This is a genomic window from Methylobacterium sp. J-030 (genome assembly GCF_022829545.1).
Lineage (GTDB): Bacteria > Pseudomonadota > Alphaproteobacteria > Rhizobiales > Beijerinckiaceae > Methylobacterium.
The window spans coordinates 165,255-222,054 of sequence record NZ_JAKSYM010000226.1; the positions used below are offsets into that span (position 1 = coordinate 165,255).

The 56,800-nt window shown below is 69.6% G+C and carries 50 protein-coding genes, 1 tRNA gene and 1 pseudogene (1 of these 52 running past the window's edge); 16 read left to right on the plus strand and 36 right to left on the minus strand.

The window, feature by feature from the left end; translation table 11 throughout:
* A protein-coding gene (locus MKK75_RS16495) for a LysR substrate-binding domain-containing protein (protein WP_244043627.1) crosses the window boundary here: on the plus strand, positions 1-222 show its 3' end. 720 nt of this gene lie to the left of the window's left edge; the window shows 222 of its 942 coding nt (coding positions 721-942); the start codon falls outside the window, past its left edge; its stop codon occupies positions 220-222.
* Positions 223-224: 2 nt separating this feature from the next.
* Here the strand turns inward: MKK75_RS16495 and MKK75_RS16500 are convergent, their stop codons facing one another.
* Positions 225-2,426 carry a 3-hydroxyacyl-CoA dehydrogenase NAD-binding domain-containing protein gene (locus tag MKK75_RS16500; protein ID WP_244043628.1) on the minus strand — a complete coding sequence of 734 codons (2,202 nt, stop codon included), beginning with the start codon at positions 2,424-2,426 and terminating at the stop codon, positions 225-227.
* A gap of 113 nt (positions 2,427-2,539) precedes the next feature.
* Between MKK75_RS16500 and MKK75_RS16505 the strand changes: the two genes are divergently transcribed.
* Positions 2,540-3,319, plus strand: a complete 780-nt coding sequence (locus tag MKK75_RS16505) for an EAL domain-containing protein (RefSeq protein ID WP_244043629.1) — start codon at positions 2,540-2,542, stop codon at positions 3,317-3,319.
* Positions 3,320-3,350: 31 nt separating this feature from the next.
* Here the strand turns inward: MKK75_RS16505 and MKK75_RS16510 are convergent, their stop codons facing one another.
* From MKK75_RS16510 to rpsT, 4 genes are all read right to left on the minus strand, one after another.
* Positions 3,351-3,857: a hypothetical protein gene (locus MKK75_RS16510; RefSeq protein ID WP_244043630.1), complete on the minus strand. Its 507-nt coding sequence runs from the start codon at positions 3,855-3,857 to the stop codon at positions 3,351-3,353.
* A 190-nt stretch (positions 3,858-4,047) separates the two neighbouring features.
* Positions 4,048-5,256, minus strand: a complete 1,209-nt coding sequence (locus MKK75_RS16515) for an acetyl-CoA C-acetyltransferase (protein WP_244043631.1) — start codon at positions 5,254-5,256, stop codon at positions 4,048-4,050.
* A gap of 269 nt (positions 5,257-5,525) precedes the next feature.
* Positions 5,526-7,016, minus strand: coding sequence for a chromosomal replication initiator protein DnaA (gene dnaA, locus MKK75_RS16520; protein WP_244043693.1), 1,491 nt, complete (start codon positions 7,014-7,016; stop codon positions 5,526-5,528).
* A 478-nt stretch (positions 7,017-7,494) separates the two neighbouring features.
* Positions 7,495-7,761: a 30S ribosomal protein S20 gene (rpsT, locus tag MKK75_RS16525; RefSeq protein ID WP_244043632.1), complete on the minus strand. Its 267-nt coding sequence runs from the start codon at positions 7,759-7,761 to the stop codon at positions 7,495-7,497.
* Positions 7,762-8,032: 271 nt separating this feature from the next.
* Between rpsT and MKK75_RS16530 the strand changes: the two genes are divergently transcribed.
* The 3 genes from MKK75_RS16530 (at position 8,033) to MKK75_RS16540 (ending at position 10,293) form a co-directional block, all read left to right on the plus strand.
* Positions 8,033-9,112, plus strand: coding sequence for a hypothetical protein (locus tag MKK75_RS16530; protein ID WP_244043633.1), 1,080 nt, complete (start codon positions 8,033-8,035; stop codon positions 9,110-9,112).
* A 236-nt stretch (positions 9,113-9,348) separates the two neighbouring features.
* Positions 9,349-9,876, plus strand: a complete 528-nt coding sequence (locus tag MKK75_RS16535; RefSeq protein WP_244043634.1) for a hypothetical protein — start codon at positions 9,349-9,351, stop codon at positions 9,874-9,876.
* Between the two features lie 177 nt (positions 9,877-10,053).
* Positions 10,054-10,293: a hypothetical protein gene (locus MKK75_RS16540; RefSeq protein ID WP_244043635.1), complete on the plus strand. Its 240-nt coding sequence runs from the start codon at positions 10,054-10,056 to the stop codon at positions 10,291-10,293.
* A gap of 68 nt (positions 10,294-10,361) precedes the next feature.
* Here MKK75_RS16540 and ccmB read toward each other — a convergent pair whose 3' ends face one another.
* Together ccmB and ccmA are read right to left on the minus strand one after the other, a co-directional pair.
* Complete coding sequence (gene ccmB / locus MKK75_RS16545) at positions 10,362-11,030, minus strand: heme exporter protein CcmB (protein WP_244043636.1); 669 nt, start codon at positions 11,028-11,030, stop codon at positions 10,362-10,364.
* Positions 11,027-11,665 carry a heme ABC exporter ATP-binding protein CcmA gene (gene ccmA / locus MKK75_RS16550; RefSeq protein WP_244043637.1) on the minus strand — a complete coding sequence of 213 codons (639 nt, stop codon included), beginning with the start codon at positions 11,663-11,665 and terminating at the stop codon, positions 11,027-11,029. The genes ccmB and ccmA overlap by 4 nt, the downstream gene beginning before the upstream one ends.
* 103 nt (positions 11,666-11,768) lie before the next feature.
* Between ccmA and MKK75_RS16555 the strand changes: the two genes are divergently transcribed.
* Positions 11,769-11,954 (plus strand): hypothetical protein, encoded by a 186-nt coding sequence (locus tag MKK75_RS16555; protein ID WP_244043638.1) that lies wholly within the window; start codon positions 11,769-11,771, stop codon positions 11,952-11,954.
* Here the strand turns inward: MKK75_RS16555 and MKK75_RS16560 are convergent, their stop codons facing one another.
* A complete protein-coding gene (locus MKK75_RS16560) occupies positions 11,955-12,728 on the minus strand; it encodes an RNA methyltransferase (protein ID WP_244043639.1) in 774 nt (257 codons plus the stop codon).
* A 194-nt stretch (positions 12,729-12,922) separates the two neighbouring features.
* On the opposite strand from MKK75_RS16560, the gene MKK75_RS16565 reads away from it, so the two are divergent.
* On the plus strand, positions 12,923-14,137 hold the full coding sequence (locus MKK75_RS16565; protein ID WP_244043640.1) for an NADP-dependent isocitrate dehydrogenase: 1,215 nt from the start codon (positions 12,923-12,925) through the stop codon (positions 14,135-14,137).
* A gap of 267 nt (positions 14,138-14,404) precedes the next feature.
* Here MKK75_RS16565 and MKK75_RS16570 read toward each other — a convergent pair whose 3' ends face one another.
* Both MKK75_RS16570 and MKK75_RS16575 read right to left on the minus strand, forming a co-directional pair.
* Positions 14,405-14,842 carry a DUF3429 domain-containing protein gene (locus MKK75_RS16570; RefSeq protein WP_244043641.1) on the minus strand — a complete coding sequence of 146 codons (438 nt, stop codon included), beginning with the start codon at positions 14,840-14,842 and terminating at the stop codon, positions 14,405-14,407.
* Between the two features lie 137 nt (positions 14,843-14,979).
* Positions 14,980-18,321, minus strand: a complete 3,342-nt coding sequence (locus MKK75_RS16575; RefSeq protein ID WP_244043642.1) for a hypothetical protein — start codon at positions 18,319-18,321, stop codon at positions 14,980-14,982.
* 294 nt (positions 18,322-18,615) lie between these two features.
* Between MKK75_RS16575 and MKK75_RS16580 the strand changes: the two genes are divergently transcribed.
* A complete protein-coding gene (locus MKK75_RS16580; RefSeq protein ID WP_244043643.1) occupies positions 18,616-20,403 on the plus strand; it encodes an acyl-CoA dehydrogenase C-terminal domain-containing protein in 1,788 nt (595 codons plus the stop codon).
* Positions 20,404-20,532: 129 nt separating this feature from the next.
* Here the strand turns inward: MKK75_RS16580 and MKK75_RS16585 are convergent.
* The 5 genes and pseudogenes from MKK75_RS16585 to MKK75_RS16605 all read right to left on the minus strand — a co-directional run bounded on the left by MKK75_RS16585 (position 20,533) and on the right by MKK75_RS16605 (position 23,060).
* Positions 20,533-20,804: pseudogene (locus MKK75_RS16585) on the minus strand (type II toxin-antitoxin system YafQ family toxin).
* On the minus strand, positions 20,800-21,048 hold the full coding sequence (locus tag MKK75_RS16590; RefSeq protein WP_244043644.1) for a type II toxin-antitoxin system RelB/DinJ family antitoxin: 249 nt from the start codon (positions 21,046-21,048) through the stop codon (positions 20,800-20,802). The pseudogene MKK75_RS16585 and the gene MKK75_RS16590 overlap by 5 nt, the downstream one beginning before the upstream one ends.
* Positions 21,049-21,186: 138 nt before the next feature.
* Positions 21,187-22,467 carry an O-acetylhomoserine aminocarboxypropyltransferase gene (locus MKK75_RS16595; protein ID WP_244043645.1) on the minus strand — a complete coding sequence of 427 codons (1,281 nt, stop codon included), beginning with the start codon at positions 22,465-22,467 and terminating at the stop codon, positions 21,187-21,189.
* A 106-nt stretch (positions 22,468-22,573) separates the two neighbouring features.
* Positions 22,574-22,789: a hypothetical protein gene (locus MKK75_RS16600; RefSeq protein WP_244043646.1), complete on the minus strand. Its 216-nt coding sequence runs from the start codon at positions 22,787-22,789 to the stop codon at positions 22,574-22,576.
* 28 nt (positions 22,790-22,817) lie between these two features.
* Positions 22,818-23,060, minus strand: coding sequence for a hypothetical protein (locus MKK75_RS16605; RefSeq protein ID WP_244043647.1), 243 nt, complete (start codon positions 23,058-23,060; stop codon positions 22,818-22,820).
* 185 nt (positions 23,061-23,245) lie between these two features.
* Here MKK75_RS16605 and MKK75_RS16610 point away from each other — a divergent pair, with 185 nt between their 5' ends.
* The 3 genes from MKK75_RS16610 to MKK75_RS16620 all read left to right on the plus strand — a co-directional run bounded on the left by MKK75_RS16610 (position 23,246) and on the right by MKK75_RS16620 (position 27,753).
* Positions 23,246-23,431 (plus strand): hypothetical protein, encoded by a 186-nt coding sequence (locus MKK75_RS16610; RefSeq protein WP_244043648.1) that lies wholly within the window; start codon positions 23,246-23,248, stop codon positions 23,429-23,431.
* An 874-nt stretch (positions 23,432-24,305) separates the two neighbouring features.
* Positions 24,306-26,081, plus strand: coding sequence for an ATP-binding protein (locus MKK75_RS16615; protein WP_244043694.1), 1,776 nt, complete (start codon positions 24,306-24,308; stop codon positions 26,079-26,081).
* Position 26,082: 1 nt separating this feature from the next.
* Positions 26,083-27,753: a putative bifunctional diguanylate cyclase/phosphodiesterase gene (locus tag MKK75_RS16620; RefSeq protein WP_244043649.1), complete on the plus strand. Its 1,671-nt coding sequence runs from the start codon at positions 26,083-26,085 to the stop codon at positions 27,751-27,753.
* 421 nt (positions 27,754-28,174) lie between these two features.
* Here MKK75_RS16620 and MKK75_RS16625 read toward each other — a convergent pair.
* The 3 genes from MKK75_RS16625 to MKK75_RS16635 form a co-directional block, all read right to left on the minus strand.
* A tRNA-Gly gene (locus tag MKK75_RS16625) sits at positions 28,175-28,249 on the minus strand.
* 106 nt (positions 28,250-28,355) lie between these two features.
* Positions 28,356-28,820: an NUDIX domain-containing protein gene (locus MKK75_RS16630; RefSeq protein WP_244043650.1), complete on the minus strand. Its 465-nt coding sequence runs from the start codon at positions 28,818-28,820 to the stop codon at positions 28,356-28,358.
* 19 nt (positions 28,821-28,839) lie between these two features.
* Complete coding sequence (locus MKK75_RS16635; protein WP_244043651.1) at positions 28,840-29,535, minus strand: fumarylacetoacetate hydrolase family protein; 696 nt, start codon at positions 29,533-29,535, stop codon at positions 28,840-28,842.
* Positions 29,536-29,669: 134 nt separating this feature from the next.
* Between MKK75_RS16635 and MKK75_RS16640 the strand changes: the two genes are divergently transcribed.
* Both MKK75_RS16640 and MKK75_RS16645 read left to right on the plus strand, forming a co-directional pair.
* Positions 29,670-31,121 carry an FAD-binding oxidoreductase gene (locus MKK75_RS16640; RefSeq protein ID WP_244043652.1) on the plus strand — a complete coding sequence of 484 codons (1,452 nt, stop codon included), beginning with the start codon at positions 29,670-29,672 and terminating at the stop codon, positions 31,119-31,121.
* A gap of 254 nt (positions 31,122-31,375) precedes the next feature.
* Positions 31,376-31,669, plus strand: coding sequence for a DUF2218 domain-containing protein (locus MKK75_RS16645; protein WP_244043653.1), 294 nt, complete (start codon positions 31,376-31,378; stop codon positions 31,667-31,669).
* A gap of 53 nt (positions 31,670-31,722) precedes the next feature.
* Here MKK75_RS16645 and putA read toward each other — a convergent pair whose 3' ends face one another.
* Both putA and MKK75_RS16655 read right to left on the minus strand, forming a co-directional pair.
* Positions 31,723-35,388, minus strand: a complete 3,666-nt coding sequence (putA, locus tag MKK75_RS16650) for a trifunctional transcriptional regulator/proline dehydrogenase/L-glutamate gamma-semialdehyde dehydrogenase (protein WP_244043654.1) — start codon at positions 35,386-35,388, stop codon at positions 31,723-31,725.
* A 99-nt stretch (positions 35,389-35,487) separates the two neighbouring features.
* Positions 35,488-36,273 (minus strand): DUF4163 domain-containing protein, encoded by a 786-nt coding sequence (locus tag MKK75_RS16655; protein WP_244043655.1) that lies wholly within the window; start codon positions 36,271-36,273, stop codon positions 35,488-35,490.
* A 142-nt stretch (positions 36,274-36,415) separates the two neighbouring features.
* On the opposite strand from MKK75_RS16655, the gene MKK75_RS16660 reads away from it, so the two are divergent.
* Positions 36,416-37,462, plus strand: a complete 1,047-nt coding sequence (locus MKK75_RS16660) for a saccharopine dehydrogenase family protein (RefSeq protein WP_244043656.1) — start codon at positions 36,416-36,418, stop codon at positions 37,460-37,462.
* A gap of 334 nt (positions 37,463-37,796) precedes the next feature.
* Here the strand turns inward: MKK75_RS16660 and MKK75_RS16665 are convergent, their stop codons facing one another.
* The 4 genes from MKK75_RS16665 to MKK75_RS16680 form a co-directional block, all read right to left on the minus strand.
* Entirely contained in the window at positions 37,797-39,320 is a 1,524-nt protein-coding gene (locus tag MKK75_RS16665) for a UxaA family hydrolase (protein WP_244043657.1), read from the minus strand.
* Between the two features lie 29 nt (positions 39,321-39,349).
* Positions 39,350-40,660, minus strand: coding sequence for an MFS transporter (locus tag MKK75_RS16670; RefSeq protein ID WP_244043658.1), 1,311 nt, complete (start codon positions 40,658-40,660; stop codon positions 39,350-39,352).
* A gap of 95 nt (positions 40,661-40,755) precedes the next feature.
* Positions 40,756-41,826, minus strand: a complete 1,071-nt coding sequence (locus MKK75_RS16675) for a malate/lactate/ureidoglycolate dehydrogenase (protein ID WP_244043659.1) — start codon at positions 41,824-41,826, stop codon at positions 40,756-40,758.
* 102 nt (positions 41,827-41,928) lie between these two features.
* A complete protein-coding gene (locus tag MKK75_RS16680) occupies positions 41,929-42,648 on the minus strand; it encodes a DUF1194 domain-containing protein (protein WP_244043660.1) in 720 nt (239 codons plus the stop codon).
* Between the two features lie 244 nt (positions 42,649-42,892).
* On the opposite strand from MKK75_RS16680, the gene MKK75_RS16685 reads away from it, so the two are divergent.
* Positions 42,893-43,114: a hypothetical protein gene (locus MKK75_RS16685; RefSeq protein ID WP_244043661.1), complete on the plus strand. Its 222-nt coding sequence runs from the start codon at positions 42,893-42,895 to the stop codon at positions 43,112-43,114.
* A gap of 109 nt (positions 43,115-43,223) precedes the next feature.
* Here the strand turns inward: MKK75_RS16685 and MKK75_RS16690 are convergent, their stop codons facing one another.
* The 10 genes from MKK75_RS16690 to MKK75_RS16735 form a co-directional block, all read right to left on the minus strand.
* Positions 43,224-43,991: a DUF1223 domain-containing protein gene (locus tag MKK75_RS16690; RefSeq protein WP_244043662.1), complete on the minus strand. Its 768-nt coding sequence runs from the start codon at positions 43,989-43,991 to the stop codon at positions 43,224-43,226.
* Between the two features lie 7 nt (positions 43,992-43,998).
* Positions 43,999-45,015, minus strand: a complete 1,017-nt coding sequence (locus tag MKK75_RS16695; protein ID WP_244043663.1) for a lipid A biosynthesis lauroyl acyltransferase — start codon at positions 45,013-45,015, stop codon at positions 43,999-44,001.
* 96 nt (positions 45,016-45,111) lie between these two features.
* Complete coding sequence (locus MKK75_RS16700) at positions 45,112-46,134, minus strand: zinc-binding dehydrogenase (protein ID WP_244043664.1); 1,023 nt, start codon at positions 46,132-46,134, stop codon at positions 45,112-45,114.
* Positions 46,135-46,145: 11 nt separating this feature from the next.
* Positions 46,146-46,430, minus strand: coding sequence for an SH3 domain-containing protein (locus tag MKK75_RS16705; protein WP_244043665.1), 285 nt, complete (start codon positions 46,428-46,430; stop codon positions 46,146-46,148).
* A 30-nt stretch (positions 46,431-46,460) separates the two neighbouring features.
* Positions 46,461-47,228, minus strand: coding sequence for an SDR family oxidoreductase (locus tag MKK75_RS16710; protein WP_244043666.1), 768 nt, complete (start codon positions 47,226-47,228; stop codon positions 46,461-46,463).
* Complete coding sequence (locus tag MKK75_RS16715; RefSeq protein ID WP_244043667.1) at positions 47,225-48,508, minus strand: beta-ketoacyl-ACP synthase; 1,284 nt, start codon at positions 48,506-48,508, stop codon at positions 47,225-47,227. Before MKK75_RS16715 ends, MKK75_RS16710 begins: the two co-directional genes overlap by 4 nt.
* Before the next feature lie 61 nt (positions 48,509-48,569).
* Positions 48,570-49,853, minus strand: a complete 1,284-nt coding sequence (locus MKK75_RS16720; protein WP_244043668.1) for a Zn-dependent hydrolase — start codon at positions 49,851-49,853, stop codon at positions 48,570-48,572.
* A 98-nt stretch (positions 49,854-49,951) separates the two neighbouring features.
* Positions 49,952-50,413 (minus strand): tellurite resistance TerB family protein, encoded by a 462-nt coding sequence (locus MKK75_RS16725; RefSeq protein WP_244043669.1) that lies wholly within the window; start codon positions 50,411-50,413, stop codon positions 49,952-49,954.
* Between the two features lie 439 nt (positions 50,414-50,852).
* Positions 50,853-52,367 (minus strand): CYTH and CHAD domain-containing protein, encoded by a 1,515-nt coding sequence (locus tag MKK75_RS16730; protein ID WP_244043670.1) that lies wholly within the window; start codon positions 52,365-52,367, stop codon positions 50,853-50,855.
* A gap of 26 nt (positions 52,368-52,393) precedes the next feature.
* Positions 52,394-52,609, minus strand: a complete 216-nt coding sequence (locus MKK75_RS16735; RefSeq protein ID WP_244043671.1) for a hypothetical protein — start codon at positions 52,607-52,609, stop codon at positions 52,394-52,396.
* A gap of 130 nt (positions 52,610-52,739) precedes the next feature.
* On the opposite strand from MKK75_RS16735, the gene selB reads away from it, so the two are divergent.
* Positions 52,740-54,668 carry a selenocysteine-specific translation elongation factor gene (gene selB, locus MKK75_RS16740; protein WP_313901868.1) on the plus strand — a complete coding sequence of 643 codons (1,929 nt, stop codon included), beginning with the start codon at positions 52,740-52,742 and terminating at the stop codon, positions 54,666-54,668.
* A gap of 565 nt (positions 54,669-55,233) precedes the next feature.
* Here selB and MKK75_RS16745 read toward each other — a convergent pair.
* Positions 55,234-55,512: an MSMEG_0570 family nitrogen starvation response protein gene (locus MKK75_RS16745; RefSeq protein ID WP_244043672.1), complete on the minus strand. Its 279-nt coding sequence runs from the start codon at positions 55,510-55,512 to the stop codon at positions 55,234-55,236.
* On the minus strand, positions 55,505-56,719 hold the full coding sequence (locus tag MKK75_RS16750) for an MSMEG_0565 family glycosyltransferase (RefSeq protein WP_244043673.1): 1,215 nt from the start codon (positions 56,717-56,719) through the stop codon (positions 55,505-55,507). Before MKK75_RS16750 ends, MKK75_RS16745 begins: the two co-directional genes overlap by 8 nt.
* Positions 56,720-56,800 lie beyond the last annotated feature (81 nt).

Sequence of the window (56,800 nt, forward strand, 5' to 3'; positions counted from 1 at the left end):
CTCAGCATCATGAACCCGCTGGCCGCCCATGAGGAGGCGAAGGTCTCGCCGATCGCGATCCGGCCCTTCGCTCCCGCCCTGCCGGTACATTTCGCGCTGCTGTTCCCGCCCGATCACGCGCGGGGACGGTTGATGCGGGCCTTCGGCGCCTGCGCGCGGACGGTCCTGCTGGAGGAACTTGCCGGGCTGCCGGACGCCGCGATCGGGCGTCCCGCGGCCTGAGTTCAGGCGGCGCGCTTCTGAGCGTCTCCGTAGAAGGTGCCGCCCCGCTCGGCCATGGCGGCGAGGGTGTCGGGCACCCGGAACCGCGGACCGTGCGCGGCCTCCAGCTTCCGGGCCAGATCGACGAAGGCCGCCGCGCCCATGAAGTCGATGTAGGACAAGGCCCCCCCGGTGAACGGTGCGAAACCGAAGCCGAGGATCGACCCGACATCCGCCTCGCGCGGGTCGGTCACCACCCCCTCGCCCACCGTGCGGGCGGCCTCCAGCGCCTGCACGACCAGAAGCCGCTGCTTCAGCTCGTCGAAGTCCACGGATTCGGGGTCGAGCCGGTTCGGCTGCAGGTCCTTCAGACCGGGCCAGAGGCGCTTCGGCGCGCCTTCGGGATAATCGTAGAAGCCCTTGCGGTTCTTCCGGCCGAGGCGGCCCTGCTTCTCCACCAACGCGGACAGGATCGCCTTCTGCGCCGGATCGACCGCCCCCGCCCCGACCTGGGCCTCGGTGGCCTTGGCGATCTTGAGCACCAGATCGAGGGCGACCTCGTCGTTGAGCGAGAGCGGCCCGACCGGCATGCCCGCCTGACGGCCGGCGCTCTCGATCATGGCGGGCGGCACACCCTCGGCCAGCATCTTGTGGCCTTCGAGGATGTAGGCCCCGACGCAGCGGTTGGCGAAGAAGCCGCGGGCGTCGTTGACGACGATCGGGGTCTTCTTGATCAGCCGCACGTAGTCGAGGGCCGCGGCGAGCGCCGCATCGCCGGTCGCCTCGCCCCTGATGATCTCGACCAGCATCATCTTCTCCACCGGCGAGAAGAAGTGGATGCCGACGAACTGGTCCGGCCGCTGCGAGCTCATGGCGAGCCCGGTGATCGGCAGCGTCGAGGTGTTGGAGGCGAAGATCGCGTCGGGGCGGATCACCGCCTCGACCTTCCGGATCACCTCGGCCTTCACCTTCGGATCCTCGAACACCGCCTCGATCACGAGGTCGCATTCGGCGAGCGCAGCGTAGTCGGCGGTGGCCTGGATGCGGCCGAGCAGCGCGTCGCGGTCGGCGGTCTTGGCGCGGCCCTTGTTGATCTGGCCGGTGATCAGCGTGTGGGCGTAGGCCTTGCCCTTCTCGGCGGCCTCGCCCGACTGGTCGACCAGCACCACCTCGATCCCGGCCTGAGCGGTGACGTAGGCCACCCCCGCCCCCATGAAGCCGGCGCCGATCACGCCGACCTTGCGCAGGTTCGTCGCCGGCACGTCCTTCGGCCGGCGTGCACCCTTGTTCAGCTCGCCCATGGAGATGAACAGCGTGCGGATCATAGCCGCCGCCTCCTTGCTGCGCAGGATATGCGCGAAGTACCGGCTCTCGACCCGCAAGGCGAGGTCCATCGGCAGTTGCAGGCCCTCGTACACCGAGGCCAGGATCGCCTTGGCGGCCGGATAGTTGTCGTGGGTCTCGCGCCGGTAGATCGCGTTGGCCGGCGGCCAGATCATCATGCCGGCGGGCGAATAAACCTTGCCAGAGAGCGCCTTGAACTTCGGCACGTCCCAGGGCGCCACCGCGGAGCCGCCCTCACGAATCCAGGCCTTGGCGCGCTCGACGATCTCGGCCTGCGGCGCCACCGCGTGGATCAGGCCCATGCCCTTGGCCATCGGCGCACGGATCTGCTCGCCCTTGAACAGCATCTGCAGGGCGTCGCCGGTTTGCATCAGCCGGGCGACGCGCTGCGTGCCGCCGCCGCCCGGGAACAGGCCGACCTTGATCTCCGGCAGGCCGACCCGGGTCCTCGCGTCGTCCGACGCGACCCGGTGATGGCACGACAGGGCCAATTCGAAGGCGCCGCCCAGGCACAGGCCTTGGATCGCCGCCGCGAAGGGCTTGCCGCAGGTCTCCAGGCGCCGGAACAGCAGCGACAAGCGCCGGGAGGCCTCGAAGAAGTGGCGCATCGCCACCTCCTCGCCCTGCCCGGCCTTGAGCGTCTCGTAGGCGAGGCCCAGGCCCTGCAGCATGGTGAGGTCGGCACCACCTGAAAAATTGTCCTTGCCGGTGGCGATCACGCAGCCCTTGATCGCGGGATCGGAGGCGACCTGCTCGATGATCTGCTCGAGCTGGTCCATCACGCCTTCGGTAATGACGTTCATCGAGCGGCCGGGCATGTCCCAGGTCGCCAGGGCGATGCCGTCGGCATCGGTCTCGAACCGGAAATCGGTCAGCGTCATCGTGCCGTCCTCCCTGGAAAGCGTCGGCGAGATGCCAAAGCGGTTGCGTTAAGGTTGTGTAGAGTGCGTTCAGGCAGGGTTCGCCAGTCGGGGGGCACCGACGGAACGCAGTCATGACGAAGGAAACCGGGTGTCGCGCCTGCCGCGCGGGCACCGCCCTCGACTTCGAATTCTCGATGGCCTTCCAGCCGATCGTCGATATCGGCACGGGATCCGTCTGGGCCTACGAGGCCCTGGTGCGCGGCCCGAACGGGGAGCCGGCGCCGACGGTGCTCGGGCGGGTGACGAACGACAACCGCTACCAGTTCGACCAAGCCGCCCGTGTCCGAGCGATCGAGCTCGCCGGACGGCTCTTCCCGCGGGACAGCGGCACCCGGCTCTCGATCAACTTCATGCCGAACGCGGTCTACGAGCCGGTCGCCTGTATCCGCGCCTCGCTGGAGGCGGCGCGGCGCGTCGATTTCGCCCATCAGCGCCTGATGTTCGAATTCACCGAACAGGAGCGTTTCAAAGACATCGCGCATGTGCAGCGGATCGTCGCCGCTTATCGGAGGCAGGGCTTCCTCACGGCGCTCGACGATTTCGGCGCGGGCTTCGCGGGCTTGAGCCTGCTGGCCAATTTCCGCCCGGACCTGATCAAGATCGACATGGATCTGCTGCGCGGGCTGGACACCGATGCCGGTCGCCACGCCATCGTGTCGGGTGTCGTCGCCATCGCCCGGGCGCTCGACGTGACGGTACTGGCCGAGGGCATCGAGACTGCGGCGGAACGCGAAGCGCTGCGCGCCCTCGGCATCACGCTGATGCAGGGCTACCACTTCGCCAAGCCGATGCTGGAGGCGCTGCCCCCGGTCGCCGGCTTCGCGCCCATAGCCGCCGCACGCGCGGCCTGAGGCCAGCCGGGCGCGCGCGGCGGCCATCGGCCTACTTCTGCGTCGGTGCGGGCGCCGCAGCCGGCGGCATCGGCGGAGCGCCGGTCTTCGGCGCATTGTCGGTGGCGGAGGCCACCGCCAGCATGTTCAGCAGCTTGGTCACCGAGTTCTGCGAGATCGCCGTCACGGCGGAATTCGGATCGGCGTTCATCGTCTGGAACTTGAGGTAGGTCGGGTCGGAGTAGATCTCGTCGAGGTGCTTCAGCTCCGCGAGGCTGAACTTCTCCGCGTATTCCTTCGACAGACCCTCGACCATGATACCGCGCTGCTTCTCGAACTCGTCGGTGAGTTCCTTGCGCACGGCCTCGGCGCGGGCCTCCGGCATCGGCGCGACGGTCTTCTCCAGCGCGACGTTGAAGCCGGCCTGCAGGTTCTTGATCAGGGTCTTGTTCACAAGCGTCGTGGCGGCGGCGACGCGATCCGCCGCCTCGTCGGCGCGGGCGGCGAGCGGCAGGCTCAGTGTGACGCCGAGGCACAGCGTCGCGATCAGGCGGTTCAAGGGCTTGTCTCCCATGGTCTTATCGTCCGGCCCGGATGCGGGCCGGTCGTCGCCCGCGCCTCTACAGCATCGTGCCGGATATCGGAACCGGCCCAGGGCCGTAGATGATTGTGACGCATCGTCTTTTTCCGGAAGATGGTGCGTCCGACATGAGGCGATGCGCCGGCAGTGCTCCCCGACGATGCGTCGGTCAAACCCGCTCGATGATCGTCGCCGTGCCCATGCCGGCACCGATGCACAGCGTGACCAGCGCCCGCTCCTTGCCGGTCCGCTCCAGCTCGTCGAGCGCCGTGCCGAGGATCATGGCTCCGGTCGCCCCGAGCGGATGGCCGAGCGCGATGGCGCCGCCGTTGACGTTGACCGCTTCCGGATCGAGGTCGAAGGCTTGGTAGAAGCGCAGGACCACCGCCGCGAAGGCCTCGTTCACCTCGAACAGGTCGATATCTGACACGCTCATCCCGGCCCTGGCCAGGACCTTGCGGGTGACATCGACCGGGCCGGTGAGCATCAGGGCCGGGTCGGAGCCGATATTGGCGAATGCCCGGATCCGCGCCCGCGGACGCAGGCCCGTGGCCTCGCCGGCGGCCTTCGAGCCGACCAGCACCGCGGCTGCCCCGTCCACGATGCCGGAGGAATTGCCGGCGTGGTGGACGTGGTCCACCGCCTCGACGTCGGGATGCGCGTCGGTCGCGACGGCGTCGAAGCCGCCCATCTGGCCCATCTGGACGAAGGAGGCCTTCAGCGCGGCGAGCGACTGCATGTCGGTGCCGGGGCGCATGTGCTCGTCGCGGTCGAGCAGGGTGATGCCGTTCACGTCGCGCACGGGGACGACGGAGCCATCGAACAGCCCCTCGCCCCAGGACTTGGCAGCCCGCTCCTGGGAGCGGACAGCGTAGGCGTCGCAATCGTCCCGGGAGAAGCCGTACTTGGTGGCGATCAGGTCGGCCGAGACGCCCTGCGGCATGAAGTAGGACTTGATGGCGATCGCCGGATCGACCGGCCAGGCGCCCCCCGACGCGCCGATGCCGATGCGGCTCATCGATTCGACGCCGCCGCCCACCGCCATCGCGTGCTGGCCGCTCATGACCTGCGCGGCCGCGAAATTCACCGCATCGAGGCCGGAGGCGCAGAACCGGTTGATCTGCACACCGGGCACGTGGGCGCCGTAATCCGCCACCAGCGCCGCCGCCCGGGCAATGTCGCCGCCGGCCTCGCCCACCGGGTCGACGCAGCCCAGGATCACATCGTCCACGAGGCCGGTATCGAGCCCGGTACGGTCCTTGAGGGCGCGGAGCGCCGTCTCGGCGAGGCGCAACGCCGTGACCTCGTGCAGGGAGCCGTCCGCCTTGCCGCGTCCGCGGGGTGTGCGCACATGATCGTAGATGAAGGCGTCCGTCATCAGCACTCCCCGGGGTGTCGGTCCTCGCCTCGCGGCGACGCGGCCTTACAGGGCCGTCTGGGTTCGCACCAGTGTGCCACGGCGCGCGCGCCCTCGGCCAGCCCCCATCGCGGGGAGCCGGCTGAGGACGCGTGACAGCGCAGAGGATTTGGCAGCGATCTTCTCGGAGGCGCATCGATCTCGCGGGATCGTGCCGCGCACACGGCACCTGCATGCGCTCGCGAGGCAGTCCCCGGCCAGTACAAGTCCGGCCGGGGAACGCGGATCAGCTAGTCCTGCAGCATCCGCTTCAGCAGCTCGACTTCATCGCCGAGCACCGAATCTTCGCCGATCTGCTTCTCGATCTTGCGGACGGCGTGCAGCACCGTCGTGTGGTCCCGCCCGCCGAATCGGCGGCCGATTTCAGGGAGTGAGCGCAGCGTCAGCACCTTCGAGAGGTACATGGCGATCTGGCGCGGCTTGACCACGGCGGCGGTACGCCGCTCCGACAGAATGTCCGAGCGCGAAACGTTGTAGCGCGAGGCCACCAGCTTCTGGATGTCCTCGATCTTGATGCGCTTCGGTTCGCGGTTCTTCACCAGATCGCGGATCGCCGATTCAGCCGTCTCCATCGTCACCGCGGTGCCGGTGAGCGTGGCATGCGCCAGCAGGCGGTTCACGGCGCCTTCGAGATCCCGGCCGTTGGCGGTGATCGCCCGGGCCACGTAGGAGGCCACCTGCGGCGAGACATCGAAGCCCGGATGCGAGGCGCGCACGGCCGCGAGCCGCGCCGACAGGATCGAGACCCGCAGGGCCTCGTCGAGGGCGGTGATCTCCACCACGAGCCCGCCGCCGAGGCGCGAGCGGACCCGCTCGTCGAGCGCCTCCAGCTCGGTCGGCGGCCGGTCCGAGGCGACCACGACCTGCCGGCCGGCATCGATCAGCGCATTGATCGTATGGCCGAACTCGGCCTGGATCGACTTGCCCTGGATGAACTGGACATCGTCGAGGATCAGCAGGTCGATGCCGCGCAGGCGCTCCTTGTAGGCAAGCGCGGACTGCGTCTTCAGGGCGTTGACGAAGCCGTACATGAACCGGTCGGCCGTCAGGTAGATCACCCGGCGCCCGGCCTCCCGGGCGGCGTGGCCGATCCCGTGCAGCAGGTGCGTCTTGCCGAGGCCGACGCCCGCGTGGAGATAGAGCGGGTTGTACAGCGCCCCCTCCCCCTGGTGGTTGGCCACGCGCTCGGCGGCGGCGTGCGCCAGGGCGTTGGAGCGGCCGATCACGAAGCTCGCGAAGGTCAGCCGGGCATCGAGCGGCGTGCCGCTGAGATCGCCGCCGGCCTCCGCCGCACGGGGCTCCGGCGCGACGGCGGCGACCGGAACCGGCGAGCCGGCAGCGTGCAGCCGGGCTAGCGGCCCGCTGGCGGGGTTCGCCTTCGGCGCGCCCGTCGCGACCGTGCGGACCGGGGCGCCGGTGCCGCGCACGCCGACCTCGATGCGCGCGATCTCCTCGACCTCGGCCTTGAAGGTGTTGAGCACACGGTCGAGGTAATGGGACTCGATCCAGCTCTTGAGGAAGCGTGTCGGCACCGTGAGGCGGGCCGTGCCGCCCGCGACCGCCTCCAGCTCGAGGCGGGCGAACCAGCTCGCAAACACGTCCTCGCCCAGCTCGGCGCGGAGCCGGCGCTTCACGCGCGCCCAGGCGGATCCGTAATCCATGGTGCCACCGCTGTTGCGGCCGCCCTCGTCGTCGCTCGCCACCGTCCCGTCGACACGCATCATTGGCTCTCCCGACGCTGCCCCGGAATCCCGCAGGCCGCGCCTACGCAAGATTTACGCTCTGACAGTCCCGCACGACCGGGCGGGACCGAGTCCGCCGGACGGAGTCAAGCCCATCACGAGGAACTTTTGCCGATTGGGAGAGCCTATCAACAATTACCTACGGTTCCTTTAACAGTGGGACTTGTGGGGATGGCGCGGATTCCCATCCGAAAGTCTTTCGGCTCGCCCCGAGCGACCCCGTTAGAGTCTTAGCGAATCGGAATGATTCGCGAGAATCCCGAAACCGCACCGTTTTGCTTGATCTATTCCAGGTTTTGTTAACGTACACGGCGCGCCTGGACTCTGCAACGATACCGATTCTTTAATAGGGTTAATGGTTCCCGAGCGGCCCGCGCGCGTCGGCTGGTGGCGCAGGCATGAAAAAAGCCCGGCTCGCTGAGCCGGGCTTTGAGGCGCATTGACTGTGGGGGTGGTTTCAGGCGGCGAGCGCCTTGACCCGGGCGGCCAGCCGCGAGACTTTTCGCGAGGCATTGTTCTTGTGAACGATGCCGTGCTGGGCGGCGCGCATCATCTCGGGCTCGGCGGCGCGCAGGGCGGCGAGCGCGTCCTGCTGGCTGCCGGCGGCGATCGCCTCCTCAACCTTGCGGACGAAGGTGCGCATGCGCGAGCGGCGCGAGCGGTTGATCGCCGTGCGCTTGGCGATCTTGCGGGTCATCTTCTTGGCCGAAGCGGTGTTGGCCATGGAATCCTCATTCTCTTCGTCGGGCGATGCCGACGGGCCGGCTCAGCCGGAAATCGGTCGTCGCGTCAGGTTGTCTGGCGATAGCCGAGACGCAACGCGCGCGAAAGCGCGGCCCCTCGGCGAAGCGGTCTCTATAGTGAGGGGGGCGCGGCGCGTCAACGCGGAACAGTCGAACGCCGTCTGATCGCGCCACGTTTCTTAGATCTTGACATTTTTTCCTATGTTCTTGTTATGTTCTCACAACCGCAACAGAGCGGTATGGCGGGGCACCATGCGTGACGAGTCTCAAGCGCACAGCGAAGCGATCATTCTGCGCCACGTTCTGGCTGGCCTCGCCGTTGAGACGAAGCTGATCCGCCTGCAGCGGCAGTTCCAGGCCAAAAATTGGGAGACGCAGCCGCGCGCGCCAGCGGGACAGCCTAATGGCGGCGAGTGGGTGACGGCACCCATCGGCGCTCAGTGGGCCTCGCTCCGAGAGAATCGACCCGACGGGCCGTCAGCTCAGGATCCGCCCCCGCTCACGGAGAGCACGACGCTGGAGGATGGGACGCGCGTCCTGTCGATCCGGATTCATGCGGGGCGACGGCCCTTCGACGAACAGCACACCGTCACGGCGCCGGACGGCGAAAGCCGGGTCTTCGAGACCTCCGGGGAAACGCAGACGATCCGAGACGGCAAAACGGGCGAAGTCCTATCGCGGACCACCTTTACACCAACCGGTCTCGTCGCTGAGCAAATCGTTCAACAGGCCTTCGCCCCCGCCCTACCTCTGATCGCCGCCCCCGTCATCGCAACCTTCGAGCTTGGGTTGCAGCTCCTGACGTACCTCTCCGCTCGTGAGGATGGGTACGGCACCGTTTTGGGGCTTACAGCGCAAGAATATAAATTCGGGGACGAACCGCAGATGAGTATGCCGATGTGGATCGGCCGGCTCAGCCAAGGTCAATTGGATGACGCCTGTCCAAGAGCTGGAGAAGTGCAGGCCATCGTGGATGAGGTGACTGCGCGTGTGACAGCGCAAGGTGGGTATGCAAATGCGACCCAGCTGGGTACCATGATTCATATTGAGATCGCGCGCATCATCAACGAGATGCATGATCCAAGTTTTGTTGCAGAACTCATATTAGCCGACCTCGACGACAAAGGAAAGATGATACTTCTAGGCAGCAAGAGATCAGACGTATTCGAAAGGCCTCGGATCGACACCGCGTGTATCTACGATCCAAAAACCAGACGGGAGGGATGGACACCTAAAAAGGCCGTCGCCTCCATCAAGGCAGCAAAACGCAAATTTCCCGAAGTGGTCCGATTTATCATGATACAAGTGAGGCCCAGGAAATGGCCCAATTAATTAGTACATCAGCACAGAAAATTCGAGCGCTATCTGATCCTTTGATCAATCGAAACTGCGATGTTGCTTTTACGGGGGGCAAATTTCTCTGCCTCCAAGGTGTTGGGCATATCGCGAGGCAGATTAGAATCTATGATCGCCCCAGTCGGGGGTACTTTACGCTAGAATGGAGACTCACTGAGTTATATATTCGCGGGGATAAGTTCGATTTTGGAGGTTATGGTCGATCAATCGGTATGATCGGTCGATCACGTCAATTCAAACCCGCTGGCAAGGGAGGTGTCTGGGATTGGGACGACCCGACGATCGCTGGCGATTTCGTCGTTCAGGTTGAGACCGAAGTCCTTCCGCTTCTCAGATCCATAGATTCAATCGAGAAAATTGTAACCTTTATTCTATCCCAAGAAATGCGAGGTTATAGCTTCAACAAAGATCATATCTGGATGTGCCTCACAAACGCAGCGCTCGGCGAACTTGCGATTGCCAGAAAACATTGGAATCTGATTACCCCGAGCTTCAGGGAACGATACGAGAAGCAAAAAGCGATCGATGGTGAGCCGATATCTGATTACCTCCGGAGCTGGGTTGCGGTGGGAGAGGCCCTGCAGACGGGCGATCACATGACTTTGGCGAAGCTTCTCTGGGAGAACGAGCGCACCGAAGCAGACCGTTTCAAGCTCGGTCGCCACTGGCAACCCACGGCCTTTCCATTTCAGAAGGCTGCTATACCCATTAACGCCGCCGGCGGACCGGACCAACAATGATCGACGTCCATGTGACGGCCCTCATTTCGGTTGCGTCGAAGGCGTCAACGATCCGAACAGGAAAGACACCAGCGCGATCGAGAGATCAGCAGCCGAACAATAGCGGTAAGCCAAGCGTTCGCCAAAGTCACCAGGGTCGCCCACACGCCAGAATCGATTCGCGGAGGAGGGAGGCGTATGGAAAATCATACAATCTTCGACGTGCTAAAAACTTTAGAGAAGGCAAAAATTTCCTTCCGGCTTGCAAGGGATCGGCCGGACACGATCAGGGTCGATGCGACGCTGTATGGGCTGCGACTCGAAATAGAATGCTTTGACGACAATCATGTCGAGGTATCGACATTCCGAGGCACCGAAGACATCGACGGGGAATACGACTATTTTTTAAAGATACTAGCCGAAAATCCCATGGATTAGATCTTAGAAAATTGATGTGACGACCTTTGGCCCGATAACAGCGGCACGGAGTGTTTGAAGGTCGTGGATCACTCCGGCCAGCGCAAAGCCGCCGCCGCCGCAAGCGTCCCGACCACGGCGGCGATCAGCGTCAGCGCGGCCAGCACGGCCAGGGGCACGAGGAACGGTACCGTCCCCCCGCTCGCCGCCTGCGCGGCCGAGACGCCGAAGATCAGCGTCGGAATCATCAGCGGCAGCACCAGAACGGCGAGGATCAGGCCGCCCCGGCGAATCGAGGCCGTCAGCGCTGCCCCCACCGCGCCGATGAAGCTGAGCGCCGGCGTCCCGGCGAGCAGCGTCAGGGCCGTGGCACCCATGGCGGTGCCGTCGAGGGCGACCAGCAGGCCGAAGAGCGGTGCGGCCAGGGCCAGCGGCAGCCCGGTGGTCAGCCAGTGCGCCGTGACCTTCCCGAGCACCACCAGCTCGAGCGGCACCGGCGCGGCGGTCATCAGGTCGAGGGAGCCGTCCTCCTCGTCGGCCTGGAACAGGCGGTCGAGGCCGATCAGCGTCGCCAGCACCGCGGAGAGCCACAGGATCGCCGGGCCGATCCGCGACAGCAGGTTGAGGTCGGGCCCGAGGGCGAACGGCACCAGGGCGACGATCATCAGGAAGAAGACCAGCGACAGGGCACCGGACCCGCCGACGCGGCCGGAGAGGCGCAGGTCGCGGGCGATGAGGGCGAGGAGCGCGCGGGTCACGCCCACTCCTCCAGCACGTCCACTTCCTGGACCGCCGCAGCGCCCTCGATGCGCAGTTCGGCGGCCCCGGCGAGGCCGAGCGCTTGGTGCGTCGCTGCGATCACGAGGCCGCCGCCGGCCCGGTGCCCCGCCATCAAGTCGGCCAGCACCGCCTGCGAGGCCGTGTCGAGGGCCGCCGTGGGCTCGTCGAGCAGCCAGAGCGGCCGGGCACAGACGAGGAGCCGCGCGAGCGCGACCCGCCGCCGCTGGCCGGCCGAGAGGTAGGCCACCGGCAGGTCGTGGGCATGGCCGAGGCCGAGCCGTTCCAGCGCCTCCCGGGGGGCGAGGCGCGGGGCACCCAGAAGCCGCTGGGCGAACAGCAGGTTCTCCCCGGCCGTGAGCGAACTCTTCAAGCCGTCGCGATGGCCGACCGCGTGGAGGCATTCGGGCAGGCTCGCCTCGCCGACATCGGCGACCGCGACCCGCCCGGCATCCGGCCGCAGCCGGCCGGACAGGATGGCGAGCAGGCTCGACTTGCCGGCCCCGTTCCGTCCGGTGACCGCGAGGGCGTCACCGGGCCCGAGGGCGAAGGACAGGTTCGCGAAGATGCGGCGCCCCGAGCGGCGGCAGGCCAGATTGTCCACGCTGAGCCGCACCCGAAACTCCACCCTACCCCGAGCCGCCCTCCATGCCCGATTGTGCCGCAAGACGGAACCGCACGGCCGAGCTGAGCTTTCGTTCGAAAACGGAGGATGGCCTATGGCCGAGGCGCAAAACGCGAGCGAGGCGGAAGTCGCTGCAACACCGGACGCCGTGGCGGGCCGCGCCAAGGTCGAGGCGCGGATCGCCGCCTGCACGCCGGAGGAGCAGGCCGCGTTCTGGGAGGCGGTGGGACGCTGCTTCGGCGGCGGCAAGCCGCCGGAGATGAAGCCGGCAGCCGAATAGTCAGGGATCCTTGCGGGTCAGCGCCCGCAGCGCGCCGCGGAAGGTGCGCACGTCCTGCTCGGTCAGGCCCATGCGATGGAGCATGTCGCGCATGTTGCGGGCGATGATCTCGCGCTTCTCCGGCGGATAGAACCCGGCCGCGTCGAGGGCGGCCTCCAGGCTGCCGAACAGCGCCACCAGCGCCGCGCGGGTCGCCGGCGGTGAGAGCAGTTCACCCGAAAATGGCAGCTGCGCCCGGCCGCTCGCCTGCCGCCACGCGTAGCCGACGAGCAGCACCGCCTGGGCGAGGTTGAGCGAGGGGAAATCCGGCGAGACCGGGAAGGTCACGATGGCGTCGGCCAGCGAAACCTCGTCGTTGGTGAGCCCGACCCGCTCGCGGCCGAACATCACCGCGGTGCGCTGGCCCGGGCGCCCCACGAGTTCGGCCATGCCCTCCTCCGGAGCGAAGACGCGCTTCATCTGGCCCCGCTCGCGCGCCGTGGTGGCCAGCACGTAGTGGCAATCGGCGATGGCCTCGGCGACGCTGTTAAAGAGCGTTGCCCGGTCGAGGACATGCGTCGCGCCGGAGGCCGCCTCGCGCACGCCCTTCTTGGGCCAGCCGTTCTTCGGATTGACGAGGCGCAGCTCCGACAGGCCGAAATTCGCCATGGCGCGGGCCGTCATGCCGATATTCTCGGCCAGTTGCGGCTCTACGAGGATCACCGCGGGGGCGATTCCCGGCGGGAGTTCGGTGACCTTCCTGGGGGCGTCGCCCTGGGCGTCTCGGCTCGTCATGCGGGCCGTCTGGCATGGCCGGCCCCCGCCCGTCGAGGGCCGGGTGACGAAGCCGCCCGGATGACAGCCCGCGCCTTCCGTCGCCGGAAGGGCCGCGCTATGTCGCGGGGCGAATTTCCGCCCGGCCCGTCCGGGCGGGCGACCGCACGGCCCTTGCATGCCGTGCGCGGGGACAACGCGGAAGGCATCGGTCCATGGCGAAGATCAAGGTAGCGAACCCCGTCGTCGAGCTCGACGGCGACGAGATGACCCGGATCATCTGGGCCGAGATCAAGAACAAGCTGATCCACCCCTATCTCGACGTCGATCTCGAATATTACGACCTCGGCGTCGAGCACCGGGACGCCACCAACGACAAGGTGACGGTCGACGCCGCCGAGGCGATCAAGCGCCACGGCGTCGGCGTGAAGTGCGCCACGATCACCCCCGATGAGCAGCGGGTGAAGGAGTTCAGCCTCAAGGAGATGTGGCGCTCGCCCAACGGCACGATCCGCAACATCCTGGGCGGCGTGATCTTCCGCGAGCCGATCATCTGCACGAACGTGCCGCGCCTCGTGCCCGGCTGGACCCAGCCCTTCGTGATCGGCCGCCACGCCTACGGCGACCAGTACCGCGCCACCGACTTCAAGGTGCCCGGCAAGGGCCGGCTCACCATCAAGTTCGAGGGTGACGACGGCACGGTCATCGAGAAGGAGGTGTTCAAGTTCCCCGAGGCCGGCGTCGCCATGTCGATGTACAACCTCGACCAGTCGATCATCGACTTCGCCCGCGCCTCACTGAACTACGGGCTGGCGCGCAAGTACCCGGTCTATCTCTCGACCAAGAACACCATCCTCAAGGCCTATGACGGCCGGTTCAAGGACCTGTTCCAGAAGGTCTACGAGGAGGAGTTCGAGTCGAAGTTCAAGCCGCTCGGCATCACCTACGAGCACCGCCTGATCGACGACATGGTGGCCTCGTGTCTCAAGTGGTCGGGCGGCTACGTCTGGGCCTGCAAGAACTACGACGGCGACGTGCAGTCGGACACGGCCGCGCAGGGCTTCGGCTCGCTCGGCCTCATGACCTCGGTCCTGATGACGCCCGACGGCCGGACCGTGGAGGCCGAGGCCGCCCACGGCACCGTCACCCGCCACTACCGCGAGCACCAGAAGGGCCGCGAGACCTCGACCAACTCGATCGCCTCGATCTTCGCCTGGACCCGCGGCCTGTCGCACCGGGCCAAGCTCGACGGCAACGAGGATCTGGCGAAGTTCTCGGCGACCCTCGAGAAGGTCTGCGTCGACACCGTCGAGGCCGGGCACATGACGAAGGATCTCGCGCTCCTGGTCGGGCCGGAGCAGAAGTGGCTCTCCACCACGGGCTTCCTCGACAAGGTCGATCAGAACCTGAAGACCGCCATGGGCGCCTGAGATCGGCGCCGATCCGATGTGAGACAGGCGGGCGTAGCAAACGCCCGCCTTTTTCCTGGCCAGGTACCGACGGTGTGCGCCGATCCGTCCGGTTATAGCGTCGCGGGGCTCTTCAGATCGTCCCGCTTCGTCTGCGGGGACCGCGCAGCGGGCTTCGAAGGCGGGGTCCAGCGATCGCGGTGCTTCCCGGAGGCCTCCGCCTCGCGCCGGCATTACGGTGGAGGGCGCGGTTGGAATGGCGCTGGTTTGCGCGACGCGCCGATCGGGTCAAGCCGCCACCAGCAACGCGGCCCCGGCAACGCCCGACAGCACCAGCCGCAGCCGGCCGAGCCAGAGCGGCGCGAGGCCGCGGCGGGGCAGATCCTGGTCGATCAGGCCCCAGGCGAGGACGAGGATTCCGAGGATGCGCAGATCCCAGGGTGCGGGTGCCGCCATCGCGGCCCAGGCCACGAGGGAGGGGATGATGGCCACGAGGTAGTCGGCATTGCCGGCATTGCGCGCCGCCGCGGCACCCCAGCGGATGCCGCCGAGGAATGAGGCGATCACCGCCCCGTAGGCCGACAGGATAGTGCGCGGCGCCAAGCCGAGACTGCTCAAGCCGCCATCGCTGCCAGAGACCGCCAGAGCCGCGAATCCCAGGAACGGGATGAGACCGGCCACGCCGAGCACGAGGGCGCCGATCGGGACGGTGTTCCGGCGCGCCATCCTTCCTCCAGGCAACGGCAAGGGCTGGCGACCTACGCGGTCAAACCCCGGTCCGACGCCGCCCGGGCGGAGCGTTCCCGCATCGCGGGAGCGCGGTCAAGCTCGGATTGTCCGGCGCCGCGCTCCCTCAATCTCCGCTAGGAGCGCTTCGGCGCGCCCGTGAAAGCGACGGAGCTGGGGGCCGGGGCGCCCAGCAGCGACATCGGGGCCGTGACGCCGGCTTTGGCGCTCGGCGGCTCGTTGACCGCCGCGTCAATCTTTCGCGGCTTGAAGGCGGCCGCGAGGCTCTTGGCGCTGGCGAGTTCGGCGGTGCTCAACTTGTTGGCAACGTCGTCGCGCTTCTTGGCCGCATCGTCATCGCCCTGGGCGGCGGCCGCCGCGAACCACGCGTAGGACTGCACCAGATCCTGCGTCAGCCCCATGCCGCGGGCGTACAGCACACCGAGGTTGTACTGGCTGTCACGGACGCCGTACTCGGCACCCTGGCGAAACCACGAGGCCGCGGAGGCAAAGTCCGGCTTGCCGTTGGCGGCCGGATTCTCGGCGAAGATCACCGCGAGGTTGTGCATCGACCGGGCATGACCCTGCTCGGCGGCGCGTCCGTACCAGAGCTTGGCCTTGTCGAGGTCGTGGACCACGCCCGCCCCCTTCTCGTACTGGCCTCCGATCTTGTACTGCGCCGGCGCGTAACCCGCCGCGGCGAGCTTCTCGAACAGCTTGGCGGCCATCGCGAGGTCGCGGGGCATGCCACGGCCGTCCGCCTCCCGGGTGGCGAGGTCCCAGACCGCCGGACCGTCGCCTTCGAGGGCCGCCGCCTTGACCTTGGCGAGGCCCGCCGGCACGCCGCCGAGATCGGCCTGCAGGGTGTTCATCCCCGCAACCTGCGGCAGCGCGGATTTCGCGGCGGTCGCGCGGGCCTCGGCGGGCACAGGGTTCGGCAGGGCCTGGGTGGTGGTCGGATCGGCCAGGGGCGGCTTGGCCCCCGGGGCATCCTTCCAGACCTCGGTTGCCGCGACCTTGGCGGCTTCCTTCGAACCATCCTTGGCCGTGTCCTTGGCGTCCTTCGAAGCCTCCTTGGAAGCCGCACCGGTCTCCGACTTGGCTGCAGCTTTCGCAGTGGGATCGCCGGTCGCCTCGCTGCTCGCGGACTGGCCCGCGGCCACGACCGGGCGGGGCTCGTCCGGGGCGCGGAGCTTGACCGTCTGCAAGGCGCCGAGCGCCAGGACGATTGCGGCGAGCCCGAGCAGCAGCGGCCGGCGCCGGCGGTCGATCTCGCTCCGCAACCGGCCCAGTCGGCCCGGCTCGCCCGCTATCGGCGCAGTTGCCGGTTTCGCGGCGCGGGTGTCGCGGCGGTCGCTCGGCGCCTCGGCGGCCAGTTCCGCCTGCGCGGCCTGCGCGGCGCGGCGCGCCGCCGCGATGAAGCTCGTCTTGATGTCGCTCTCACCGCCGGTCTCGACGGTGGGCCGGACGCGGACCGGTTCGGCCTGCGGATCCTTGGCAGACCGCCGGCTCGCCGAATCACGGCCCCCGCGCGGCGTCCGCACCGGCCGGCCGCTTCCGGGTTCCAGGAGATCGTCGGCGAGCAGCGGGGTCTCGGCCCCGGTCATCCGGCCGGCCGGGTTCAGATCCGCCGCGGAGAGTGCCACCTCCGGGCTCGTCGAGGACAGCAGGCGCTCGCCGAGGGACGGAGCCCGTGCTTCGGCCGCCTCCGCCGGACCGAGGCGGACGAGGAGCCGTTCGAGGGCGGTCTGGACGCCCTCCAGCGTGGCGCCCAGGCGCTGATCGGAGGCGGCCTGCCGCGCCTGCATGTCGGCGAGGCTGGCGCGCAGGAGGCCGATCTCCCCCGAACCAGCGGCGATGCCGGATCCGCTCAGGGTCTGCGCCACCGCGTTGCGGGCGGCACGCTCGACCGCGGCCTCGCTCGGCGCGGACTCCCGGAGGGCCGCAACCTGCGCAAGCAGATCGCCCATGGTGCGCTCGAGCCCGGCCAGCGCCGGATCGCCGCCCTGGGGCGTGTCCAGCCTGTCGGCCAGGGTCATCACCTGCTTCTCAAGGGCGTCGAGCCCCTCGTGCTCGCCGGCCTCGTCCACCTTCTCGGCGAGGGTGTGGAGCATGGCCTGGATGGAGGCCATCTCGCCGGGCTGGGCGTGCGTCACTGCGTCGGCCGCCTCGGACCGATCCTGCAGGGCGCAGAGGTGGTCGACCTTCTCGGCCAGGATCTGGATCTGCTCGGCGAGCGCCGCGGGCGCGGCGAACGTCACCTCGCCGCGGATCTCCTCCAGCAGCGGGCGCAGATCCGGGCCGGCCCCGATCCGCTGCACTTGAACGACCTGGGCGCTGACGACCTGCAGGCTGTCCGCCAAGCTCTGGAGCCGCTCCGGATCGGCCAGCGCCGTGATCAGCTGCCGGATCTCGGCGAGTTCCGTGAACAGCGCGGCCAGGGTCTGCCCCTCGGGATCCGACGGACCGGTCGCCGCGACATCGTCGAGGCGCTCGGCCAGGCGGCGGACATCCTCCACGATGCGGGCGTGGACATGCTCCGCGATGTCCTCGGCCAGCAGTTCGACCTGAAGCCGGATCTCCTCCATCGGTGCCGCGATGGCGGTGAGGTCGGCGCCGGCTTGAGCGCGTTCGAGGCCGCTCGTCAGCGCCGTCACGGCCTGTTCCAGCGCGCCCACGTCGTGGCTCGTGGCCATCCGATCGATCGCCCGCCGGAGGCGGACGGTCTCAACCTGAAGTTCGGACAGGGCCGCCGAGGTCGCGGCGGCATCCTCGGTGCGCACCTCCAGGCGGCGGGCGAGGTCCTGGCGCATGCTCGCGACCACGCCGCCATCGGCCGGCATCGGCGCGGCGTCGCCGGCCGCCTCCTGCGACAGCTCTCGCTGGCGCTGGCGGATGTCCTGCACGGCGCTGCGGATGTCGGCGACCGCGGGGCGCGCACGCCGGCCGGGCTGGCGCGTGGCGGCGACCTGCTCGCCGAGCTGCGACATGCGGCGCTCGATGTCCCCGAGACGCTCGGTGACCTGCTGGACCGGGGCCGCCTTCAGGACGCGCTCGATCCGGGCCTCGATCTCCGCGAGGCGCTGTTCCTCGGCGATCTGCGCCTCGCGCCGGTCCGCGTCGAGTGTCCGGTCGAGGCCGTCGAGCCGGCTCATGAGGGCGGCGATGCCGTCGTTGTAGGTCTCGGCGACGGGCGCCGGGCGCTCCTCGACGGGAAGGGCCCGCTGACGGGCGCCGATCAGGTCGAGGCCCGCATCCGTGCGGACCGCGGCCTCCGGCCGGGCGGCCGGCCGGTCGAGCTGCTCGGCCCGGAGCCGGCGGCGCTGCCGGCGGTTGCCCAACAGGTTCGGCTGTGCCTGCGGCACGACCGAGGCGATCCAGGTCTCGAGCGGGACACCCGCCCGGGCGGCGACGTCGCGGGCGGCGTCGAGCACCTCGGGATCGAAACTGTCGAGCTGCGGCATCGCGGTGCGGGTCATCGGGGGCCTGTCGTCGGCAGCGGTCGGCGTTCGGTCCGGTGCGCGCTGGTTCCCAAACGGGTATCCACGGAACGCGCCCCAGATCGTTCGAGTTTGATCATTAACTTTCTTGGTAAACACGAGGTTAAGGCTCTACTGACCCGGTAATTGTAATAGCGGCGAAGACGCCGCTGGCTCCGGGGCGTGACGCCGCGCGGCGGGACGGAAGCGTTGCTCCGCGGGTGGCCGGGCGTTTACATGCTCTGCTGAAAGCGGATCGCACCGAGAGATTCGCGCAGACGGGGGAGCCTCACGATGCCGCAGTACCGCGCACCGGTCGACGATACGCTGTTCCTGCTCTCCGACGTGCTGGGCTTCCACGCGCGGGACAACCTCGCGGGCTTCGCCGACGCCTCGCCCGACGTCGTCGAGGCGGTCCTGCGCGAGGGCGCGAAGCTGGCCGAGGAGGTGCTGGCGCCGCTCAACCGGGCGGGCGATCTTGAGGGCTGCCGACGGGCGTCCGACGGCAGCGTGCGCACGCCGACCGGCTTCAAGGCTGCCTACGATACCTACGCGAGCGGCGGCTGGATGGGCCTCTCGGTTCCCGAGACGTATGGCGGCCAGGGCCTGCCGCACACGCTCAATACGGCGATCCAGGAATTCGCCTCGGGAGCGAATCTGGCCTTCGGCATGTATCCGGGCCTGACCCAGGGGGCGATGGCGGCCCTGCTGGTGCACGGCACCGAGGCGCAGAAGGCGCTCTACCTGCCCCGGATGGTCGAGGGCGCTTGGACCGGCACCATGAACCTCACCGAGCCGCATTGCGGCACGGATCTGGGTCTCCTGAAGACCAAGGCGGTGCCGAACGGCGACGGCTCCTACCGGATCACCGGCACCAAGATCTTCATCTCCGCCGGCGAGCACGACCTCGCCGAGAATATCGTCCACCTCGTCCTGGCGCGGATCGAGGGCGCGCCCGCCGGCACCAAGGGCATCTCGCTGTTCGTGGTGCCGAAGGTCCTGGTGAACCCGGACGGATCGCTGGGCGCCCGCAACGGCGTGTCCTGCGGCTCCCTGGAGCACAAGATGGGCATCCACGGGAACGCCACCTGCGTCATGAACTACGACGGGGCGACCGGCTGGCTGATCGGCCAGGAGAATCGCGGCCTCAACGCCATGTTCGTGATGATGAACGAGGCGCGGCTCGCCGTGGGCGTCCAGGGGCTGGGGCAGTCCGAGGTCGCCTATCAGAACGCCGCCGCCTACGCGCGGGACCGGCTCCAGGGCCGCGCGCTCACCGGCGCCAAGGCGCCCGACAAGGTTGCGGACCCGATCATCGTGCATCCGGACGTGCGCCGGACCCTGCTGCAGATCCGCGCCTTCAACGAGGCGGCTCGCGCCCTGATGCTCTGGACCGCGCTCCAGGCCGACATCCTGCACCGCTCGGAGGATGCCAAGGAGCGGCAGGCGGCCGACGATTATCTCGGCCTGATGACGCCGGTGGTGAAGGGCGTCCTCACCGACCGCGGCTTCGCCAACGCGGTCGAGGCGCAGCAGTTGCTGGGCGGCCACGGCTACATCGAGGAATGGGGCATGTCGCAGTTCGTGCGCGATGCCCGCATCGCCATGATCTACGAGGGCGCCAACGGCATCCAGGCGATGGACCTGATCGGCCGAAAGCTGCCGAAGGACGGCGGACGGGCGATGATGGCTTTCCTCGGCGAGGTCCAGACCTTCCTGAAGGACCACGGCGAGGATCCCGCCCTGGCGCCGTTCGTCAAGCCGCTCCAGGCCGGGCTGAACGACCTCCAGGGCGCCGTGATGTGGCTGATGCAGAACGCGTTCTCGAAGCCCGACAACGCCGGGGCGGGCGCCACGGATTTCATGCATCTCTTCGGACTGGTCGCCCTGGGCTACATGTGGGGCCGGATCGCCAAGGCCGCGCTGATCAAGCAGGCTGAAGCGCCCTCCCCGCGCTGGGAGTCGAAGCTCGTGGGCGGCCGGTTCTTCATGGAGCGGATGCTGCCGGAGACGGGCCTGCGGCTGGCTCGGATCAAGGCCGGGGCGGAGAGCACCATGGCGCTGGAGGCGGAGGCGTTCTGACGGCGACGTCAGCCGATCGCTGGCAGCCTTGTTGCGGATTTCGTATCCGGAACAAGGCACCGGTTGCACGAATCCGCGCGGATTGGGCCCATTTGGCTTGACGATCGTCGTCGAAGAGTTGGCCGCGGATCAGAGACCAAGCTCCGCGTGAGATCCGAGACGAACCAGTTGGATCGTCGCGGCATCGGGAAGACGATAGATCAGCACGAGATCCGGTTTGATGTGGCAGTCCCGATGGTCGTGCCAATTTCCGACCAGGGCATGATCCTAGTGTCGCGCCTCAAGCGGCAGATCGGATGCGAGGCGTTCCACGACAGCCGCGAGATCGACCGCGAGCGTCGCGCGGTGGCACCCCTTCATCCTCGTTCGACATCGCGCTTGCGCTGGCCCGTGTGCTCAATCGTCCGTCTTCACGGCGGCCATCAGCGCGGCCACGTCGTCGAAACGCGGCAGACTTTCCGGGCGCGCTTCACGCATCGCGTCGATCGTCGTCTCATTTGGCGCGAGGGGCTCGAACGGCAGCGCCTTCTCGCGGGCGACACGCATCAGCAGCAGCCGTACGGCGTCGGACACCGTGAGACCGAGGTCGGCCAGAACGGCAGCAGCCTCCTCCTGCGTGACGGGATCGACGTCGGTCTCGATCACGGCACTCGGCATCGTGACACCTTCCAGACGGCCAGCCGCTCATGACGCAGCGGCGCCCCGGAAACCAGAAGGCCGAACCGGCATGTCCGCGCAGTCGTGCGTCCGGCAGTCCGCTCGTCGAATCCGATCGCGGCCGCCTCAGGTGCCGAGCGCCCCGTCCAGATCCTCGATGAGATCCGCAGGATCCTCCAGCCCGATCGACAGCCGCACCACGTCCGGACCCGCCCCGGCGGCGGTCTTCTGCGCATCGGTGAGCTGGCGGTGGGTCGTCGAGGCCGGGTGGATGATCAGCGAGCGCGTGTCGCCGATATTGGCGAGGTGCGAGAAGAGCTGCAGATTCGAGACGAGCTTCACCCCCGCCTCGTAGCCGCCCTTCAGCCCGAAGGTGAAGACCGCGCCGGCGCCGTTCGGCGTGTAGCGCCGGGCGAGCTGATGGTAGCGGTCGGTCTCCAGGCCCGGGTAGCTCACCCACGACACCGCCGGGTGCTGCGACAGGTGCCGGGCGACCGTCAGGGCGTTGTCGGAATGGCGCTGCATCCGCAGCGGCAGGGTCTCGATGCCGTTGAGGATCAGGAAGGCGTTGAACGGCGACAACGCCGGCCCGAGATCGCGCAGACCCAGCACCCGGCAGGCGATGGCGAAGCCGAAATTGCCGAAGGTCTCGGCCAGCACCATCCCGGAATATTCCGGCCGCGGCGCGCTCATCATCGGATAGCGGGCATCCCCCGCCCAGGCGAACGTGCCGCCGTCGACGATCAGGCCGCCGATCGAATTGCCGTGGCCGCCGAGGAACTTGGTCGCCGAATGCACCACGATGTCGGCCCCGTGCTCGAAGGGCCGGATCAGGTACGGCGTCGCCATGGTGTTGTCGACGACGAGCGGGATGTTGTGCCTCTTGGCGACCTGCGACAGCGCCGCGAGGTCGGTGATGACGCCGCCCGGATTGGCGATCGACTCGCAGAAGATCGCCTTTGTGCGCGGGGTGATGGCCGCCTCGAACGCGGCCGGATCGTCGTTGTCGGCCCAGACCACCGACCAGCCGAAATTCTTGTAGGAATGATTGAACTGATTGATCGAGCCACCGTAGAGCTTGTTCGAGGCGATGAACTCGTCGCCCGGCTGCATCAGGGCATGCATCGTCAGGAATTCGGCCGCGTGGCCGGAGGCGACCGCCAGGGCGGCCGTGCCGCCTTCGAGGGCGGCGATCCGCTCCTCCAGCACCGCGTTGGTCGGGTTGGTGATTCGCGTATAGATGTTGCCGAAGGCCTGCAGCCCGAACAGCGAGGCGGCGTGGTCGACGTCGTCGAACACGAAGCTCGTGGTCTGGTAGATCGGCGTCGCCCGCGCGCCCGTGGCGGCGTCGGGGGCGGCGCCCGCATGGATCGCCAGCGTGTTGAAGCCGGGCAGGCGGTCGGTCATCGTCGGGTCTCCTCCGGTCGTTCGAGCCTCTACGCCCGCGCGGGAGCGTGGCGCAAGGGAACGTGCGATCCCGTAGGCTCAGGGCATGAGCCGGCGTCCTGTTCCGCTACGCCTCCGGCGCCTGACCGATATCGACGTGCGGCTGGCCGGCATCGACCAGGGCGCGGTCCACGGCCTCGATGGCCAGGAGGGTCCGGGTCAGGTCCTCCGACATGGAGATCGGCGCCACGTCGAGGCCGCCGATCCTGCGGGCGATGGCGTTCCGCTGCCGTGCCAGCGCCGCGCGGGCACGGTTCAGATCCTGGATCTCGTCGGCGGTCATCCGCGCTTCCTTTCAGAGCCGAGGCCGGTCAGCTCCCGGGCGTCCAGTCGATGTTCGGCCGCTGGGCCAGCATGCGCTCGAAGTAGTCGGCCACGGCCTGGGCCCCGTCGGTGTGCATCATTGCAACGGGGTGTGCGAGATAGGCGCGGGCCAGATCCAGGGGTATTTTCTCGGATTGAAGGGCGCTTAGGACCTCGTCGATGAAGGCGTCGTTGGCCTCGTTGAAGTCGTTCGACAGCTTTTTCCGGTCATTCAAGGCCTTGATCGCCATACCGCGTCCTTGCTGATCAACGAGGGGCTCACGCCACCCGCTCGACGACCCGAACGGATGGCGGCACCGGGCGTTCCCGCGACACGCCGCGACCGGTGGCGGGCGCAACGCGGCGGGTTTCGGTAACCCTGCACACGAACGTGCCGGAGCGAAAGCGTCCGCAGACACGTTAATGGCGCATGTCGATGCACTCCTTACCCACCCACATGGTCGAGATCGTGCCCTGCGAGGACGGTTATCGCTGGATCATCCGCGCCCGCGGCGGCGCCGTGGTCGAGTCCTCGCCCTACGCGTTCATGAGTTCAAACGGCGCTCGGATCTCGGGCGAGTGCTGGAAGCGCGAGCATTTCACCGATTCACAGAGCGATTAGGGCGTTCTTCGCCGCGGTCGCCACCGGCTCGGCGCAAGAGTGCGCGTCACAACACCGGCTGAGCACCACACGATTGCAACGCAATCGGTACACGACCGTGACTTCGGGATAGCGTCATCGTGTGAACCTACCCGGCCCGGTTCTCCTGAAGTCCTCCGTCAGCGGACCTCTAACGACGGCTCCAGCCAGCGGCGCGATCCCTGGAGGGCTCCTTCGAGGCCTGCTTTGCGCTCCGGCACCTCAGGAAGAGGGGGTCGAGTAGGACAGCCGCTCCGAGGTATCGCTGTCTGGTTCGTGTCCCATGGGCAACGCGATCGGGCACGGCTCTAGCGTCGGCCCGAACGGGGTCACCCGAACTGACATAACGGCGTCGCCCCGATCGCGTGAGGCCGCTGGCCGCGAATCGATCCACTCTTGCAGGCCACAGCGTGCGCGGCGTGCGAACTCCCGCTGGGCGCCAGGGCGTGTTGGTTGCGCCGGGGGTGCAGCACGAACCGCCTACACCGCTCGCCGCAACGGTATCAACTGGAAGTGGCAGCAAGACAATTTCACGACCCGCGAAGCGGCGGTGCCGGAGTTTGCTACCTGCGGATCGAGATTACAACTCTTGCGTGCGTCAATTCCAACGTTTCACACGATGCGTATAGGGTGCCCTACAGAGGACGTTTCTCTCTCCGGACTGATAATATTTTCATGCTTCAACTTCGTCATGTAATGGCGGAAGAAACGATTAATCATCGGACCTTCAGGACGCCGTCTTTGTCGGATTTTTAATCTGCCGCTCGTACCGTCGCGGCACGTTTGATGGCAGCCTCGGAAACACGTGATGCTGGACAGTGATGGTATCGGTTTGAACGCGGTTCCCGCGGCGCGGATGGGGTCGGTGACGTCGATCGACGGCTCGAAGGTTCATCTCGAGGTCGCGGGACAGAACGGCCGGCCGAACGTGCGGGCGACGGTCGGCAATTTCGTCCGGATCGAGGCCGGCGCGGCCGTCCTGATCGGTATCATCACCACGCTCTCGTCGGGCGGCGATCGGTCCCGCCAGCCGGGCGCCTATGCCAGCATCGACCTGCTCGGCGAGATCCAGTCGGTTGATGGAATCAAGCGTTTCCGCCGGGGCGTGACCTGCTACCCCGCCATCGGAGACGCGGTCGAGCTGCTTCCGCGGGACGATCTGCGCGTGCTGTATCAGGTGTCGGCGGCCCATATGGCCGTGGTGGGTGCGCTGTATCAGGATCCCGACACGCCGGCCTGCATCAAGGTCGAGGATCTGCTCACGAAACACTTCGCGGTGCTGGGAACGACCGGCGTCGGCAAGTCCAGCGGCGTCGCGGTCATCTTGGACCAAGTCATGCGCGCGCAGCAGGCGGTGCGAATCTTCCTGCTGGACGTCCACAACGAGTATGCGTCCTGCTTCGGCGACCACGCCAGCGTCATCAGCCCGCGCAATCTCAAGCTGCCCTTCTGGCTGTTCAACCTCGAGGAGATCGCGGACGTCATCTATGGCGGCCGCTCGCCGATCGACGAGGAGATCGAGATCCTCGCGGAAGTCATTCCCCTGGCGAAGAGCAAATACGCCCAGTACAAGGAGGCGAGCGACCGGCAGGTCGTCAAGCGCGCCATCGGCAAGAGCGCCGGCTATACCGTCGATACGCCGGTTCCCTACATGCTGCAGGACCTGATCGCGCTGATCGACGAGCGGATGGGCCGCCTCGAGAACCGCGTCGGGCGGATGCACTACCATCGTCTGATCACGCGCATCGAGGCGATCCGCAACGACCCGCGCTACGGCTTCATGTTCGAGAACGCCAATGTCGGCGGCGACATGATGGGCGAGATCCTGGGACACCTGTTCCGGCTCGATCCCGACGGGCGCCCCATGACGATCATGCAGCTCGCCGGACTTCCGATGGAGGTCGTCGACGCCGTGGTCTGTGTCCTGTGCCGTCTCGCGTTCGAGTTCGGCATCTGGAGCGAGGGCGCGATCCCGCTGCTGTTCGTCTGCGAGGAGGCGCACCGCTACGCCTCCGCCGACCGCTCGGTCGGCTTCACCCCGACCCGGCGGGCCCTGTCGCGGATCGCCCGCGAGGGCCGCAAGCACGGCGTCTACCTGGGCCTGGTCACGCAGCGCCCCGCGGAACTCGACGCGACGATCATGTCGCAGTGCAGCACCCTGTTCGCCATGCGGATGACCAACGATCGCGATCAGGCGTTCCTGGCCGCGGCGGTCTCCGACGCCGTCAATCTTCTGACCTTCGTGCCGTCGCTCGGCACCGGCGAGGTGATCGCCTTCGGAGAGGGCGTGCCGATGCCGGTGCGGATGAAGTTCGCCGCCCTGCCCCCGGAGCGTCAGCCGCGCAACGACATGAGCGGGCGCGCCTCCGATCACGGCGACACGATCCCGGGCGCGGCCTTCGTGGGCGCCGTGGTGGAACGCTGGCGCGGGGCGACCATGAGCAAGCCCAGCGGGCTCGATGCGGAATCGTCCGGGAGCGCCCGCCTGGCCCGGGAGCCGGGCGCCGAGGGCGGACACGGTGCCGCGCTCGACCAAGTGCATCGCCGCCTGCTCCGGCGCCCCCTGGAGGCCGGCGACGCCGCCGCCGAGCAGGGCCTGCGCGCGCCCAAGACGTTGTGGCAGCAGGGCTGACGTGAGCACATCCGCGTCCGAAGATCGCCAGGATCTCCTCGAAGCCGCCATCCAGGCGATCCCGATCGGCATCGTGGTCCACGACGAGCGGGGGCTGTGCATCCTGGCCAACGCCACGGCCAGGGCCCTCGGGCCGCGGGCGGTCAACGACCTCCCGGCCAGCGCCTTCGACAGCCCCGACGCCGCGATCATCGAGGAGATCGGCGATCACGTCGTCGAGGCTCAGGCACGCCCGGTCGCGACCCAGGCGGCAACCTTCACGCTCACCACGATCACCGACGTCACGCACCATCACGCGATACAGCGCGACCTGATCGCGCGGGCCTTCATCGACGCGCTGACGGGTCTGCCCAACCGGACGATGTTCGAGCAGAGCATCGAGGAGCTTATCCACCGTGCCGGCCCCGACGACCGGTTCGCGCTGGCTTTCATCGATCTCGACAACTTCAAGCACATCAACGACTATTACAGCCACGCCGCAGGCGACGCCCTGCTGCGCAAGGTCGCCGAGCGCATCCGGGGCGCCCTGCGCCCGAGCGACATGATCGCGCGGATCGGCGGCGACGAGTTCGTCCTCCTGCTCAGCCCGGTGACCGACCGGGCCTCCACCCTGTCGGCGGTGCTCGATATCTCGGACCGCCTCAAGCAGCCGTTCTTCATCGACGATCACGAGATCTTCGCCTCGGCCTCGATCGGCCTGAGCCTGTTTCCGGAACACGGAACGACCTACGAGATCCTGCGCCGGCAGGCCGACAACGCCATGTACCGCGTGAAGGGCGGCGTGAAGGGCGGCGTGAGCGTCTTCGAGGAGACGATGAGCCACGCGGCCACGGCCCGCATGGCGGTGGAGCAGCGCCTGCGGCTCGCGATCCGCGACCGCTGCTTCTGCTGTGCCTTCCAGCCGAAGGTCGACATGCGCACGCACGCGGTGTCGGGCGTCGAGGTTCTCCTGCGCTGGCGGGACGAACTGGGCATGATCCAGGCCCCCGGCGATTTTATCGGACTGGCGATCGAGCTCGGCCTGATCAACGAGATCACGCTCCAGGTCCTGAACGAGACCGTGCGGACCATGCCGGACATCGACGAGGTGTTCGGGCCCGACGTCTCGGTGAGCCTGAACATCGCCGCCAAGCAGGCCTGCGACGTACCGTTCATGTCGGCCTTCTGCGACGCCCTCGGGGCGACGGGGCTGGCGCGGCGCTTCGTGCTCGAACTGACCGAGGAGGCCTTCTTCACCAAGGGGCGCTTCCAGCGGGAGGTCCTGCCGCGCATCCGCGCGATCGGCGCGCGGGTCTCGATCGACGATTTCGGCGTGGGCTACTCGTCGCTCGCCGCGCTGGCGGAGATCACCGCAGACGAACTGAAGATCGATCGATCCTTCATCACGGACATCGACAAGCGGCCGCGCAGCCAGATCGTGCTCAAGGCGATCGAGTCGCTGGGCCTGGCGCTCGGCATGTCGGTGGTGGCCGAGGGCGTCGAGACCTTCGAGGAGGTCGCCTACCTGCTGGGCGCCACGCAGATCCGCTGCGCGCAGGGCTACTACTATGCCAAGCCGCAACTGATCGAACAGATCCGGCAGGGGGATCAGCGGATGACGGCATCCCGCGCCGGGGCCTCTCAGAGCCGCGGCTCGGATTTCCGCTCGCCGAGCCTGCTGCGTCGGGCCTGAAGGGCCGTCTTGTGAGACGGCGGACGCTGCCGGTCAGCGCGATCGCGCGTCGAGCCTGATCGTGCTGCCTGATCGCAGCTTGAGCGATGACGGGTGGTGATCGGCACGGCTCTGGCCGTGATCGGCCGGATGCCGACGCTCCGCATGGTCCCGCGCCCGGCCGACGCGACGAACCGGCCCGGCGCCGGACGACCGATTTACCCTTCGGCCCATGGGACCGACACCTCCCGGGCGACCGGCCGCGCGCAACTGCGTGTTCGCAGGCTGCACGCCCCTGCCGACCCCCGAGGCCCGAAGGCTTCAATCATCGCAATCAAGGTAACGCGCGGAAGGCCTGCCGCTTACCGCTTTCGAAGCCGCCATGAAACGACAAAGGCCGCAGTGCTGCGGCCTAACAAAGCGTTTCGATGGTTGGGAAAACTGGAGCGGGCGAAGGGATTCGAACCCTCGACCCCAACCTTGGCAAGGTTGTGCTCTACCCCTGAGCTACACCCGCTCACTAGACCGTGCCACCCGGACTTGCGTGCCGGCGGCCCCGGCGGCGCTCTCTAAACACCATTCCGCCGGGCGACGCAAGCGTCTCTTCGCCCGCTCACGACGATTCACCAATGCGCGTCCGGCGGGAGGCCCAGCCGCATCTCCTCCAGGCGGGTGCGGGTGCCGCGGGTCGTACCGTCAGGGAGCGCATCGGCGGCGAAGAATTCACACTCGGCGATCTCCCGGTCGGCCGCCTTCGGGCGAAGCACGGTGAAGGCCGGCAGGACGAACAGCGCGACGTGATCGCGGGGCGCCGCGGCGACGTTCCGGTAGAGACCGACGAGGCGCGGGGGCACCGCGGGGACGATCTCCGCCTCCTCGCGGAACTCGCGGATCATCGCCTCGGCGGCACTCTCCCCGCGCTCGACGCCGCCGCCCGGCAGATGCCACCCGCTGACGTATGTGTGGCGCACCAGCGCTACGCGGCCGTGTGGATCGATGGCGATGCCGCGAACGCCGAGCGTCATGCCCCGCGTGGCGAGCGCCCCGAGGTGAAACAGGCGCCGCAGCAGCCGTCGGTCGAGGAGCATGTCGATCCGTATCGCCGGTTCAGACGACGTCCAGGGTGATCGCGCCGAGGCCGGCGATCGCCGCCACCATGCGCTGGCCGCGCTCGACCGGACCGACGCCCGAGGGCGTGCCGGTGAAGATCAGGTCCCCCGGCTGCAGCGCGAAATAACCCGACAGATACGCGATCTGCTCGGCCACCGACCAGATCATGTCGCCGAGGTCGCCCTTCTGGCGCGTCTGCCCATCCACCGACAGCGTGATCTCCCCCCGCGCCGGGTGGCCCACAAGCGAGGCCGGATGCAACGCACCGATCGGGCCGGAACCGTCAGCCGCCTTGGCTGTGTCCCAGGGCCGCGACAGCGCTTTGGCCTCGTCCTGGACATCGCGCCGGGTCATGTCGAGGCCGATCGCGTAGCCATAGACCTGATCGAGGACATCCGCGGCGGAGATGTCGGTGCCGCCGCCGGCGAGCGCCGCCACCATCTCGACCTCGAAATGGTAGTTCCGGGTCTTGGACGGATAGGGATGCGGCGTCGGCTCGGAACCCACGATCTGCAGGGCGTCGGCGGGCTTCATGAAGAAGAACGGCGGCTCGCGGTCCGGGTCGGCGCCCATCTCCCGGGCATGGGCGGCGTAGTTGCGGCCGACGCAGTAGACCCGGCGGACGGGGAAGAGATCGCTGCTGCCGACGATCGGGAGCGCGATGCGGGGCGGGTTCTGGATGACGGACAGCATCTCTGCACCTGCGGTGGAACGTCCGGGGTCGGGCGGGACATGCCCGCAATCGATGCGACCGTTGTAAGGTGCCCGCCGCCGCGCGCCATACGGCCGGTTGCCGATAGCGCCTCTGGGTCTACGAAATTTTCGCGATGACACCCACAGCGACCACCTCCGACACCTTGCTCGCCGCGCTGCGCGACGGCCTCGGCCCGCGCCACGTGCTGACAGAGCCGGAGGATCTCGCTCCCTATCTGATCGAGACGCGGAAGCTGTTCACCGGCTCGGCGGTTGCGGTGCTGAAGCCCGCCTCCACCGGCGAGGTATCCTTCGCGGTCCGCGCCTGCACGCAGGCCGGCCTGGCGGTGGTGCCGCTCGGGGGCAATACCGGGCTCACCGGCGGCGGCATCCCGCAGGGCGGCGTGGTCCTGTCCCTGGAGCGGATGACGCGGCTGCGCGCCGTCGATCCGGTGGACGCCACCATCACGGTGGAGGCCGGGATGATCCTGCAGGATGTCCAGGAGGCCGCCGAAGCCGCCGGGATGCTATTCCCGCTCTCCTACGCGTCGCGGGGCTCGGCCCGGATCGGCGGCGGGATCAGCACCAACGCGGGCGGCATCGCGGTGCTGGCCTACGGTAACGCCCGCGATCTCGTGCTCGGGCTCGAGGTGGTCCTGGCCGATGGGCGGGTGTGGAATGGGCTCCGGGCGCTCCGCAAGGACAATGCCGGCTACGACCTCAAGCAGCTCTTCATCGGCTCGGAGGGCACGCTCGGCATCGTCACGGCGGCGGTGCTGAGGCTGTTTCCGAAAACGCGCTCCACCGGCGTCGCCTTCGTCGGCCTGGCCTCGGCGCGGGCCGCCCTCGATCTGTTCGTGGATCTGCGCGGACGGCTCGATCGCGACCTGACGGCGTTCGAATACCTGCCTCCCTTCGCGCTGGACCTCGTCCTGCGCCACGTTCCCGGCACGGTGCCGCCCCTGTCGGGCGCGCACGGCGCCTACGCCCTGATCGAGGCCGCCTCGGCGCGGCCCGAGGCCGACATGCAGGGCGCCCTGGAATCGGCCCTGGGCGACGCCCTCGCGGCCGGCACGGTCTCCGACGCCGTGATCGGCGCGAGCGGCGCCCAGAACGATGCCCTCTGGCGGCTGCGCGAGGGCATTCCCGAGGCGCAGACCCGCGAGGGTGCCTCGATCAAGCACGACGTCTCGGTCCCGCTGTCGCGCCTGCCTGAATTCCTGGAGCGGGCCGGCGCGGCCTGCCTCGCAGCACTGCCGGAGTTGCGCCCCTGCGGCTTCGGCCATTTCGGCGACGGCAACATCCACTTCAACCTGTCGCAGCCGGTCGGCATGCCGGCGGCGGACTTTCTCGGGCAGTGGGGCCGGTTCAACCGCATCGTCCACGACATCGTTCACGAACTCGGTGGCTCCATCGCGGCAGAGCACGGGGTCGGCCTGATCAAGCGCGCGGAACTGGCCCGCTACGGCGATCCGGTCGGCCTCGACCTGATGCGCAAGCTCAAGGACGCCCTCGATCCCGAGCACAGGCTCAACCCGGGCAAGGTCATCGCGGAGGCGGCGCACGAGCCCGGATCCGCGACCTGAGGATTTGTGCGCCGCGCCATAATTCGGCACCGAGGCCGGTGCAGGACGGACACGGCCCGCCGACATCCTTGGTGGGTCCCCGCGGCGTTAAGCTCCTGCTAACGCGGCGGCTCGACGTTGCGTGATAACGGCAAGGACTGTCCGTCGCAGCCCGGCATGGCAATTGCTCCGCGGCCTTCCTATCTCGCAGGTGCGAGATTGAGCGACGAACCGTCAACGACAGGCTGAATCACGTCCATTTGGAGATCGACGGAATGCCTACCTCACTGGCCCGCGTGCACACCACCGAGGCGAGCCGCTACCTGCAGCAGCTCTGCCGGCACTGGAGCCACAAGTTCAAGGTCGAGGCGACTCCGCAGCACGGCACCGTTCCGTTCGGCGAGGATCGCGTCTGCACCTTCGATGCCGAGCCGGACGCGCTGGTGATGCGCATCGACAGCACGGACCCGGTCAACCTCACCCGTTTGGAAAACGTCGTGGCCGATCACCTGGCCCGCTTCGCTTTCCGCGAGAGCCTCGGCGATATCCGCTGGTCCCGCGCCGCCTGAAGGCGGGGGTCCGGGCTCCGTCTGTCGCCGCCCGGGGGCGAGAATGCCCGCCCTCAGCCGACGCTCATCAGGCTGGCGTTGCCACCGGCCGCGGCGGTGTTGATCGCGGTCGACACCTCCTCGACGAGGCCGGCCACCGCGTAGAGGTCGCCGCGCGCCAGTGCTTCCGGCGTGCGCGCCTGGATCGACAGGATCGGACCGGGCCGGGCGGCGACCGCCCTGCTGAGGACCGACAGACCTGCCGCGTCGCCTTCGAACAGAATGGCCCGGACGTCGCCGGCCGCGTCGAGGTCCGGCACGCGTTCGACCCGCGCCGCCGCATCGACAGGGAGTGCCTGAAGGACGGCGCGGTGGCGTTCGGCGCCCACCGCGACGGCGTCGTTGCCGCAGGCCAGGATCGTCCCAATCTGAACCAGCAGTCCCGCTTCCGTCTCCGCCAGGGCGGCGACCCGGCCGCGAGGCCGCAGGGCGTAGAGGTTGCGCTCGCCGACAGGTCCCGCCAGGGCGATCTCGGTCAAGGCCGGGACGCGCGCGCGCGACAGGCGATCCGCCACGGCGCCGTGCCCGCCCGATGTCAGCCACGCGAGATAGGACGGGAGCGGGAAGCCGTCCGTAGCGAGCCCGTCGAGCGCCCGGTCCGGCGCCCTCCGGACGAGGCGGCCGAGGTAGAGCGGACCGCCGGCCTTCGGCCCCGTGCCCGACAGGCCCGACCCGCCGAAGGGCTGCACACCGACCACCGCGCCGATGATGTTGCGGTTCACGTACCGGTTGCCGGCCCGGACGCGGCCCAGCGCCCGGGCGATCGTCTGGTCGATGCGGCTGTGCAGGCCGAAGGTGAGGCCGTAGCCGGTTGCGTCGACGTCCGACAGCAGCGCGTCAAGGTCCGTTCGCCGGTAGCGCAGCACGTGCAGAACCGGCCCGAACACCTCGCGCGCGACGTCCCCCACGCGGTCGACCTCGATCAGGGTGGGCGGCACGAAGGTCCCGCGGTCCGTTTCGGGCCGGAGGGCGAGCTGTTCGACCGAGAAGCCCCGGGCGCGCATCGCCGCCACGTGCTGCATGATCCCCGCGGCCGCCTCGGCGGTGATGACGGGTCCGACATCCGTGGACAGGCGGCGCGGATCGCCGACAGCCAATTCGCGCATCGCGCCCTTGAGCATGGGCAGGATCCGATCCGCGATCTCCTCCTGCAGGCAGAGGATCCGCAGGGCCGAGCAGCGCTGACCCGCCGAATCGAAGGCGGAGGCGATCACGTCCGCCACCACCTGCTCGGCCAGGGCGGAGGAATCCACCACCAGGGCGTTCTGGCCCCCGGTCTCGGCGATGAGGGGCACCGGTTCGCCATGGCGGCCGAGCCGTTCGGCGAGGCGGCGCTGGATCTCCTTGGCGACCGCCGTCGAGCCGGTGAACAGCACGCCCTGCACCCGCGCGTCTGCGACCAGTGCGGCGCCGACCGTGCCGTCCCCCGGCAGGAGTTGTAACGCCGTCTCCGGAATGCCCGCGTCGTGCAGCACCCGCACCGCCTCGGCGGCGGTGAGCGGCGTCTGCTCGGCGGGCTTGGCCAGGACCGTGTTGCCCACCGCTAGGGCGGCCGCCACCTGCCCGACGAAGATCGCGAGTGGGAAGTTCCAGGGCGCGATGCAGGCCACGGGACCGAGCGGTTCGTCATCCCGATGGAGCGTCCGTTCAGCCTCGGTCGCGGAGTAGCGCAGGAAGTCCACGGCCTCGCGGATCTCCGCGACCGCGTTGCCGTAGGACTTGCCCGCCTCGCGCACGACGAGCCCGATCAGCGACGGCATCCGCGCCTCGAACGCGTCTGCGGCGCGCCGCAGGCTGGCGCCCCGCTCGGTGGGCGATTTTCCCGCCCAGGCCGAGGCGGTGGACTCGGCGCGCACGAGCGCCCGATCGATGTCGGCCGCCGAAGCCCCTCGGTAGACGCCGACCACGTCCCGATGATCGGCCGGATTGCGCACGGGGATTTCGGCTGCGCCGCCCCCCGGCGGCTCCGCCCGCCACGCGGTCCGGCCGCTCGCCGCGAGCCCATCGGCCAGCCGGGCGAGCGCCGCCTCGTCGGCGAGATCGAGGCCGGCGGCGTTGGCCCGGGCAGGTCCGTACAGGTCGCGGGGCAGCACGATCCGCGCGTGCGGCGCGCCCGGCACCGGCATGGCCTCCACCAGGACCACGGGATCGGCGATCAGGGTTTCAATCGGCACCGACTCATCGGCGACGCGATTCACGAACGAGGTGTTCGCCCCGTTCTCCAGCAACCGCCGGACGAGGTAGGCCAGCAGCGTCTCGTGCGTCCCCACGGGGGCGTAGATCCGGCACGGGCGCCGCAGGTCCGCACCGGACACCACCGCCTCGTAGAGCGGCTCGCCCATCCCGTGCAGGCACTGGAACTCGTACTGGCCGAGCCGGAAATCCGGACCCGCCATCTCGACGATCGCCGCGAGGGTCTGCGCGTTGTGGGTGGCGAATTGCGGAAACACCGCATCGGGAGCATCGAGCAGCCGGCGCGCGCAGGCGAGATACGACACGTCGGTGTGGACCTTCCGGGTGAAAACCGGGAAGTCGGACAGCCCGTCCACCTGTGCGCGCTTGATCTCGCTGTCCCAGTAGGCGCCCTTGACGAGCCGCACCATCAGGCGCCGGCGGCTGCGCCGGGCGAGGTCGATCAGCACGTCGATCACGAACGGGGAGCGCTTGCCATAGGCCTGGACCACGAAGCCGAGCCCGTCCCAGCCGGAAAGCTCCGGATCCAGGGCGAGCATCTCCAGGATGTCCAGGGACAGGTCCAGCCGGTCGGCCTCCTCGGCGTCGATGTTGAGGCCGATGTCGAAGTGCTTGGCGAGCCGGGCGAGGCCCCGGACGCGCGGCGCCAGCTCGGCCAGGACGCGACCGCGCTGCGCCCGGACGTAGCGCGGGTGCAGCGCCGACAGCTTGATCGAGATCCCCGGACCGCGCAGCACTCCGCGGCCGGCCGAGGCCTCGCCGATCGCCCCGATCGCGTCCTCGTAGGAGGCGAGGTACCGGGCCGCATCCGCGGCGGTGACGGCGGCTTCGCCCAGCATATCGTACGAGAAGGTGAAGCCCTTCGCCTCCGTCGCTGCGGCGTTGCGCAGGGCCTCGGCGATCGACCGGCCAGTGACGAACTGCTCGCCCATCATCCGCACGGCGAGGTCGACGCCCCGGCGGATCAGCGGCTCCCCGCCGCGGGCGATCAGGCGGGTGAGCGCGGCGGACAGGCCCGCCTCGTCCCGGGTCGCGACGAGGCGACCGGTGACCAGCAGGCCCCAGGTCGCCGCGTTGACGAAGGGCGACGGGCTGTGCCCGAGATGGGAAGCCCAGTCGCCCCCCGCGATCTTGTCGCGGATCAGCGCGTCGCGGGTGGCGGCGTCCGGGATGCGCAGCAGCGCCTCGGCGAGGCACATCAGCGCGACGCCCTCCTCGCTCGTCAGGGCGTATTCGTGGATCAGGCCCTCGACCCCGCCACGGCTGCCGCGGCGCCGCAGGGATTCGACCAGCTGCCGGGCCGTGGCGGCGACGCGCGCCGCGGCCTCGGCGGGCAGGCGCGCCTGATCGAGGAGTGGCGCGACGCAGTCCGGCTCGGGCCGCCGACAGGCCGCAACCACCGCCAGCCGCAGGGGCGACAGCTCAGGCCAATCGGCGAAGGCGCCGAACGGGTCGTCCGCGCGGTCGGTGATGCGGGACGCGACCATGGATCATACCCCGACTGCGGCGGCTCATCCGCCCGACGAGCAGGCTACGCCGTTCCCGGCGGTCGTTTAAGCCCCGGCCGACCGCCGACGACCAGGCCGTCACGGCGTGGCATGGGCGGCCTCGATCGCGTCTGTCAGGACCGGCTGGGCGCCCTCACGACGCAGAACCGCGTTCGGGATGACGACCGTATCGGCGCAGGCTTGCGCGTAATGGGGCAGGTCGAACTGGACCGCGAGGCCGCCCGCCTTGGCGTCGAGCCACGCCATCATGCCCGGCGGATCGCCCATGGACGTGTCCTGCACCACCGTCCGGCACGCGTCGTCGTCGCGATCGCGCTTCGCATCGCCCGAGGTCGGACGGTAGCGTTCGCGATAGAGGGCGTGCAGCCGCTTCGAGGCGAGCGTCACCATCTTGGTGCCGTCGATGCCTTCCGACAGGGCGACCGTACCGGTCAGCGCCGGCGGAAGCAGCTTGGTCCAATCGACCGGTAGACCGGTCGTCTGGTCGTACACGATCGCCATCAGGCCGGTGCTGGGATGCGCGCCGCCGCAGAACATGTCGTCGCTGATCGCGACGCTCAGGAAGCGCGGGCCACGCATCGGCGTGCGGATCGTCCGCGTCCAGGCGCTGCGCGCGCCACCATCGGCCTGACAGGACCGGGCCGCCTTGCGGACGTTCCCGTCGAGGCGCTTGAGCGCCGCGTTGATCCGCCGCTCCGCGTCGTCGACCGGCCCCGCGATCTGCGGCATCGCGGCGAGATCCGGTTTTAGATCCGGCTGCGCCGCCATCTGGAACACCCGGTCGGCGGCCCAAGTCTGGCCGGCCAGGAAAGCCAGGAGCATACCCGCGCCGGCAGCGGCCTTCAGGCGAAGGATTCGTTTCATCGTCACGCCGCTCCCGAGCGAATCACATCGCGCCGGGGGTATTGGCCAACCCGGCGTGCCGCAGCTCAAGCGTCGTTGGCGAGAATTTTGGCGGCGCGCGACGCGCTTCCACACAAGCGGGTGCAATGGCAGAACCCGGGCCATGAGCACGATCCTCATCTACGGCGCCACCGGCTACACCGGCACGCTGCTCGCCGAACACGCGATCGCGCAGGGCCTGCGGCCGATCCTGGCCGGGCGCGACCCGGACAAGCTGCGTCCGCTCGCCGGGCGGCTCAACCTCGAGTCACGCGCGGCCGGCCTCGACAAGCCGGAACGCCTGCGGGCCGCGCTCGCGGGTGTCGCGGCGGTGATCCACGCCGCCGGCCCATTCTCGAAGACGGCGCGGCCGATGGCCGAGGCCTGCCTCGCCGCGGGGGCGCATTACGTCGATATTACCGGCGAGATCTCGGTGCTGGAGGCGCTCGCGGCCCGTGACGCGGAGGCGAAGGCCGCCGGCATCGTGCTGCTGCCGGCGGCGGGCTTCGACGTGGTGCCGAGCGACTGCCTCGCCGCCCACACGGCACGGCGGCTTCCGGGGGCGACGCATCTGCGGATCTCGATCGGCGGGTTCGGCGGGTTCGGCCGGGGCACGGCCCGCACCATGGTCGAGGGCATCGCCTGGGGCACGCGGGTCCGCCGGGACGGCCGGATCGTCGAGTTGCCGAGCCCGCCCCGCGCCAGCGCCGATTTTGGGCGCGGTCCGCGGCGCACCGTGGGGCTCGGCTGGGGCGACGTGTCGAGCGCGTGGTACTCGACGCACGTCCCGAACATCGACGTGTATTTCGAGGCGTTTCCCGCCATGGCGGCCGCCGCCGGCCTGCCCGCAGGCCTCCGAAAGATCATCGCCGGCGGCACCGCGCAGCGCCTGATCAACCGCGGCATCGACCGGCTTCCCGCAGGGCCGTCCGAGTCCGCCCGGGAAACGGCGCGCAGCACGTTCCTGGCCGAGGCCTGGGATAGCACCGGGCGAAGGGCGGCAAGCCGGATGGAGACGCCCGAAGGCTACACGCTGACGGCCTGGACGGCCGTGAAGGTCGCCCGGCGCCTCGCCTCGGGCGCGGTCGCGGCGGGCTTCCACACGCCGGTGACCGCCTTCGGGCCCGACTTCATCCTGGATTTCCCGGGCGTGGTACGGACGGATCTGTAGGCATCATCCCGAAAGATGGCTGCTGGCCTTGGGAGAAAGGTGATGCCCAAACGAGAACCTAGAGCATCGGGCCGGTTCCGATCCACAGGACGCGACAGCACCTCGCGGCAGGACCATCCGTTGATCCCACCCAACACCCTCATCCTGAGGTGCCCGCGTCAGCGGGCCTCGAAGGAGGGCTCCAGGGATCGCAGGTCCATCTGGAGGGCTCCTTCGAGGCCTGCGCTTCGCTCCGGCACTTCAGGATGGGGTGGAGAGATGGACAGCTCTCCCGAAGCTTCCTGGTCTCGTGTCGTGTTCCGCGTTTCCGATCTCCGGCACGATGCTCTCATCCTCACACCGTCGCGCCGATCTGCCAGGGCGCGAACTCCGACGATCCGAAATCGAACTGCTCGCTCTTCGTGCGCTCCCCGCCCGCGACCTTCAGGATCAGCTCGAAGATCCGCCGCCCGGCCTGCTCGACGCTCTCCGCCCCGTCGAGGATCGTGCCGCAATTGACGTCCATGTCCTCCTCGAGCCGCCGGTACATGGCCGAGTTGGTGGCGATCTTGATCGAGGGCGCCGGCTTGCAGCCGAACACGCTGCCGCGGCCCGTGGTGAAGCACACGAGGTTCGCCCCGCCCGCCACCTGCCCGGTCGCCGAGACCGGGTCGTAACCGGGCGTGTCCATGAACACAAAACCCTTGGCGGTGACCGGGTCGGCGTAGCGCAGCACGTCGACGAGATTGGTGCTCCCGGCCTTGGCCATGGCGCCGAGCGACTTTTCGAGGATCGTGGTCAGGCCGCCGGCCTTGTTGCCAGGCGAGGGATTGGCGTCGATCTCCGAACCCTCCTTGCGGGTGTACTCCTCCCACCAGCGCATCAGGTCGACGAGCTTCTGGCCGACCTCCGGACTGACGGCGCGGCGGGTGAACAGGTGCTCGGCCCCGTAGGTCTCGGTGGTCTCCGACAGGATCACGGTGCCGCCGTTCCGCACCACGAGGTCGCTGGCGATCCCGAGCGCCGGGTTGGCGGAGACGCCGGAATAGCCGTCCGACCCGCCGCATTGCAGGGCGACGATCAGCTCGCTCGCCGGCACCGGCTCGCGGTGGACGACGTTCGCCTCGTCCAAAATTCCCTTCACGAAGTCGATGCCCGCCTCGACGGTCCTGCGGGTGCCACCGAGGCTCTGAATGTTCATGCTGCGGATCCGGTCGCCGAGCCCCTGCTCCTCCAGGAAGGCGCCGATCTGGTTCACCTCGCAGCCCAGCCCGATCATCACGATGTGCGAGAAGTTGACGTGCCTTGCATAGCCCGCGAGCGTCCGGCGCAGGAGCCGGAGAGGCTCGCCCATCGCCATGCCGCAGCCGGTCTTGTGGGTCAGCGCCACCACGCCGTCGACGTTCGGATAGGCGGCCAGCGGATCGAGGCCGAGGATCGGGTGGCGCCGGAACGCGTCGGCGATGAGATCCGCGACGTGAGCGCTGCAATTCACCGAGGTGAGGATGCCGACATAGTTGCGGGTCGCCACGCGCCCGTCCGGCCGGCGGATGCCCTGGAAGGTCGCGGGCGGCGTGACGTGTTGCGTCGGCCTGGCATCGACCCCGAACGCGTAATCCCGGGCGAACTCGCCCATCCCGAGATTGTGGACGTGGACATGGCGGCCGGCCGCGATCTCCTCCTTGGCGAAGCCGATGATCTGGCCGTACTTGGTCACCGCCTCGCCGCTCCGGTGGGGCCGGACCGCCACCTTGTGGCCGGCCGGGATCCGCTCGGCGGCGACTACGCCCTCCGCGACCGGCGTGCCGGGCTCGATGGCGCCGCGGGCGACGACGACGCCGTCGTCCGGGCGCAGGGTGATGACGGGATAGGCGGACATCGGTCTCTCCTGAAGAGGCGTCGGGTCGCTCATCGGGCCGCCTCGGGCCGCAAGGCCGGGGCGCGGGCCTCCCGGACCGGCAGGGGCGCGATCTCGCCGACCACGAACAGGTAGATGAAGGCGCCGAGCAGGCAGAAGCCGCCGGCCACGATCAGCGGGATGACGAACGAGCCCTGCGTGACGGTGAGCATCACGCCGGTGAAGGTGGTGGTCACGATGCCGGCGACGTTCGAGGCGAAGTTCTGGATGCCGCCGATCGAGGCCACATGGGCCGGCGTCGGCGCCACGTCGCCGGGCAGCGCCCAGATCGAGGCCGCCGTGAAGGCGAGGCTGCCATAGGCCACCGCGAAGCACAGCAGCGCCACGTAGACGTTGGGCGCCACGATCGAGAGCGTGATCACCGAGGACATCAGCATGCCGCCGACGAGGCAGGTCTTGCGCGCGGCCGTGAGGCTCCAGCCCCGGCGGTAGAGCGCGTCCGAGGCGAAGCCGCCGAGCCAGCCCGCGGGGATCGAGGCCAGAGCCGGCAGGCTGCCGAGCGTGCCGAGTTCGGCCAGCGAGAAGCCCCGCGCCTTCACGAGATAGGTCGGGAACCACGTGATGAAGAAGTAGATCACGAAGTTCAGGCAGAAGAACCCGGCCATCATGCCCCAGACCGTGCGGTAGCGGAACAGGGACAGCCACGGGACCTGATTCTGCGCCTCGGCGGCATCAACGGACTTCGGCCGCTCCTGGGCGGCCCGGAGCCGGGCCAAGTCTTCGGACGAGACGGCGGGGTGGTTCTCGGGCTCGCGGTAGAGCCACATCCAGAACACGGCCCAGACGAAGCCGAGCACGCCGGTGACGACGAAGGATTCCCGCCAGCCCAGCGTCGCGATCACCCAGGAGACCAGTGGGATCGCGAGCGCCGAGCCGACCCGGGAGCCGCTGTCGAAGATGCTGCTGGCAAAGCTCCGCTCGCTGCGCGGGAACCACGAGGCCGCGACCTTGGCGAAGGACGGATAGGCGCCCGCCTCGCCGACGCCGAGCAGCATGCGCAGGCCCAGCAGGGACAGGAACCCGCGGCCCGCGGCGGTCAGCGCCGTGCAGGCCGACCACCACAGCACCGCCACGACCAGCGAGAGCCGGGCCCCGACCCGGTCGGCCACGTAGCCGAAGGGCAGCTGCATGATCGCGTAGGTCCAGAAGAACCCCGACAGGATCAGGCCCATATCGGTGGCGTTCAGCCCCAGCTCCTTCGACATGGAGGGGGCGGCGACCGCCAGATTCGCGCGATCGATGTAGTTGATCGCGTTGGCGGCCATGCAGAGGCCGATCATGAGCCAGCGCAGCCTTGGCATCGTGTTCCTCCCGAAACGCGGGGTGGCGTCCCCGCTTGGCGTGGCGCCCCCGTTGTGGCCGGGGGTCGCCGCAATGACGTTGGTCCGCCGCCCGATCAGGCGCGATAGGCATCCCCGTCGAGCCCGTGCGGCCGGCCGGCGGAGAGGAGCGTCGCCCAGACCGGTTCCGGCAGCGGCACGCCCTCCGCGAGGCGTTGGACCCGCATGCGCCGTTCCGGTTCGCCGGGCAGCAGCACCTCGGCGCCGGGCATCGGGCGGGCGCTCTTGAAGAAGTCGAGATAAGTGCGCGCCTCGGAGGCCAGGACATCCTCGGTCCCGAGCGCCGCGGGCGTCACGTAGATCGAGAGCATGCCGTTGCAGATCCGGCGCTTGCCCGGCCCGGCCGTGCCGGATCCGGTGAGCGCACCGGCCAGCAGCTCGCACATCAGCGCCAGCCCCGAGCCCTTGTGCTCGCCGAAGGCCCGGATCGCGCCCGCGCCGCGCTGGTTGTCGCGCTCGACCCCCTCCAGGGGGCCGAACAGGGTCGCCGGATCCGCGCTGAGGCGCCCATCCGGCTCGATCAATGCGCCCTCCGGCAGGGGCTTGCCGCCCCGGGAGGCGACCAGAACCTTGCCCTCGGCCACCAGCGACGTCGCGAAATCGAGGATGATCGGGTCAGCATCGGGTACCGGGAAGCCGGCCGAGAACGGCGCGGTGGAGAAGCGGCGCTCGACGGAGCCGAAGGGCGCCACCAGCAGGCTCCCCGCCACGTTGACGAAGTGGACCGAGACCAGCCCGGCCGCGGCGGCGCGCTCGGACCATTCGCCGATCCGGCCGATATGCCCGGCATGGCGCAGGGCGACGATCGCCACGCCGTTCGCCCGCGCCTTGGCGATCCCGAGATCGACCGCGAAGGGGCCGGCGGTCTGCCCGAACCCGTATTGCGCATCCACCAGGGCGAAGCACGGCGCGTCGGTGACGATCTCGGGCGTGCGGCCGGCCTCGACCTCGCCGGTGCGCAGCCACTCGACGTAGCGGGGGACCCGGACGACCCCGTGGCTGTCATGGCCGGTCAGGTTCGCCGCCACCAGGAAGCGACCGATCCGCTCGGCCTCCGCCTCGGCACAGCCCTCGTGCACGAAGATGTCCCGTACATAGGCGGTCAGCCCGCCGGCCGAGATCCGCATTCGGTTCCTCCCTGGCCGCGCCTCGACGGGCGCGTGCGGGATGAATCTAGCGCCCGCGAACGTGCTGTGCGAGCGCCGCGGGTGACGCGATCCGCGGCCGCGTCACGAAATCTCGCGGATCAGCTTCGCGACGATGGCGCGTCCGAACGCCTCGAAGCTCTCGGCGCTCATCACGAACGCCCCCTCGCCGCCGATGACGGTATTCCGGTAATAGGCCACGAGGCCCCCGGCCGGGTTGGTGTGATCCTTCAGGAAGCTCGGCATGCCCTCAGGATCGGTGAGGACGACGATACCGTTGATGGTGATGCCGGCCGAGACCGCCGCGTCCCGGGCGTCCGCGATCGAGCGGCCGGCATTGCCGGTACCGTCACCCGAGACGTCGATCACCCTCCGCTCCGTCCGGAACGGCGCCCGCGCCAGCAGGTCGGTGGCGAAGCCCAGGGCGGAGCCGATCGCGGTCCGCCCGTAGAACGGGCGCGGCACGGCGGCGAGCCGCGCCGCGAACACGACCGCATCCTGGGCGGAGCCGATGATCATCCAGTCGACCGCGACGCGCTGTTCCCCGGGGCCGGCCCAGTCGAACAAGGCGACGCCGATGCGGCCGGCCGGCCCGTCGCCGATGGCGCGCAGGACCCTGGGGTCGGCGAAGGCCTCGGCATAACCGCGCCGTTCGAGGTCGAAGCGTGCCTCGCTGATGCTCAGCGACACGTCGACGGCGAGCACGAGAAGGACATCGACGTCCTGCTGATCGGCCGCCTCGGCGCGGCGATTCGCGAGCGCGAGAGCCGCAAGCAAGCCGGACAGGAGGTGGCGCCGCCGCATGGTCGACACTCGGAAAGACAACTGGCGCGGGAGCGCCGCCGTATCGCAGGCAACGGGCTTGCCAGCCCGGCGGTTCGCGCGACACCCGCCGGGTCCGGGCGAGCCACCGGGCGGCGATCCGAATTTGTTCCGCGCCGTACCGTCCGAGCAGCGCCGCTTTTGGTCCCATGCTGCCGGTGCCGGAGGGCGCTAGTTCGCGTCAGCGAAGGCGCAGCCCGCGCCGCAAACTCCGAGACATCCCTCCATGCATCGTGTTCACCGGATCGTGCGCGCCATCGAAGGCCTCATCGTCGCCGCCGTGATCGGCACCGTCGCACTCGTGAGCCGGGCGATCGACGCGACGATCGGCCTCGTCGGCCGCCTGTCCGACCGGTTCGATGCGAAGCTCGCCGACCTCGCGCGCGACTCGAAGGCCCGGCACCGGCGGGAGGGGCGCCGGCAGATCGATCCGATCAGCCTGGATTAGGCGCCGCCGTCCGCGGACTGGAGCGGTGCCCGATCGTGCGCGGCTTCAGGCGTCGATCGTCACGCGCGCTCTTGCGGCGAACCGCAATGCAGTTCGCCGCAAGAGCACTCTAAAGCCCCGGCCCCTTCGCGGCCCCGAAGATGCGGCCGGGCCGGTTGTCCGCCCCGCCCTGGAGCAGCACGACCCAGCTGTCGGCATCGGCGATGTCGGCCTGCGTGTCGGGCACGTCGAGGGTCAGCGCCTGCCCGTTCCAGTGGCCGAGGTGCTGGAGCCCCCGCACGACGTTGACGTAGGTCGCGGTCCGGCCCCCATTCTCGCCGGACTGGATGGCGATCGCCCGGCGGCGCAGCACCGGGACCAGCCAGATCTCGCCGCGCAGCTCCGCCTTGGCGTCCGGCGCGGCCCCGATCTCGACCCAGATCCGGTCCCCGCGCGCCTCGCTGCGGACCGGAACCGGCAACCCGCCGTGCTGGATCCCATCGTGCATCAGCCGGTCGAGGGCGGCCCTGTCCGAGCCCACCGCGACGCCACTGCCATCCACCACCGCCTGCGGCGTGAAAACCTGCCGGCCGCCGCGACCCCGCGCGTAGCCGCGCTGGCGCTCGGTGAGGGGCCGCGACGCCAGCGTGTCCTTCCAGCCGAGATAGTCCCAGTAGGTCACCGGCAGCGTTAGGGCGATCACCCCGGGCTGGCGCGACAGATCGCGCAGCACGGGCTCGGCGGTGCGGCAGGCGCCGCAGCCCTGGCTGGTGAACAGCTCCACGACCGCACGAACCGGCTCCGCCCGCGCCGCAGAGGCCGTCGCGGCGGTGCCGAGCAGCACGGCCGCGCACAGCGCGCGGCGGTCGCAGATCCAGGCGCAATGCCGAGGCGTCATCGGACCATCAGAGCGTGTGGTCCGCCGTCTGGGAAATCACGTTGGCTTGAGACGGATGTACCGGTGTCGCGGGCGAGGCCGTCCCCTTCCGGGCATGGGGCAACATATCGGGGCGCCACCGGCGGTGCATCCACAGCCACTGCCCGGGATTCTCGCGCACCCAGGCCTCGACCACGGCGGTCATCGCCTGCATGGCGGCGGGCACGTCGATCGTCCCGTCCGCGGCCCGCGGCAGATCCAGCGGCGGCGTCAGTTCGAGCCTGAACCGGCCCTCCGGGAGACGGACGACCCGGACGCCGTGGACCGGACATTCGTAGTGTCGGACTAACTTGGCGAGCAACGGGTTGGCGAGGCAGGGCCGTCCGAGGAACTGCACCACGACACCGCGGGTGAAGTGCTGGTCGATCAACTGGCCGAGGTGACCGCCCTGCTCCACCACGTCGCGCATCGCGAAGACGGCACCGGGCGTCGAGGCCGCCAGGCCGCCCATGGATCGGCGGCGGACCTCCTGCACGAGGCGCGCGGCCGCCGGGTTGTTGGGCGGCCGGAACACGGCGGTCGCGTCGAGGCCGAACCGGGCCGCGCAGATCGCCGGCAACTCCCAGTTGGCGAGATGCGCGGAGAAGATCAGGCCCGGCGCACCGTCGTCGCGCAGGGCGAAGAAGTGCTCGATGCCGGCGACCTCGGTCCGCAGCGGACCCGTCGCCGCCGGATCGTAATCGAACAGGCTGTCGAGATGGGCGTATTCGGCCCCCACGCGCCCGAGATTGTCCCACGCCTCCAGGGCGATCCGCCTGTGCTCCGCCTCCGGCAGCTCCGGAAAGGCCGCGCGCAGATTCGTCAGGGCGGTACGGTGGGCCGGCAGGAGTGGCCCGATTCGGCGCAGCATCCCGGCACCGAAGGCGGTCGCGCGCGCCGGGCCGATGAGCCGTGCGAGCCAGACCAGCGCGCGGATCAGCGGGATCATGGCGTAGCCCGCGAGGCGCGGCCAGGACCGTTTCAGAACGAGGGCGAGACGCAGCACTTCGAGTTCCCGGGAGGATCCGGGCCGCCCCCACGCACCCGTGCGGCCCGTTTACGCCAAGTCTGCCGCAGCGCGAAACGCGCAGGCGCAAACGCGCTACAGACTGACGAGGATCTTGCCGAAGACCGTTCGGGATTCCAGCCGTTCCAGCCCCTGCGCGAAGGCGGCGAGCGGGTAGACCGTGTCCACGACCGGCCGGATCCCGGCCGCCATCTTGTCGAGGGACTGGCGGATATTGGCGAGGGAGCAGCCGAACGAGCCGGTGATTCGGTATTGCTGCTGGAACAGCTGCATGAGGTTCATGGTCGCCGAGACGCCGGAGGTCGAGCCGCAGGTGACCAGGCGCCCGCCGCGCTTGAGGCAGAGCAGCGAGCCGTTCCACGTATCGGCGCCGACATGCTCGAACACCACGTCGACGCCCTTACGCTTGGTCAAGCGCCGGACCTCGCCCTCGAACCGCTCGGTCCGGTAGTTGATCACGTGGTCGGCGCCGAGTTCGGCGGCCTTGCGGCCCTTCTCGTCGTCGCCGACCGTCGTGTAGACGGTGCAGCCGATCGCCTTGGCCATGCGGATCGCCGCGGTGCCGATCCCCGAGCCGCCGGCATGGACCAGCACGCTCTCGCCGGGCCCCAGGCGCGCGTTGTCGAACAGCATGTGCTGCACGGTGCCGAAGGCGATGCCCGCGCAGGCGGCATCCGTGTCGCTCACCCCGTCCGGCACCTTCACGACGAGGCGGGCGGGCAGGGTCACCAGCTCCCGGGCGAAACCATCGAGATGGAAGCCCATCACGCCGGACACGTCCTCGCAGAGGTTGTCCCGCCCCTCGCGGCAGGCGCGGCACTGGCCGCAGGTCATCGCGCCGTAAGGCACCACCCGGTCGCCGGGGGCGAGGTCCGGGACGCCCTCCCCGACCGCCTCGATCGCCCCCGCCGCCTCCGCGCCAACGACGAGGGGCAGCCTCCGCTTGGCGAAGGCCATGCCGCGAAAACCCCAGACGTCGATGAAGTTGAGGCCGACCGCGCGGATGCGGACGCGCACCTCGCCCGGGCCTGGGGCGGGCGCAGGCTCGATCTCGGTCAGGCGCAGGTCGCGGTCGCCGAAGAGCTGGAGGGCTTGCATCTCGTCTTTCATCATTCCGGCGCCAGATACCGCCGCCGCGCCCAGCCGAGGGTCCGGCCGGCCTTGACCCGGCACCACGTTGTGCGGCTCGGCGTGTCGTTGGTGCAGCCGAACACCAGGGCGCGGACGCGGATCTCGCCGATCTGCTCGGCGGCGGCGTCCGGCTCCACGCGGATGCTCAGGGCCTCGCCCGGCGCCAAGCCCGTGACCCGGTAGACTTCGGCCTCGGCCCAGGCCGGCCCGGGGAGCATCGCCGCGACGAAGAAGACGGCAGGGAGGGCGAGGCTGGCGCGCATCGGCGGGATCGTCCGGTTCGGCATCGCGGGTCAGGCCCGGTGGACGCCCATCATCGCGGTCAGGCCGCCGTCGACCGGCAGCACCGCCCCGGTGATGTAGGACGCCCCCTCGCCCATCAGGAAGGCCGCGAGCGCCGCGACATCTTCGGGCCGCGCGAAACGACCGGCGGGGATCTGCCGTTCCATCCCGTCCCGATAGGCGGCGTAGCGCGCCATCATGGCGGTGTCGACGAAGCCCGGGGCGATCACGTTGACGGTCACCCCGCGCTTGGCCGACTCGATCGCCAGCGTGCGGCAATAGGCGATCAGCGCCCCCTTGGTGGCCGCGTAGGCGGCGTTGCCGACATTGGCGCGCAGGGCGGCGACCGACCCGATCGCCACGATGCGCCCGGCGCGGGCCCGGGTCATCGTGCGGACCAGCGCCTTGGCGAGGCGGGTCAGCGAGAAGAAGTTGACCTGCATGGCGGCCTCGGCCCGATCCTGATCGAGCATGGCGGCGAGCGCATCGCTCGATTGGCCGGCATTGTGCACGAGGCCGTAATAGTCGCTTTCCTCCGCGGCTTCGCAGAAGGCGTCGAGCGCCGACCGGTCGGCGAGGTCGAGGGCGCGGGCCGCGAAGCTGCGGTCGGGATGCGCCGCGCAGAGCTCCGTGCGCAGCGTCTCGGCGGCCTCGGCGGACGAGTGATAGGTGAAATCCACCGCGAAGCCCGCATCGGCCAGGGTCCGGACGATCGCCGCGCCGATCCCGGAGGCGCCTCCGGTGACGAGGACCCGGCGATGGGGCGAAGCGACGCTCACGCCGGCTCGGCGCCGAGGACGAGGCATGTATTCTGGCCGCCGAAGCCGAAGGAATTCGACAGCACCGTGCGCACCGGCCGATCCCGGGCCGTCTCGACGATGTCGAGGGCGATCGTCGGGTCCGGCACCCGGTGGTTGATGGTCGGCGGGATGCGGCCGTGGCGGATGGTCATGAGCGACACCGCCGCCTCGATGGCGCCGGCCGCGGTGAGGGTGTGGCCGATCATCGACTTGTTGGAGGTGACCGGCAGGGACGCGGCGCGGTCGCCGAACACGGCGCCAAGGCCCAGAGCCTCCATCTTGTCGTTCTCGGGCGTCGAGGTGCCGTGGGCGTTGACCGTGTCGATCCCGTCGGGTTCGAGCCCGGCATCCTCCAGGCTCGCCCGGATGGCCGCGATGATCGGCGCCCCGTCGGGGCTGGAGCGGGTCCGGTGGAATCCGTCGCCCTTCTCGCCGCAGCCCAGCACGTAGCCGAGGATCGTGGCGCCCCGCGCCCGCGCGGATCCGGCCTCTTCCAACACCAGGGCGGCCGCGCCCTCGCCCATCACGAAGCCGTCCCGGTCCTTGGAGAAGGGCTTCGAAGCCGCCTCGGGATCGTCGTTGCGGGTGGACAGCGCCGAGAGCAGCGAGAAGCGGATCAGCGATTCCGGGTTCACCGAACCGTCCGTGCCGATGCAGAGCGCCGCCGCGGTCTCACCACGCCGGATCGCCTCGACTCCGAGCTGGATCGCGGTGGCGCCGGACGAGCAGGCCGTGGAGAGCGAGATCGGCGAGCCCTTCGTTCCGAACCGTTCGGCGATGCGGTCGGCGACGGTGCCGAAGATGAACAGGTCGTGCCAGGCATCGAATCGGCGCGTCGCGGCGGCCCGGAGGAGGCCGGCATAATCGACCGGGCCGTCACCGCCTGCGGCTTCGGCCAGGGCCTGCCGCTGCGGCCATTCCATCTCGACCGGCGGCACCGCGATGAACAGCGCGCCCGGGAAGTCGCCCGCCGTCCCGATCCCGGCCTGCGCGATCGCCTCCTCGGCCGCCACGGCGGCGAAGCGCTCCGACAGGAGCGGCGCCACCAGGGGCTCGGTGTCGAGGAAATCGACCGTGCCGGCGATGCGTGTGCGCAGGCCCTCGGTGGGGAACCGCGCGATGGCGTGGATGCCGGAGCGACCCTCGGTCATGGCCGCCCAGGTCTCGGCCTGCCCCCGGCCGAGGGAGGAGACGACGCCGAGGCCGGTGACCGCGACGAGCGGCCGTCCCCGGGCGTCGCGGGAGGATCGCGCGCTCATGGCGCGGCCCTTAGCGTATTTTCCGCGGTCTTACACGACCAGACATCCGTGCGATGCCTCATCAGACAGCTCCAGGGCCATCCCGACGCGGTGCGTTGGCGAGGCGGAGCACCGTCTGGAGCAGCACGTCGGCGCCGGCCGCGCAGTCGGCCTGTGTCGCGGATTCGGATTCGTTGTGGCTGACCCCGTCCTTGCAGGGCACGAAGATCATCGCGGCGGGCACCGTGGCGGCGAGGTTGCAGGCGTCGTGACCGGCCCCCGAGATGATGCGCCGCCGGGCATGGCCCAGGCCCTCGGCCGCCGCGTCGATCGCCGCTACGATGGCGGGGTCGAACGGGACCGGCTCCTTGCGCCAGATCCGGTTGAGCTGGATCTCCAGGCGGCGGCGCCCGGCGATCTCGCCGGCCGCCTCCTTGAGCGCGACTTCCATGGCGTCGAGGGTGGCCGAGCGCGGATCGCGCACATCCACAGTGAAGGCGACCCGGCCCGGCACGACGTTGCGGGACGGGGCCAGGATCGCGGCCTCGCCGATCGTGGCCACCGCCGAAGGGGCGTGCGCCAGGGCGACGCGCTCGGCGGCCAGCGCGAATTCGGACAGCGCCAGCAGCGCATCCCGGCGGCGCGGCATCGGTGTCGTGCCGGCATGACTCTCGAAGCCGGTGATTACCCCGTCGAACCACACGATGCCCTGGCCGCCCTCGACCACCCCGATGGTCTTGCCCTCGGCCTCCAGGATCGGCCCCTGCTCGATGTGCAGCTCGACAAAAGCGCCGATCTCCCGCGCGCCGACGGCCTCGACCCCGCGATAGCCGATAGCATCGAGCGCCTCCGCCACCGTGGTCCCGGCGGCGTCGCGCTTGGCCAGGATCGCGTCGGTGGTGAAGTCCCCGGCATAGGCCGCCGAGGCCATCATGGCGGGGGCGAAGCGGGAGCCTTCCTCGTTGGTCCAGTTGACCACGAGCAGCGGCGCCTCGGTCTCGATTCCGGCATCGTTGAGGCTGCGCATCACTTCGAGGCCGGCCAGCACGCCGAGCACGCCGTCGAACTTGCCCCCCGTGGGCTGCGTGTCGAGGTGGGAGCCGAAGGCGATCGGCTTGCGGCTCATGTCGCGGCCCGGCCGCAGAGCGTATTGCGTACCCAGGGCGTCCACCGAGACCTCGAGCCCGGCCGCCGTGCAGGCGTCCCGGAACCAGTCGCGCACGCGGCCGTCCTCCGCCGAGAGCGTCAGGCGGTTGATGCCGCCGGCCGGGGTCCCGCCGAACGCGGCCGTCTCCAGGATGGTGGACCAGAGTCGTGCGCCGTCCGCGCGCAGGTTGTGAGTCGTGCTCGGGTTCGTCTCGGCCATGCCGGTTCCTCTCACGGCGGAGCGCCGTGTCACGCCTATGTCGTCGATCCGCCCGCCGTTCTGCGCCGGGCGCGCCGTCACAGCAACGCCGATGCCAGTCACGCCAGTGGGCGCCGCACCGGGTTGGCGCGCAGGAGGCCGATACCATCGACCTGGAGCGCCGCGGCGATCTCGCCGAGTGCGCTCGCCTCGATGTTGCTGATCCCGTCCTGATCGGCGACGTCGGCGGCGATCAGGAAGACGTTCTCGCGCTGGGTCGCGGGCCGCTCGATGATCGCCGCGACATGGCGCAGGTTCTCCGCCCGGCCGAGGCGGGTCCGCGCCCGGGCGATCCCCTCGTAGAGTTCGGTCTCGAGCATCAGCGCGTCGTAACCCTTCATGAGGACGGGATCGGCACTGAGGCCGTGGAGGGCCGCGTCGAATTCCGGGCCGGCCACCTCGCCATCGGCCACGATGACGTTGGCGGCGGCCGAGACCGCCGCGAGCATCAGCGCCTTGTCGCCGACATAGGCCGTCATGGTGCGGCTCACTTGGCCGAGGAGGTCGCGCAGGAGGCTCATGGAGGCTGTGCCGGGGCCGGACGGATGCAGGAACGCGAGAGGGATAGCAGAGCCCGGCGCCGAGGGAACCCGACGCGACGCGGACGGGCAATCCGACGCGCCCGACCCCTGCGATGCAGCACGCGGGCCGAATATTGCAACTTCTGTTGTGTCACGCGCCGACAGACATGCTTCGGCAACATCGTCGTGCGACTCATCGGTAGCCGCACCGATCGCGGTCGATGGACGGTGGGACAAGTCCCCCCAGCGAGAACCGCCTCCGTCGTCTCGCCGCCGGACCGATGCTCGGGTGCCCCCCAGGCCCGATCCTCGTGCCGGCGGCGATTTCAGTTTGCGCGCAGGGTTTACGCGCGCGGGACCGAAGCGTCCGCCCCGCTCGTACAGGACCTGAGTCGAACCGCCGGCCTCGCTCGCCCGTCGACCGGCAGCGCCACTCCGCTCATCGCCAGAACGGCTTGACGTCGAGGAGGTCGGACCGGGCATCGGCGGCGTCCCTGAGCAGATCCCGCGACCCCGCCTCATCCGAACCCGGCATCGGCGGCCCCGAGAGGCTCTCGGTCATCGATCGGGCGGTCTCGAGGTCGTTCAGCGCCCCGAGATGGTCCTGCAGGTCCGACAGCGCGTCGCCGAACTTCGCCTGCCGGCGTTGCGCCTTCTCCTTGTGATAGAGACCCGAGAAGAACTCCGCGCCGTAGCGCAGCTTCTTGGCGGCGATCCGGGCGCGGTGCCGGGTGTGGGGGTCGAGGTGCTTCAGACCGCGGCCGCGCTTCTTGAGCCGGCCGCGCGCCTTATCGAGCACGCGGGCGGCGAAGTCCTTCCCATCCTCGGCGGCGGCCGGTTGCGTGATCCAGGCCCCAGTCTCGACCCATCCGGCAAAATCGATGATCAGGCTGCGCCATTGCGGGTTCTGCAGGATCGCGAGAACCCCGTCATAGGCGCGCTCCCGCTCGCTCTCGGCCCGCTCGCGGAGCCCTTCGAGCCCGGCCGCGTCCGGGCGCTCCACGGCGAGGTCCGGCAAGGTCGTCCCGAGGAAGACATCAAGGTTGCGGGCGTGGCCGAACGGCTCGGTGACGCGCTTGATCTCGTCGGCGAAGCCGGCGGCCCGGAGATCGCCCTCCAGCATGGGGGCGAAGAGCGACAGCGCCGAGCGCAGCCGGCGCAGGGATACGCGGATCTGGTGAAGCGCCTCCGGCGGCTGCCCGCCCTCCAAGAAGGCCGTCTCGTTGAGCCGCATGTGGCGCAGGCAGGCGCGCGCCACCCGGCGAAACACCTCGCCGGCGCTGGCATCCTCCGGCAGCTCGATCGCCGCGGCCTTGACGACGGACCGGCTGCTGCCGTCGATCAGTCCGAAGCCGACCGCGCTCTTGGCGTGGACGCTCAAGCGCAGCGGCACGGTCTCGGCGAGGGCCATCGCCAGTTGGAACAGCTCGGCCGGATCGCCGTCCTTGAGCTCCAGCTCGATCTCGCAGAGCGGAGCATCCCCCGCCGGACTCTCGACCCGGCCCTCGTCGAGGGTCACCAGGATGCGCGATTCGCCCTGGGTGACCGGGAATTCCCGGCGCATGACGACGGTCGAGAACAGCCGCTCCACGGGCGCATCGGCCTCGCGCAGGACCGCCTCGGCGGCCGTCCCGGCCCAGGCGCCCGGATCGGGCGCGTCGCCCGCGATCTCGGCCTCCCACTCGGCGCGGTCGAACAGCCCGACATCGCCCGCCCCGGCCTTCACGGTCTGGATGTGACGGCCGCCCGTCGCGCGCACGCGCAGAGACAGGCCGGCCGCATGCAGATCGCGCTTCGGCGTATCGAAATACGTCGTGACCAACTGCCGGGGCTCGACGTCCGCCGCACCCGGAAGCCGCGGATGGGCGGCGAGCACCGTCAGATCCGGCCCCGCACAGACGAGCTTCAGCTCGACTTCGCGGGGCTCGGCGGCGTTGCGTGGGCTGTCGCTCATGCTCTCCTCTTCGTGATCATGGCTGCCTAAAGCTGCGGGGCAGCCGCCCGGTTGCAGCGAACTGTCGCGCCATCCTCGATCATGGCGCCGTCGGCCAGCGTCAATCCAGCGAAAACAGACGCTTCGCGGCGGCGCAAGCCGAGCTCAATCAGCAGCTCCTCGTGACGATCATGTTGCACTGCGTGAAATTGGCTCTTTCCCAAACCGAAAGACCATGGCAAAACAAATTGTCCACAATCCATCTGCCGCGCCTGCCCCGGCCCCGACCGTCCGGCGGCCTTCTGCTCGATGATGAGCCGGCACGGCGGGTTTCCCGACGCTATGAGAGGTGCGCTCCGCGTGGACGGCAGCGCCGCGGAGATGGTCAGGTCGGTGGCAGCGTTGAAGACACTTCTCGTGGGCGTTGTCGGGCACGTGGATCACGGCAAGACCGCCTTGGTCCGCTCCCTCACCGGGATCGAGACCGATCGGCTCAAGGAGGAGCAGGCCCGCGGCGTCTCGATCGTGCCGGGTTTCGCGTTCCTGTCCACTGCGCAGGGGGAGATCGACCTCGTCGATCTGCCCGGCCACGAACGTTTCGTGCGCGCCATGGTGTCCGGAGCCACCGGCATGCGGGCCGTCCTGCTGGCGGTCGATGCGCAGGAAGGCATCAAGCCGCAGACCGTCGAACACCTCGAGATCGCCCGGCTGATCGGCGTGCGCCGCGGCGTCCTCGCCCTGACCAAATCCGATCTGGCCTCCGCCGAATCGATCACGGCGCGTTCGGCCGAGATCGCCGCCGCCGCGGCCCGGGCCGGGCTCGAAGCCGGTCCGGTGATCCCCACATCGACGATGACCGGCGCGGGGCTCGAAGACCTCGCGCAGGCCCTCGCGGCGCAGCTCGGCGAGGTGGAAACCGCCACCGACGACGGCTTCCCCTACCTGCCGGTCGACCGGGTCTTCTCCCGGGCGGGCTTCGGCACCGTCGTCACCGGAACCCTGCGGCGCGGATCGCTCGCAGTCGGCGACAGCGTCGAGATCGTGCCGGGGGGCCGGAGCGCCGTGGTGCGCGGCCTCCAGATTCATGGACGTCCCGTGGACCGGGCCGAGCCCGGACGGCGCACGGCGGTGGCGCTGCGCGGCGTCGGCCTCGACGAGATCGCCCGCGGGCAGGCCCTGGCGCCGATCGGCCTGCTCACGTCGAGTTCGTGGCTCGACGTCGCGATCACGGCTGCCGCCAGCGCGGATGGGCCGCTGGCGAGCGGCACCGTCTGCCGCCTGCTGTTCGGCACCACCGAGGTCGAGGCGCGGCTGCGCCTGCTCGATCGCGACGCCCTGGAGCCGGGGGCGCGCACGCAGGCGCAGTTGCATCTCGCCGACCCCGTCGCCGTGCCGGCCCGGGAGCCGTTCATCCTGCGGCTCGACTCGCCCGCCGCTACGATTGCGGGCGGCCGCATCCTTGATCCGTCGAGCCGGCGCCGGCGGCGCAACGATCCGGGGACCATGGCCGATCTCGCCGCTTTGGCCTCGGGCGAGCCGGCGAAGACGATCGCCGTCCGCCTCGGACAGGTCGGCGCGGGCGGGGTTCCCCTGGCGGACCTCGCCCGGCTCGCCGGCACGGCACCCGATCATGCCCGGATGATGCTGCGCGCATCCGGCGCTCGCGAGGTCGGCGACCGGTTCATCGGCGCTGCGGCCTTCGAGGCGCTGCGGACCGGGATCGTGGCGGCGCTCGCGCAGCATCATCGCGACAACCCCATGGAGCACGGGATCGCCCTCGAACGCCTGTCCCGTTCGCTCGCGCTTCCGGATACGCTCATCGCGACGGCCCTGCGTGACCTCACCGCGACCGGGTCGGTGAGCCAAGCCGGCACCCTGTGGCGGCGGGCCGATTTCGACCCCGCCCGCAACGAGAGCGAAACCGCCCGCCGGCTGGAGCAGATCTTTCGCCGCGCCGGCCTGAACCCGCCCGACGAGAGCGAGGCCGTGGGCCGGGACGTGCGGCGGCGGGAAGCCCTGACCTATCTGGTCGGCGCCGGAACCGTGATCCGGGCCGTCGACCGCGTGCAGCGCCGTGCGGTCCTGTTCCACCGCGACGCGGTGGCGAGCGCCCGGACGCGCCTGACCGACGCCTTTCCCACCGCGGCGACGCCCGAGACCGGCTTCCTGGCCCGGGAGGCGGGCGCGACGCTCGGGATCTCGCGCAAGTTCTCGATCCCGCTCCTCGAACATCTCGACGCCACGGGCTTCACCCGGCGCGCGGGGGATCGGCGGATCATCATCGCCCTCGAACCGGATCCGGGCAGCGCGAAACCGTCTTAGGGCCGTGATCGATCGCGCTGCACACGGTACACGGCCGCACGCTGTGGCGGATCGATCGGGTGTTCCCAACCAACACCCATCCTGGGGTGCTGCGCAGCAGCCTCGAACGAGGCCTCAAGGGATCGCAAAGCCATCTGGAGGGCTCCTTCGAGGCCTGCGCTTCGCTCCGGCGCCTCAGGATGAGGGGATGGGTAGGATGACCGCCTTGCGGCTTCGCAGTCTCGTGTCGTGTACCGTGCGCGCTGCGATCGTGCGCGGCCCTAGGCCTTTGTGACGACGCGCGCTCTTGAGCCGAACCGGTGTCCTCTCCGGCGGAGGGCGCTCAAGGCGTCTTCGCCCGGCCGCTCTCCTGGGCCGGGCTCGTAACCGGGGTAGCCTATCAGGCAGTTCGAGGCGTCCCGGATCGGGCGGAAGGCGCGCTCGGCGATCACGGCGGGCTCGCAGAAAGAGTGGTCACGGACGAACCGGTCATAGCTCGTTCCGCCCATGCCCTGGACGAGGGCACCGCGCCACAACCCGCTCCGGCGCGCTCTGTCTCCAACCACAGGGCCTCAGCCGACAAGCTTCATTCTTCGAAGGCTTCGATGTGGACGGTTCCTCCATCCTGGCGTCGTGCGGCGTCCTCGATTCGGGCGAGCTGGGCCTGGGCCCGGCCGCAGGGAAAGCCGTAACGAGCGCGCACGCGCTCGCTGGCGATGCCAAGGGCGAGGCGGCTGAGGCTCACGAACTCGTCGATCGGGTAGTCCTGCCCGACCGCGAGGTGGTCCTTGATGACGAGCGAGGGCGAGTAGCAGGCCTCGCGCAGTCCGTCCGGCCAACGGATGTGGAAGCGCATCTCAGGCATCGGTCGGCATCCGCAGGGTGTTCCAGGCGGCCGAGCCCGTGGCCGGCCGGGGGACGGACGCGGCGCCCGGCAGGAGTGCCGCGTAGGTCGGCAGATGACGGGCCGCGCAGCTCGCCCAGGCATGCGCCCGGGCGATCTCGAGGCCGGCGTTGCGCAGCCGAGCGCGCCGGGACGGCTCTAGGCTCACCCGCATCGCCGCCGCGATGGATGCGACATCCTCCGGGTTCACCGCGAGGGCTTCGCCGGGGGCGAGATACTCGGTGAAGGGCGGCCGCGCGGAGACGATCACCGGCGTGCCCGACGCCATGGCCTCCAGCACGGGCTGACCGTATCCCTCCGCCAGGGACGGGAAGACCAGGGTCGCGCAGAGCCGGTAGAGCGCCGGCATATCCGCCTGGGCCACCGGACCGGTGCGGATCACCGGCCGCCCCGGACCGACCGCGAGGCCCGCGCGCTCCAGCGCGGCCCGGCAGCGGGCCTCGTACCCGGTCGCCTCATGGGTCGTGGCCTCCCCCGCCACGACGAGCTGCGCCGCCGGGACGGCTTCGTGGACTTGCGCGAACGCCGCGATCACGGCGAGGCTGTTTTTGCGCGCCGCGAACCCGCCGACGCTCAGGAAGATCGGGCCGTGGCCGAGCCCGAGACGCTTCTGCAAGGCGCCGTCGTCCGGGCCCGGTTCCGGCCCGAACAGGAGACCGTCGACGCCGCTGCCGATCACCTCGGCCTGGACACCGTATTCGCCCGCCAGCGCCGCCGCCCAGGTCCGGCTGAGGCAGAGCAGCCGCCCGGCATCGACGATCGCCCGATCCTGCCATCGGGCGAGCTGCGGGTCCGAAAACGGCTCGGTGCGGTGCACCGTGCGCACGAAGCCCGGGATTAGGCGGCGGCGCGTGAGCGTGGCCAGCGCGTTGCCGCTGATGGTGCATTGGGCGTGGAAGATGTCAAAGTCGCAGGCTGCGGGCGTCGAGAAATGGGTCAGGTAGTCGGCGATCCGGGCACCGACCAGCGCCGCCGCGGATCCGCAGACCGGTTTGGCGGCAACCGAGATCACCGGGCAGGCGGCATCGCGAAAGAATCCGCGGCCGGTCGGATCCGGGGCGTGGACCACGGCCTCGTGGCCGAGCCGACACAGGGCTTCGCCGAGCGCGATGGCGTGAACGCCGGTGCCGCGGGGATCGGTCGAGGGTGTGAGGATCGCGATGCGCACGCGGTCGACCCTGGGACGGTGCAACGCCGGTCGCGGCCGGTCCGGACGTCATGTCCGGAGTCGGAACCGCGGTCTCCGCCG

Coding starts and splice junctions, on each gene's coding strand:
- MKK75_RS16645 (WP_244043653.1), top strand. CDS start 31,376: ATGCCTACCTCACTGGCCCGCGTGCACACCACCGAGGCGAGCCGCTAC.
- MKK75_RS16745 (WP_244043672.1), bottom strand. CDS start 55,512: ATGCCTGAGATGCGCTTCCACATCCGTTGGCCGGACGGACTGCGCGAG.
- putA (WP_244043654.1), bottom strand. CDS start 35,388: ATGGTCGCGTCCCGCATCACCGACCGCGCGGACGACCCGTTCGGCGCC.
- MKK75_RS16730 (WP_244043670.1), bottom strand. CDS start 52,367: ATGAGCGACAGCCCACGCAACGCCGCCGAGCCCCGCGAAGTCGAGCTG.
- MKK75_RS16575 (WP_244043642.1), bottom strand. CDS start 18,321: ATGACCCGCACCGCGATGCCGCAGCTCGACAGTTTCGATCCCGAGGTG.
- MKK75_RS16505 (WP_244043629.1), top strand. CDS start 2,540: ATGACGAAGGAAACCGGGTGTCGCGCCTGCCGCGCGGGCACCGCCCTC.
- MKK75_RS16635 (WP_244043651.1), bottom strand. CDS start 29,535: ATGCTGTCCGTCATCCAGAACCCGCCCCGCATCGCGCTCCCGATCGTC.
- MKK75_RS16630 (WP_244043650.1), bottom strand. CDS start 28,820: ATGCTCCTCGACCGACGGCTGCTGCGGCGCCTGTTTCACCTCGGGGCG.
- MKK75_RS16715 (WP_244043667.1), bottom strand. CDS start 48,508: ATGAGCGCGCGATCCTCCCGCGACGCCCGGGGACGGCCGCTCGTCGCG.
- MKK75_RS16670 (WP_244043658.1), bottom strand. CDS start 40,660: ATGCCAAGGCTGCGCTGGCTCATGATCGGCCTCTGCATGGCCGCCAAC.
- MKK75_RS16720 (WP_244043668.1), bottom strand. CDS start 49,853: ATGGCCGAGACGAACCCGAGCACGACTCACAACCTGCGCGCGGACGGC.
- MKK75_RS16580 (WP_244043643.1), top strand. CDS start 18,616: ATGCCGCAGTACCGCGCACCGGTCGACGATACGCTGTTCCTGCTCTCC.
- MKK75_RS16680 (WP_244043660.1), bottom strand. CDS start 42,648: ATGCGGCGGCGCCACCTCCTGTCCGGCTTGCTTGCGGCTCTCGCGCTC.
- MKK75_RS16500 (WP_244043628.1), bottom strand. CDS start 2,426: ATGACGCTGACCGATTTCCGGTTCGAGACCGATGCCGACGGCATCGCC.
- MKK75_RS16735 (WP_244043671.1), bottom strand. CDS start 52,609: ATGGATTGTGGACAATTTGTTTTGCCATGGTCTTTCGGTTTGGGAAAG.
- MKK75_RS16675 (WP_244043659.1), bottom strand. CDS start 41,826: ATGCGGATCTCGGCCGGCGGGCTGACCGCCTATGTACGGGACATCTTC.
- MKK75_RS16685 (WP_244043661.1), top strand. CDS start 42,893: ATGCATCGTGTTCACCGGATCGTGCGCGCCATCGAAGGCCTCATCGTC.
- dnaA (WP_244043693.1), bottom strand. CDS start 7,016: ATGCGTGTCGACGGGACGGTGGCGAGCGACGACGAGGGCGGCCGCAAC.
- rpsT (WP_244043632.1), bottom strand. CDS start 7,761: ATGGCCAACACCGCTTCGGCCAAGAAGATGACCCGCAAGATCGCCAAG.
- MKK75_RS16690 (WP_244043662.1), bottom strand. CDS start 43,991: ATGACGCCTCGGCATTGCGCCTGGATCTGCGACCGCCGCGCGCTGTGC.
- MKK75_RS16660 (WP_244043656.1), top strand. CDS start 36,416: ATGAGCACGATCCTCATCTACGGCGCCACCGGCTACACCGGCACGCTG.
- MKK75_RS16565 (WP_244043640.1), top strand. CDS start 12,923: ATGGCGAAGATCAAGGTAGCGAACCCCGTCGTCGAGCTCGACGGCGAC.
- MKK75_RS16705 (WP_244043665.1), bottom strand. CDS start 46,430: ATGCGCGCCAGCCTCGCCCTCCCTGCCGTCTTCTTCGTCGCGGCGATG.
- MKK75_RS16595 (WP_244043645.1), bottom strand. CDS start 22,467: ATGACCGACCGCCTGCCCGGCTTCAACACGCTGGCGATCCATGCGGGC.
- MKK75_RS16540 (WP_244043635.1), top strand. CDS start 10,054: ATGGAAAATCATACAATCTTCGACGTGCTAAAAACTTTAGAGAAGGCA.
- MKK75_RS16615 (WP_244043694.1), top strand. CDS start 24,306: ATGGGGTCGGTGACGTCGATCGACGGCTCGAAGGTTCATCTCGAGGTC.
- MKK75_RS16640 (WP_244043652.1), top strand. CDS start 29,670: ATGACACCCACAGCGACCACCTCCGACACCTTGCTCGCCGCGCTGCGC.
- MKK75_RS16570 (WP_244043641.1), bottom strand. CDS start 14,842: ATGGCGCGCCGGAACACCGTCCCGATCGGCGCCCTCGTGCTCGGCGTG.
- MKK75_RS16600 (WP_244043646.1), bottom strand. CDS start 22,789: ATGACCGCCGACGAGATCCAGGATCTGAACCGTGCCCGCGCGGCGCTG.
- MKK75_RS16700 (WP_244043664.1), bottom strand. CDS start 46,134: ATGCAAGCCCTCCAGCTCTTCGGCGACCGCGACCTGCGCCTGACCGAG.
- MKK75_RS16665 (WP_244043657.1), bottom strand. CDS start 39,320: ATGTCCGCCTATCCCGTCATCACCCTGCGCCCGGACGACGGCGTCGTC.
- MKK75_RS16610 (WP_244043648.1), top strand. CDS start 23,246: ATGCACTCCTTACCCACCCACATGGTCGAGATCGTGCCCTGCGAGGAC.
- MKK75_RS16605 (WP_244043647.1), bottom strand. CDS start 23,060: ATGGCGATCAAGGCCTTGAATGACCGGAAAAAGCTGTCGAACGACTTC.
- MKK75_RS16655 (WP_244043655.1), bottom strand. CDS start 36,273: ATGAAACGAATCCTTCGCCTGAAGGCCGCTGCCGGCGCGGGTATGCTC.
- MKK75_RS16725 (WP_244043669.1), bottom strand. CDS start 50,413: ATGAGCCTCCTGCGCGACCTCCTCGGCCAAGTGAGCCGCACCATGACG.
- MKK75_RS16530 (WP_244043633.1), top strand. CDS start 8,033: ATGCGTGACGAGTCTCAAGCGCACAGCGAAGCGATCATTCTGCGCCAC.
- MKK75_RS16535 (WP_244043634.1), top strand. CDS start 9,349: ATGATCGGTCGATCACGTCAATTCAAACCCGCTGGCAAGGGAGGTGTC.
- MKK75_RS16555 (WP_244043638.1), top strand. CDS start 11,769: ATGGCCGAGGCGCAAAACGCGAGCGAGGCGGAAGTCGCTGCAACACCG.
- MKK75_RS16515 (WP_244043631.1), bottom strand. CDS start 5,256: ATGACGGACGCCTTCATCTACGATCATGTGCGCACACCCCGCGGACGC.
- MKK75_RS16560 (WP_244043639.1), bottom strand. CDS start 12,728: ATGACGAGCCGAGACGCCCAGGGCGACGCCCCCAGGAAGGTCACCGAA.